At 67.7% G+C, this 43,148-nt stretch carries 40 protein-coding genes, 1 tRNA gene and 1 pseudogene; 14 read left to right on the top strand and 28 right to left on the bottom strand.

Features of this window, described 5'->3' with window-relative positions; translation table 11 throughout:
* Positions 1-186: 186 nt before the first annotated feature.
* The 5 genes from ACZ6DT_RS08490 to ACZ6DT_RS08470 form a co-directional block, all read right to left on the bottom strand.
* Positions 187-1,344 carry a cystathionine gamma-synthase gene (locus ACZ6DT_RS08490; protein WP_465590723.1) on the bottom strand — a complete coding sequence of 386 codons (1,158 nt, stop codon included), beginning with the start codon at positions 1,342-1,344 and terminating at the stop codon, positions 187-189.
* Positions 1,345-1,395: 51 nt separating this feature from the next.
* Positions 1,396-2,004, bottom strand: coding sequence for a hypothetical protein (locus ACZ6DT_RS08485; protein ID WP_465590721.1), 609 nt, complete (start codon positions 2,002-2,004; stop codon positions 1,396-1,398).
* Between the two features lie 42 nt (positions 2,005-2,046).
* Complete coding sequence (locus tag ACZ6DT_RS08480) at positions 2,047-2,616, bottom strand: hypothetical protein (RefSeq protein WP_465590718.1); 570 nt, start codon at positions 2,614-2,616, stop codon at positions 2,047-2,049.
* 114 nt (positions 2,617-2,730) lie between these two features.
* Positions 2,731-4,158 (bottom strand): hypothetical protein, encoded by a 1,428-nt coding sequence (locus ACZ6DT_RS08475; protein WP_465590716.1) that lies wholly within the window; start codon positions 4,156-4,158, stop codon positions 2,731-2,733.
* Between the two features lie 233 nt (positions 4,159-4,391).
* Complete coding sequence (locus tag ACZ6DT_RS08470; protein WP_465590713.1) at positions 4,392-5,762, bottom strand: cystathionine beta-synthase; 1,371 nt, start codon at positions 5,760-5,762, stop codon at positions 4,392-4,394.
* A gap of 179 nt (positions 5,763-5,941) precedes the next feature.
* On the opposite strand from ACZ6DT_RS08470, the gene ACZ6DT_RS08465 reads away from it, so the two are divergent.
* On the top strand, positions 5,942-7,162 hold the full coding sequence (locus tag ACZ6DT_RS08465) for an acetyl-CoA C-acetyltransferase (RefSeq protein ID WP_465590706.1): 1,221 nt from the start codon (positions 5,942-5,944) through the stop codon (positions 7,160-7,162).
* A 114-nt stretch (positions 7,163-7,276) separates the two neighbouring features.
* On the opposite strand, the gene ACZ6DT_RS08460 is transcribed toward ACZ6DT_RS08465, so the two are convergent.
* From ACZ6DT_RS08460 to ACZ6DT_RS08440, 5 genes are all read right to left on the bottom strand, one after another.
* Positions 7,277-7,453, bottom strand: coding sequence for a hypothetical protein (locus tag ACZ6DT_RS08460; protein WP_465590704.1), 177 nt, complete (start codon positions 7,451-7,453; stop codon positions 7,277-7,279).
* Between the two features lie 113 nt (positions 7,454-7,566).
* On the bottom strand, positions 7,567-8,835 hold the full coding sequence (locus ACZ6DT_RS08455; protein WP_465590701.1) for a YeeE/YedE family protein: 1,269 nt from the start codon (positions 8,833-8,835) through the stop codon (positions 7,567-7,569).
* 436 nt (positions 8,836-9,271) lie between these two features.
* Positions 9,272-9,820: an LppU/SCO3897 family protein gene (locus ACZ6DT_RS08450; RefSeq protein ID WP_465590698.1), complete on the bottom strand. Its 549-nt coding sequence runs from the start codon at positions 9,818-9,820 to the stop codon at positions 9,272-9,274.
* A 145-nt stretch (positions 9,821-9,965) separates the two neighbouring features.
* A complete protein-coding gene (locus ACZ6DT_RS08445) occupies positions 9,966-10,478 on the bottom strand; it encodes an LppU/SCO3897 family protein (RefSeq protein ID WP_465590695.1) in 513 nt (170 codons plus the stop codon).
* A 73-nt stretch (positions 10,479-10,551) separates the two neighbouring features.
* Complete coding sequence (locus ACZ6DT_RS08440; RefSeq protein ID WP_465590692.1) at positions 10,552-11,391, bottom strand: Bax inhibitor-1/YccA family protein; 840 nt, start codon at positions 11,389-11,391, stop codon at positions 10,552-10,554.
* Between the two features lie 315 nt (positions 11,392-11,706).
* Here ACZ6DT_RS08440 and ACZ6DT_RS08435 point away from each other — a divergent pair, with 315 nt between their 5' ends.
* The 4 genes from ACZ6DT_RS08435 to ACZ6DT_RS08420 all read left to right on the top strand — a co-directional run bounded on the left by ACZ6DT_RS08435 (position 11,707) and on the right by ACZ6DT_RS08420 (position 17,205).
* Positions 11,707-13,176, top strand: coding sequence for a SpaA isopeptide-forming pilin-related protein (locus tag ACZ6DT_RS08435; RefSeq protein ID WP_465590689.1), 1,470 nt, complete (start codon positions 11,707-11,709; stop codon positions 13,174-13,176).
* A gap of 10 nt (positions 13,177-13,186) precedes the next feature.
* Positions 13,187-13,879 carry a class F sortase gene (locus ACZ6DT_RS08430; protein ID WP_465590686.1) on the top strand — a complete coding sequence of 231 codons (693 nt, stop codon included), beginning with the start codon at positions 13,187-13,189 and terminating at the stop codon, positions 13,877-13,879.
* A gap of 100 nt (positions 13,880-13,979) precedes the next feature.
* The gene (locus tag ACZ6DT_RS08425; protein ID WP_465590683.1) at positions 13,980-15,971 is read left to right on the top strand and encodes an SDR family oxidoreductase; all 1,992 of its coding nucleotides are present in this window, start codon (positions 13,980-13,982) and stop codon (positions 15,969-15,971) included.
* Between the two features lie 118 nt (positions 15,972-16,089).
* On the top strand, positions 16,090-17,205 hold the full coding sequence (locus ACZ6DT_RS08420) for a cell division protein DivIVA (protein ID WP_465590680.1): 1,116 nt from the start codon (positions 16,090-16,092) through the stop codon (positions 17,203-17,205).
* A gap of 85 nt (positions 17,206-17,290) precedes the next feature.
* On the opposite strand, the gene ACZ6DT_RS08415 is transcribed toward ACZ6DT_RS08420, so the two are convergent.
* Together ACZ6DT_RS08415 and ACZ6DT_RS08410 are read right to left on the bottom strand one after the other, a co-directional pair.
* Positions 17,291-18,616: an amidase gene (locus tag ACZ6DT_RS08415; protein ID WP_465590677.1), complete on the bottom strand. Its 1,326-nt coding sequence runs from the start codon at positions 18,614-18,616 to the stop codon at positions 17,291-17,293.
* Between the two features lie 28 nt (positions 18,617-18,644).
* Positions 18,645-19,736 (bottom strand): alkene reductase, encoded by a 1,092-nt coding sequence (locus ACZ6DT_RS08410; protein WP_465590674.1) that lies wholly within the window; start codon positions 19,734-19,736, stop codon positions 18,645-18,647.
* Here ACZ6DT_RS08410 and ACZ6DT_RS08405 point away from each other — a divergent pair.
* Positions 19,735-20,217, top strand: a complete 483-nt coding sequence (locus ACZ6DT_RS08405) for a MerR family transcriptional regulator (protein WP_465590671.1) — start codon at positions 19,735-19,737, stop codon at positions 20,215-20,217. The two genes, ACZ6DT_RS08410 and ACZ6DT_RS08405, sit on opposite strands and share 2 nt — an antisense overlap.
* 6 nt (positions 20,218-20,223) lie before the next feature.
* Here the strand turns inward: ACZ6DT_RS08405 and ACZ6DT_RS08400 are convergent, their stop codons facing one another.
* Both ACZ6DT_RS08400 and ACZ6DT_RS08395 read right to left on the bottom strand, forming a co-directional pair.
* Positions 20,224-21,288 (bottom strand): TIGR03086 family metal-binding protein, encoded by a 1,065-nt coding sequence (locus tag ACZ6DT_RS08400; RefSeq protein ID WP_465590668.1) that lies wholly within the window; start codon positions 21,286-21,288, stop codon positions 20,224-20,226.
* Positions 21,289-21,317: 29 nt separating this feature from the next.
* Positions 21,318-21,668 (bottom strand): ArsR/SmtB family transcription factor, encoded by a 351-nt coding sequence (locus ACZ6DT_RS08395; RefSeq protein WP_465590665.1) that lies wholly within the window; start codon positions 21,666-21,668, stop codon positions 21,318-21,320.
* A gap of 268 nt (positions 21,669-21,936) precedes the next feature.
* Here ACZ6DT_RS08395 and ACZ6DT_RS08390 point away from each other — a divergent pair, with 268 nt between their 5' ends.
* The 4 genes and pseudogenes from ACZ6DT_RS08390 (at position 21,937) to ACZ6DT_RS08375 (ending at position 26,326) form a co-directional block, all read left to right on the top strand.
* Positions 21,937-23,178, top strand: coding sequence for a glycoside hydrolase family 3 N-terminal domain-containing protein (locus tag ACZ6DT_RS08390; RefSeq protein WP_465590663.1), 1,242 nt, complete (start codon positions 21,937-21,939; stop codon positions 23,176-23,178).
* 155 nt (positions 23,179-23,333) lie between these two features.
* A pseudogene (locus ACZ6DT_RS08385) lies at positions 23,334-24,264 on the top strand (CE1 family esterase); the annotation flags it as partial.
* Positions 24,265-24,378: 114 nt separating this feature from the next.
* Positions 24,379-25,083 carry a TetR/AcrR family transcriptional regulator gene (locus ACZ6DT_RS08380; RefSeq protein ID WP_465590660.1) on the top strand — a complete coding sequence of 235 codons (705 nt, stop codon included), beginning with the start codon at positions 24,379-24,381 and terminating at the stop codon, positions 25,081-25,083.
* A gap of 37 nt (positions 25,084-25,120) precedes the next feature.
* The gene (locus ACZ6DT_RS08375; RefSeq protein ID WP_465590658.1) at positions 25,121-26,326 is read left to right on the top strand and encodes a cytochrome P450; all 1,206 of its coding nucleotides are present in this window, start codon (positions 25,121-25,123) and stop codon (positions 26,324-26,326) included.
* On the opposite strand, the gene ACZ6DT_RS08370 is transcribed toward ACZ6DT_RS08375, so the two are convergent.
* Both ACZ6DT_RS08370 and ACZ6DT_RS08365 read right to left on the bottom strand, forming a co-directional pair.
* The gene (locus tag ACZ6DT_RS08370; RefSeq protein WP_465590655.1) at positions 26,323-26,964 is read right to left on the bottom strand and encodes a histidine phosphatase family protein; all 642 of its coding nucleotides are present in this window, start codon (positions 26,962-26,964) and stop codon (positions 26,323-26,325) included. The two genes, ACZ6DT_RS08375 and ACZ6DT_RS08370, sit on opposite strands and share 4 nt — an antisense overlap.
* 97 nt (positions 26,965-27,061) lie before the next feature.
* Positions 27,062-27,859, bottom strand: coding sequence for a TIGR03084 family metal-binding protein (locus ACZ6DT_RS08365; protein WP_465590653.1), 798 nt, complete (start codon positions 27,857-27,859; stop codon positions 27,062-27,064).
* 130 nt (positions 27,860-27,989) lie between these two features.
* Here ACZ6DT_RS08365 and ACZ6DT_RS08360 point away from each other — a divergent pair, with 130 nt between their 5' ends.
* Positions 27,990-28,436 carry a MerR family transcriptional regulator gene (locus tag ACZ6DT_RS08360; RefSeq protein ID WP_465590651.1) on the top strand — a complete coding sequence of 149 codons (447 nt, stop codon included), beginning with the start codon at positions 27,990-27,992 and terminating at the stop codon, positions 28,434-28,436.
* A 109-nt stretch (positions 28,437-28,545) separates the two neighbouring features.
* Here the strand turns inward: ACZ6DT_RS08360 and ACZ6DT_RS08355 are convergent, their stop codons facing one another.
* On the bottom strand, positions 28,546-29,661 hold the full coding sequence (locus tag ACZ6DT_RS08355; protein WP_465590648.1) for an acyl-CoA dehydrogenase family protein: 1,116 nt from the start codon (positions 29,659-29,661) through the stop codon (positions 28,546-28,548).
* A gap of 88 nt (positions 29,662-29,749) precedes the next feature.
* Between ACZ6DT_RS08355 and ACZ6DT_RS08350 the strand changes: the two genes are divergently transcribed.
* Entirely contained in the window at positions 29,750-29,854 is a 105-nt protein-coding gene (locus ACZ6DT_RS08350; protein ID WP_465590645.1) for a LuxR C-terminal-related transcriptional regulator, read from the top strand.
* Here ACZ6DT_RS08350 and ACZ6DT_RS08345 read toward each other — a convergent pair.
* From ACZ6DT_RS08345 to nfi, 6 genes are all read right to left on the bottom strand, one after another.
* Positions 29,827-30,405, bottom strand: coding sequence for a DUF7010 family protein (locus ACZ6DT_RS08345; RefSeq protein ID WP_465590643.1), 579 nt, complete (start codon positions 30,403-30,405; stop codon positions 29,827-29,829). The genes ACZ6DT_RS08350 and ACZ6DT_RS08345 overlap by 28 nt on opposite strands.
* A 46-nt stretch (positions 30,406-30,451) precedes the next feature.
* Complete coding sequence (locus ACZ6DT_RS08340; protein ID WP_465590640.1) at positions 30,452-31,288, bottom strand: alpha/beta fold hydrolase; 837 nt, start codon at positions 31,286-31,288, stop codon at positions 30,452-30,454.
* Between the two features lie 375 nt (positions 31,289-31,663).
* Positions 31,664-31,737 (bottom strand) — tRNA-Leu (locus ACZ6DT_RS08335).
* Positions 31,738-31,832: 95 nt separating this feature from the next.
* A complete protein-coding gene (locus tag ACZ6DT_RS08330; RefSeq protein WP_409490579.1) occupies positions 31,833-33,161 on the bottom strand; it encodes an NAD(P)/FAD-dependent oxidoreductase in 1,329 nt (442 codons plus the stop codon).
* 84 nt (positions 33,162-33,245) lie between these two features.
* Entirely contained in the window at positions 33,246-33,938 is a 693-nt protein-coding gene (locus tag ACZ6DT_RS08325) for a uracil-DNA glycosylase (protein WP_465590637.1), read from the bottom strand.
* Positions 33,935-34,615 (bottom strand): deoxyribonuclease V, encoded by a 681-nt coding sequence (gene nfi, locus ACZ6DT_RS08320; protein ID WP_465590634.1) that lies wholly within the window; start codon positions 34,613-34,615, stop codon positions 33,935-33,937. The genes ACZ6DT_RS08325 and nfi overlap by 4 nt, the downstream gene beginning before the upstream one ends.
* A gap of 28 nt (positions 34,616-34,643) precedes the next feature.
* On the opposite strand from nfi, the gene ACZ6DT_RS08315 reads away from it, so the two are divergent.
* Positions 34,644-36,143 carry a S10 family peptidase gene (locus ACZ6DT_RS08315; RefSeq protein ID WP_465590631.1) on the top strand — a complete coding sequence of 500 codons (1,500 nt, stop codon included), beginning with the start codon at positions 34,644-34,646 and terminating at the stop codon, positions 36,141-36,143.
* A gap of 649 nt (positions 36,144-36,792) precedes the next feature.
* Positions 36,793-37,242 carry a hypothetical protein gene (locus tag ACZ6DT_RS08310; protein WP_465590628.1) on the top strand — a complete coding sequence of 150 codons (450 nt, stop codon included), beginning with the start codon at positions 36,793-36,795 and terminating at the stop codon, positions 37,240-37,242.
* 86 nt (positions 37,243-37,328) lie between these two features.
* Here the strand turns inward: ACZ6DT_RS08310 and ACZ6DT_RS08305 are convergent, their stop codons facing one another.
* From ACZ6DT_RS08305 to ACZ6DT_RS08285, 5 genes are all read right to left on the bottom strand, one after another.
* Entirely contained in the window at positions 37,329-39,071 is a 1,743-nt protein-coding gene (locus tag ACZ6DT_RS08305) for a S8 family serine peptidase (RefSeq protein ID WP_465590625.1), read from the bottom strand.
* A 76-nt stretch (positions 39,072-39,147) separates the two neighbouring features.
* Complete coding sequence (locus tag ACZ6DT_RS08300) at positions 39,148-40,146, bottom strand: ABC transporter ATP-binding protein (protein WP_465590622.1); 999 nt, start codon at positions 40,144-40,146, stop codon at positions 39,148-39,150.
* On the bottom strand, positions 40,139-41,131 hold the full coding sequence (locus tag ACZ6DT_RS08295) for an ABC transporter ATP-binding protein (RefSeq protein WP_465590619.1): 993 nt from the start codon (positions 41,129-41,131) through the stop codon (positions 40,139-40,141). The genes ACZ6DT_RS08300 and ACZ6DT_RS08295 overlap by 8 nt, the downstream gene beginning before the upstream one ends.
* A gap of 6 nt (positions 41,132-41,137) precedes the next feature.
* Complete coding sequence (locus ACZ6DT_RS08290; RefSeq protein WP_465590616.1) at positions 41,138-42,091, bottom strand: ABC transporter permease; 954 nt, start codon at positions 42,089-42,091, stop codon at positions 41,138-41,140.
* Complete coding sequence (locus ACZ6DT_RS08285) at positions 42,084-43,010, bottom strand: ABC transporter permease (RefSeq protein WP_465590614.1); 927 nt, start codon at positions 43,008-43,010, stop codon at positions 42,084-42,086. The genes ACZ6DT_RS08290 and ACZ6DT_RS08285 overlap by 8 nt, the downstream gene beginning before the upstream one ends.
* Positions 43,011-43,148 lie beyond the last annotated feature (138 nt).

The raw sequence follows: 43,148 nt of genomic DNA, 5'->3' as shown, positions 1-43,148 counted from the left end.
GGGGGGGGGGGCGAAAAACCCCTTTTCGCACCCCCCGACGCTCAGGGCTGTTTTTCCCCCAACACCGTCGCCTCACGGCCGCGAGCGCTCCCTCGTGACCCGCCATCTTTGCGTAACCCTCAATAGTTAGCGTGGGTACGCTAACGATAGCAAGGGTCCCTTGCTATCGCCTGGGCTCGGCGGCGGTCAGGCCAGGGCCTTGACCAGATCGTCGACCAGGTCGCTGCCGTCCTCGATGCCGACGGAGAGGCGCACCAGGTTGTCCGGTACCTGCAGGGTGGACCCGGCGGTGCTCGCGTGCGTCATCCGGCCCGGGTGCTCGATGAGCGATTCGATCCCGCCCAGCGACTCGGCGAGAATGAACAGCTTCGTCTTCGACGCGACGTCGAGCGCGGCCTGCTCGCCGTCGATGTGGGTGAACGAGATCATCCCGCCGAAGCGCCGCATCTGCTTCGAGGCGACCTCGTGGCCGGGGTGCTCCGGCAGGCCCGGGTAGTAGACACGCTCGACCTTCGGGTGCTTCAGCAGCATCCGGGCGATCAGTTCGGCGTTGTCGCTGTGCCGCTCCATCCGCAGCGCGAGGGTCTTGATCCCGCGCAGGGTCAGCCACGCGTCGAACGGGCCGGGCACCGCGCCCGCCGCGTTGCGCAGGTAGAACAGCTGCTCGCGCAGTTCGTCCTCGTTCGTCAGGATCGCGCCGCCGACGACGTCGGAGTGCCCGCCGAGATACTTGGTCGTCGAATGCAGGACGACGTCCGCACCCAGCGAAAGCGGGGTCTGCAGGTACGGGGTGGCGAAGGTGTTGTCGACGACCAGGCGGGCGTCGGCGCCGTGCGCGACCTCGGCCAGCGCGGCGATGTCGGCGATCCCCAGCATCGGGTTCGTCGGCGACTCGCACCAGATCAGCTTCGTCTCCGGGCGGATCGCCGCGCGGACCTCGGCGATGTCGCCGAGGTCGGCGACCGTGTGCTCGACACCCCACAGGCTGAGCACCTTGTCGATCAGCCGGAACGTGCCGCCGTACGCGTCGTTGCCGAGCACGAGGTGGTCACCGGGCCGCAGGGTCGCCCGCAGCAGGACGTCACTGGCCGCCATCCCCGACGCGTAGGCCAGACCGTGCCGTGCGCCTTCGAGCGCCGCGAGCGCGACCTCCAGCGCGGTGCGCGTGGGGTTCGCGGTGCGGGAGTACTCGTAGTCGCCTTCGCGCGTGCCGCCGACGCCGTCCTGCGCGTAAGTCGAGGTCTGATAGATCGGCACGATGACCGCGCCGGTCCGGGGATCAGGGGTCTGCCCGGCGTGGATCGCGCGTGTCTCGAAGCCCAGCAGAGAGTAATCGTCGGCCATATGGTCCAGGGTACGACCACTCGCTCGAGATCCCATGGTCTGGGATCGAATTCACCATTGCCCGGGTGGCGGGCCACCTTGCTGCTGGGCACCGGGAGCGGGCGGATGGCCGGGCCGCGGGGGCGGATATCCGAAGTTCGGCGGCGGCACGGCGACGATCGGCTGTTTCTTGGCCGCCAGCCAGCGCGCCGTCGGCGGGATCAACGCCAGCAGGAAGGTCGCGATCGCCGGGATCAGCACCACGATGAGGAGCCAACCGACGCCGTAGTGCAGGGTCATTCCGCTGTACGAGAAGTAGAACTGCGAGCTGATCGCCCGTAGCAGGAAGACCAAGGCCAAGAGAACGATCGTGGCCCCGGCTCCGATCGCGGTGAGCACTCGCCCGGCTTTCTTGCGCAGGAGCAGCAGGATCCCGCCGCTCAAGAGCAGAGCCGCGGAGAGGAGGTCGAGCACCGCGCCGACCACGAGGAACGAAACCGCGAAATCGACGAGTTCGATCACGTGGAACGCGAGTCCGGCGAGAAACCAGAGTCCGCCGAGGATCGCGAGGATTCCGGCGATCATCCCGGTGGCACCGCTCGGCTGCCGCGCCGTTCCCGGCGGCGGATAGGCCCCCGGTGGCGGATAGCCGCCCTGCGGCGGGTACTGCTGATAAGTCATTTCTCCCCTTGTCGAAACCCTCGCCTCGTCCGGCCGTCCGGACTATCGGCCCGGAAGCCGATAAGGCTGGACCGGGGCAGGCCGCCGCCGCAAGTACTTCCACGTCGGCGGAAGGATCGCCAACAGTAGCGCCAGAAGGCCGAACACGATCATGGCCAGGCGGAGAACGCCGTCGAGGGTCGCGAACCGGAGCAGGATGTCGAGGTGGATCCGGTACGGCACGCGGAACGCGATCGGCTCCAGCACGACGGCCACGATGGCGAGCAGTGAGCCGAGGATCAGCAGGACGGCGCCGATCACCGAACGGAAGAACGTCGTCAGCGCGCCGATCAGCAGGAACAACGCGGCGAGCAGGTAGAGCACCAGCTCGACGAGCGCGAAGCCGGGCAGGTTCGAGAGGCTGAAGCCCGACGGGAGTTCGATGAAGTAGCGGATCGGGATGAAGCCGGACGCGAGAGCCCCGAGGAGCCCGAACACCGCGGCGATGATCGCCGTCGCACCGGAGGGCCGGGCCTGCTGCGCGGGATAGCCGAAACCTGCCGGCCCGGGCTGCTGTGCGGGATATCCGTACGGACCGGTCACGTCGCTCCCGTCGGCCAGGGGGTGAGTCAACGGCGCTCACCCTAGCCCCGCGGACCTGGCCGCGGCAGGCGAATCCGGAAACGCGGGACGCCCCCGGCCGACGGGCCGGGGGCGTCCTGAGCGAAACCGTTCAGTGGTGATTGATCACCACTGCTGCGGCGGCTGACCGGGCTGTTGGCCTGGCTGGCCGTACCCGCCGCCGGGCGGCCCCTGCTGACCGGGCTGCTGACCGAAACCGCCGTGCTGCTGCGGAGGCTGGCCGTAGCCACCCTGCGGCGACTGACCGGGCTGGCCGAACCCACCGCTGGGCGGGCCCTGCTGGCCCGGCTGCTGCCCGTAACCACCAGGCTGCCCCTGCTGCGGGAAATCACCCGAAGGCGGACCGGCCTGGCCGGGCTGACCGTACTGACCCGGCTGCGGCTGGCCGTACTGGCCCGGCTGCGACTGGCCGTACTGACCGGGCTGACCCGGCTGGCCGAAGCCACCCTGGCCACCCTGCGGCGGGCCGCCGAAACCACCGGGCCGGCCGCTCTGCGGAGCACCGAGCGCCGAGCCGCCGCCACCGAGACCGACGAACTGGGCGGTCGCCGGGATCAGGCCCAGCACACCCACGATCAGGATCAGGACGCCGAAGATCAGGTGCGGCAGGCCGATGCCGATGCTGACCTCGCTCGGGACGCCATCGCCCGACGCGGTCGTGGCGCCGAGGAGCAGGATGCCGAAGAGGAGCAGCAGCGCGCCGCCCACGGTGACCGCGATCGGCACGATCTTCTTGAGCGAGGCCGGGAGCTTGCCCGCCAGCGCGAGACCGGCGCCGGCCGCCGTCGCGACGATCGAAGCGACCAGCAGCAGGATCACGTAGAGCCAGACGGTGCCGGGCGAAGCCAGGCCGAACTGGTCGAGAACCTTGTTGACGGCCTCTTCGCCCATCTTGGAGGACTGGCTGTCGACGCCTTCGGAGTAGTCGCTCGCGTCACCGAAGTAGACGAAGGTGAAGATGAGCGCGAGAAGACCGAGAAGGCCGACGAGGCCACCGGCGATGAACCCGAACAGCGGGTTCCCGCCGGCACCACCACCGGCGGCGGGGCCGTAGCCCTGCGGCGGTCCGCCGAAACCGGGCTGCTGGCCGAAGCCGCCCTGGGGCGGTCCGCCGAAGCCCTGCTGCGGCTGGCCGAAACCGGGCTGCTGCTGACCCTGCGACGGATCGAACCCGCCCTGCTGAGGCCCGCCGAAGCCCTGCTGCTGACCGAAACCGCCACCCTGGGCGCCGTAGGCACCGGCGGCCGGGTTGTCGGCCGCGCTCGGCGGCGGGGCGTACGGGATGGCGGGCGGCTGCGAACCCGGCGGCACGAGCTGGGTGGACTCGGCGGTGGGGGACTCCCCGCCGCCGCTCACCGGCTGCACGACCTGGGTCGCGTTCGCGTCGCCGGAACCGGGCTGGGCCGGCTGCACGACCTGTGTGGGCTCCGGCGTGTCGCCGAACCCGCCACCCTGGGGCTGCTCGTAGGAGGGCTGCTGCCCGTACTGCGGTTGCCCATAGTCGGGCTGGGGCGGCTGGCCGGGCTGCACCACCTGGGTCGGTTCCGGGGAACCGAACGGGTTGTCTTGCTGCGGCTGGGGGCCACTCGGGGGTCCCTGCGGTGGCTGGGCGCCACCCCAAGGCTGATTCGGTGGCTGCGGAGCACTCATTTGGGTCTTGAACCCCCTTGACGAGGACATAAAAGTTCAACTCACCCGACACGCTATCGGATAGCCGGGTGGGCCGCTCGTAACGCCCCGGCCCGACCAGCCGATGAAATGCCTCTTTACCGCCCCGCGAGAAACGCGAGCAGGTCGTGCCGGGTGACGACCCCCGCCGGCTTGCCGTCGACCAGCACCAACGCGCCGTCCGCGCCCGAGAGCGCGTTCATCGCCGCGCCCACCTGTTCACCGGCGCCGATGGTAGGCAACGGCGGCGACATATGTTGCTCGAGCCGGTCGGCCAACTGGGCCTTGCCGGTGAAGAGCGCTTCGAGCAGGTCGCGTTCGTTGACCGCGCCGACGACTTCGGCCGCCATGACCGGCGGTTCCGCGCTGACCACGGGCATCTGGCTGACGCCGAACTCGGAAAGGATCGCCACCGCTTCGGCGACCGTCTCGTTCGGGTGGCTGTGCACGAGGCTGGGCAGCGAGCCGCTCTTCTTCATCAGGACGTCGCCGACGGTGGCGCCGCTGGAGTCCGGCGGCAGGAAACCGTAGGAGGACATCCAGTCGTCGTTGAACACCTTGGTGAGGTAACCGCGGCCGCCGTCGGGCAGGAGCACGACGACGACGTCGTCCGGGCCGAGGCCCTCCGCGAGCTTGAGCGCGGCGGCGACGGCCATCCCGCACGAGCCGCCGACGAGGAGTCCCTCTTCGAGCGCGAGTCGGCGGGTGATGTCGAAGGAGTTCGCGTCCGACACCGCGATGATCCGGTCGGCGATCTCCCGGTCGTAGGTGTCCGGCCAGAAGTCCTCACCGACGCCCTCGACGAGGTACGGGCGCCCGGTCCCGCCGGAGTACACCGAACCTTCGGGGTCCGCGCCGATGACCTGGACGCGGCCGTCACTGACCTCCTTGAGGTACCTGCCGGTGCCCGAGATCGTGCCGCCCGTGCCGACGCCCGCGACGAAGTGCGTGATCTTGCCTTCGGTCTGGCGCCAGAGTTCGGGGCCGGTCGAGTGGTAGTGGCTGGCGGGGTTCTCCGGGTTGGCGTACTGGTTCGGCTTCCAGGCGCCCTCGATCTCGCGGACGAGGCGATCGGAGACGTTGTAGTAGGAGTCCGGGTGCTCCGGCGCCACCGCGGTCGGGCAGACCACGACGCGGGCACCGTAGGCCTTGAGCACGTTGCGCTTGTCCTCGCTGACCTTGTCCGGGCAGACGAACACGCATTTGTACCCCTTGCGCTGCGCCACCATGGCCAGCCCGACGCCGGTGTTGCCGGACGTCGGCTCGACGATCGTGCCGCCGGGCTTCAGCGCCCCCGAAAGCTCCGCGGCTTCGATCATCCGCAGCGCGATGCGGTCCTTGACGCTGCCGCCGGGGTTGACGTACTCGACCTTGGCCAGGATGAGCGGTTGCAGCCCCTCGGCCAGCGCGTTCAGCTTGACCAGAGGGGTGTTGCCCACGAGGTCCACGATGTGCTCGACGTATTCCACTCCGACAGCCTAAACGCCGCCGGTCGTGCTGTGCCCACTCAACCGGGCGGGGTGAAAAGCGCAGTCGAGAGGAGTGGCGTGGATCGCGTTCGCCTTTGACCCGCACCTCCCTCCGGTGGAGGATGTGAGGTGAGCAACCGCTTAGCGCATCTGGATCGAAAACAAGGGAGTGTCGTTCCATGCCCGAAGCCGTCATCGTCTCCACCGCCCGATCCCCGATCGGCCGCGCCGGCAAGGGATCGCTGGTGAGCATCCGCCCCGACGACCTCACCGCGCAGATGGTCCGCGCCGCGCTCGACAAGGTCCCCGAACTCGACCCGACGCAGATCGAAGACCTCATGCTGGGCTGTGGTCTCCCCGGTGGCGAGCAGGGTTTCAACATGGGCCGCGCGGTCGCCGTCGAACTCGGCTACGACCACCTGCCCGGCTGCACGGTCACGCGGTACTGCTCCTCCAGCCTCCAGACCACCCGCATGGCGCTGCACGCGATCAAGGCAGGCGAAGGTGACGTGTTCATCTCCGCCGGTGTCGAGACCGTGTCCCGCTTCGCCAACGGCAGCTCGGACTCGTGGCCGAACACGCACAACCCGCTGTTCTCCGACGCCGAGGCCCGCACCGCGCAGGTCGCGGCCGAAGGCGCCGACAGCTGGACCGACCCGCGCGAGAACGGCGCCCTGCCGGACGTCTACATCGCGATGGGCCAGACCGCCGAAAACCTGGCGCGACTGAAGAACGTGTCGCGTGAGGAGATGGACGAGTTCGGCGTCCGCTCGCAGAACCTCGCCGAGAAGGCCATCGCGGACGGCTTCTGGGCCGACGACATCACCCCGGTGACCCTGCCGGACGGCACCGTGGTCTCGAAGGACGACGGCCCGCGCGCCGGCGTCACCCTCGAAGGCGTCTCCGGTCTCAAGCCGGTCTTCCGCCCCGACGGGCGAATCACGGCGGGCAACTGCTGCGCGCTCAACGACGGCGCCGCCGCCGTGATCATCATGTCCGACACCAAGGCTCGCGAGCTGGGTCTGACGCCGCTCGCCCGCGTCGTCTCGACCGGTGTTTCCGGGCTGTCGCCGGAGATCATGGGCTACGGCCCGGTCGAGGCGTCGAAGCGGGCGCTCGCGCGCGCCGGGATGTCGATCGGCGACATCGACCTCGTCGAGATCAACGAGGCGTTCGCCGCGCAGGTCATCCCGTCCTACAAGGACCTCGGGATCGACCTCGACCGGCTGAACGTCAACGGCGGCGCGATCGCCGTCGGCCACCCGTTCGGCATGACCGGCGCGCGGATCACCTCCACGCTGATCAACTCGCTGCGGCACCACGACAAGCAGTTCGGCCTCGAGACCATGTGCGTCGGCGGAGGCCAGGGCATGGCGATGGTCCTGGAGCGCCTCTCCTGACCCTCTGACCTGCGAAAGAGAGCAAGGGACCTTTGCTACCGTTTGTCTCGACGTCGAGAGAAGCGATAGCAAAGGTCCCTTGCTCCTTTTCGGGCCGGGCCTGGTGGGTCATGATCACCCGCGCCGCAGGACCTCGTCGTCGGCCGCGCCCTCCGGCGGCGCGAACTTGGTCTTCGGCAGGAACACCGCCGGGATCAGGCACAGCGCGAGCAGGATCAACGACCACAGGAACTTCGTCGAGAACGCGTCCGCGGTCAGCCCCGAAGCCGCTTCGTGCGTCGCCGGGTTCATCACCCTGGCCGGCTGCCCCTGCGCGGTCGTACGCCGAACTTCCCGGCCAGCAACGTTTTCCCCGCATACGGGCCGAAAGGGCAGAGCCGCCTACAGGTTGTCAAGAAGAGTGATCAGCAGACGCTGTCCGTCGGAACCGGGTTGCCGAGTCCGAACAGCGGTCGCAGCTTGAGCCCGATCCAGGTGCCACCGAGCGCGAACACTCCCCACAGCCAGCCGTGCAGGCTGCCGACCGAGATACCGCCGAGGTAGGCGCCGATGTTGCAGCCACCCGCCATCCGCGCGCCGACACCCATCAGGATCCCGCCGAGCACCGCGGCGACGGCGGTCCGCCACGGGATCGAGCTGTGGATCTTCCACGCGCCCGCGGCCGCGGCCGCGATTCCCGCGCCGATCATGATGCCGATGTCGGTGAGGCTGTTCTTGTCCTTCCAGATCGGACCGGCCAGCGAAGCCGCGTTCGCCTTGAGCCGCCAGAATTCCCAGGTTTCCGGATGCAGGCCGAACACCTGCAGGATCTTGGCGCCCCACAGGCTGAACGCGCTCGTCACCCCCCAGATCCCGCCGGACACCAGGAAGACGGCACCCGCGAGCACCCCGAGAACGACGGCGCCGACAAGTATCGGCCAAGAGCCGCGATAGATCCGGGCGAAACCACGCGCGGTCGGGACGACGTCGACCGGCGGCGGGTTGCGGCGCTTCTGCACGAACCGCGTTCCCAGGACGATCGCGGCGAGGACGGCGACGGTGATCGCCCACGAACCGAACCAGCCGACGTGGTCGGCGAGCAGGACGCCCTTGAACTCGGGCCAGCCCGACAGCAGCGGATACGCCCACGTGTAGAGGACGGAGCCGGTGATGAACCCGCCGAGGGTCAGCACGATCGTCGACTGCCCGGATCCGACCGCGAACAACGTTCCCGACGCACACGCACCGCCCAACTGCATACCGATGGCGAAGATCGTCGCGCCGGCGAACAGCGCGAGTCCCAGCCCGCCCGCGGTCGGGTTCGGCGTGCTGCCGAAGAGACCGGAGCCGGTGCCCACGATCAGCGCGATCAACGTCGCGGCCGTACCGAGCAACAGCGTGTGCGCCCGCAGCCCCTGGCCGTTCCCGACCGCGATCAGCTGGCGCCAGGCCGAGGTGAAACCGAAACGGGAGTGGAAGAGCGCGAGCCCGAGCAGGAGGCCGAGGATGAGCAGGACACCGAACTTCGCCCCGTGCGCCGCCCACACGTACCAGGTCAGTCCGATCGCGAGGGCGCCCGCGACCGCCAGCGGCACGATCTTGACCGGCCCCTCCGGTCGCGGGACCGGGGCGGCGCAGGAGGTCGGGAAGTCGAGGAGCTTCTTCTCGCCGGCTTGGGTTTCTGTCGTCGCCACCAGGGCTCCAGGTCGATCGGCGGGGTGGGGGACGAGCAACGTTAGAACCGGGGACCGTCCGGTCGCAGCCCGTCCCACACTGTGCGACGAATGACGGCGCGTGCGGGGCCGGACGGTGGCGGCGATACCCAAGGTCCCTTGCTCCCCCAGAACGCGCGAAGGCCCCTTTCCCTCGGCTGAGCCGAGGGTCCCGGCAAAGTCGCATAGCCGCTGGCCGGTGGCGCTCTTGGTGAGTCGAACTGGACATCCGAAGGGGTGCGGATGACAGGGTCGACTCGGGCACTCCCCGGAAGTGTCCCGTGTGGACAGTCGAGAAGGTGCCAGGCCACTGTGACGAGCCCGCCTCTGTCACCACAACACCCACTCGACCAACGGTTATGCGACTTTGCCGGGGCCCTCGGCTGAACCGAAGAAAGGGGCCTTCACGTGCTTGTGGTTACTCCGCCGTCTTGATGCAGAGCGTGGTCGGCGGCGTCGAGTACGTCGCCACCTTCGTGGCTTCGGTGCCCTCACAGGACGCCTGATCCACGACCCCGGCGACCTTCACCAATTCCGCGTCCTTCGCGGGATCGGTGCAGGACACCTTCTGGTAGCCCGCGGTCTGCGAGACGAAGCCCTTGAGGCAGTCGCCCTGCTTGGCGTTGACGATCAGGCACAGCTTGTACGAGATCCGGCCGGACATCGAGATGCTGTCGTAGTCGCCCTCCGGACAGGCCTCGTCGCCACCCACGCGAGCGGCGATCTTGACGTTCGCCTCCTGCGCGCCGCAATCGGCCTTCTTCGGCTCGTCGGCCGTCCGGGAGAACTCGGTCACGCTGAGGCAGTCACCGGCCTGGGCGTTGCTCGTCCCGGTGAAGTGGTTGAACAGGAAGAAACCGCCGCCGATCACGACGACGAGCACCGGGATGGCGAAGCGAAGCCAGCCGAGCTTGGACTTTTTGGGCGCTTCCGGCTGACCGAAAGCGTCGGGCTGTCCCACCGGCATTTGGCCCCCAGGGGCCGGCTGGGAAGTGGTCACCGAGAAACCTCACAGTTGCGAAGAGGAATGAGAACCTCGGTATCCAACACTCAACGCGATCAACGACCTGAAGCGGGTCCCCCGGACGGGTGAAATCAGCTGGTCGAGACCGCTATTTGGTGCTCTTCACACAGACCGTCGAAGGCGGTGTCGAGTAACTCTTGAGATGCGTCGCTTCCGTGTCGTCACAGGTCACGACACCGTCGACCACTTTCAGGACCTCCGCGTCCCGCGCGGGGTCCGAGCAGGGAACCTTCTGGTAGGCCACGCTGTCGGCGAGGAAGTTCTCAAGGCAGTCGCCCTGCTTCGCGTTGAGCATCACGCAGAGCTTGTACGAGGCGAACGTCTTGTCGACGGTGAGCTGGTCGTACTCCCCCGCCGGGCACGCTCCGCCGGCGTCGGTCTTCGCCCCCGCCTTCGTGTTGGCCTCGATCGAGCCACAGTCCGCCCTGGCCGGATCCTCATCGACGTCGCCGAACGTGGTGACCGCGTAGCAGTCGCCCGCCTGGACGTCGTCCGTGTCGGAGAGATAACCGATGATCCACGAAGACGCGCTGAGCACGACGATCGCGACCGGCACCAGGATGCCCACCCAGAACCATTTGGAACGCCTGTGTTCGGTCATGCCAGCAGGGTATTCGCCACCACGGAAAAGGGCGCCCCGATCGCTCGGGGCGCCCTTCGCGGAGAGACTCCGGTCAGTCGTTTTGGAAGTACGACAGCAACCGCAGGATCTCGAGGTACAGCCAGACCAGCGTGGTCATCAGGCCGAAGGCGACGTACCAGGACCACTTCGAGGGCGTGCCTTCGCGGATCATCCGGTCGGCCTGGTCGAAGTCGAGCAGGAAGCTGAACGCCGCGACACCGATCACCACGAGGCTGAAGATGATCGCGATCGGACCGCCGTCACGCAGCGGGTTGAAACCGAAGAAGAGGCTGGTGACGAGGTTGACCAGCATCATGATCGCCACGCCGACCACGGCGCCGATGATCCACTTCGTCAACTTCGGGGTGACCTTGACGGCACCCGTCTTGTAGACGACCAGCATCGCGATGAAGACACCGGCGGTGCCGACGATCGCCTGCAGCGCGATACCGGGGTACAGCGCCTCGAACAGACCGCTGATCGCACCGAGGAAGACACCCTCGACGGCCGAGTACGCCAGCGTGAGCGGGCCACTCGGCATCTTCTTGAAGATGATCACCAGCGAAATCACGAGGCCGACGATCATCGAGCCGACGAGCGCGCCGATCACGGCACCGGGGATGCCCAGGATCTTGCCGGACGCCGACATCGGGATCTGGCTGATCGCCCAGATCGCGGTGAGCACACCGGTCACCAGCGCGGTGCCGAGGCTCAGCGCCGTCTTGATGACGACGTCGTCGACGGTCATCGGACGGTCGCCGGCACCCGCGGAAGTCTGCGGAGGGCCGTAGCCGGGCACGCCGCCCTGGGGTTGGTTGAAGCCTACGTTGGGTCCGTTCTCCGCCGCGCCACGCGGCAGGTTCCGGAACGCCGGGTTGCTACTGGATCGCACCTGATCCTCCTGGATCTACTGGCACCTGCATCGGGTTCAACGACCGCGTGGGCCGCCCGGTTCCCGTCGAAGTAAAGACGACTTTACTCACATTCGGCGCGAGGCCCATCCCCCACACCGTATGCGGCGGAGATCACCGACCGTTCACCGATACCCCACCTGATGCCCTATTGCCAAAACCGCTGATCACACGCCACTCTCCACGGTGCGTGTTCGGATAAACACCGAAGGCGTGTCGGGGAACCTATCGATCGTGTGACCTGCGTCGACGTAAAGGCGTCGAAGGCAGAGCACGGCCAAAGGAGTCAACACACCATGGGGTGGACCACACGCCCGAGCGTGCGTTCGCGCGCCTTGACCAGCCTGATCGCTACGTGCCTGCTCGGCGCCTTATCCGCCACCGTCGCGGCGACACCGGCTTCAGCCGCCGATAACGAAGGCGTCGGCTTCGGGGTCACGCCCGGCCAGCCCTACAAGGACGTCGAACCGAAGAAGGACTGGCTCGGTTCCTACGTCGTCAACGGCAAGCACGTGTTCTGCGTCAGCTTCCAGATGAAGGCGCCGGGCACGGAAGAGAAGTACAAGCCCGGTGACGAACTTCTCGACAAGTGGGGCGCGAAGCTCCCCGAGGACACCGCCGCCAACATCTCCTACCTGCTGCTCCGTTACGGCGGCACCAAGGACAACGCCGAGGCCGCCGCGCTCGCGCACCTGCTGCACTCGTGGACCTCGAAACCTCGTACCACCGACGACCTCAAGCCGGACCGGCCAGCGGACGAGATCGGCTACGACGCGCCAAGTCATTTCGCCAAGCTGAAGGCGCAGTTCCCCGAAGCCGCCACAGCCGTCGAGAAGCTGACCAAGGACGCCGAGACCAACCGCGGCCCGTGGACCACCGCGATCGCCCCGCCGAAGGAAGACCAGCACATCGGCACCGCGGACGAGTGGACGATCAGCGTCAAGAACGCCAAGGGCAAGGGCGTCTCCGGCGTGCCGGTGCTGCTCACGCCGTCGAACGCGACCGTCGAAAGCGGCGAGAGCACGAAGCCCGCGTCGACCTCGAACGCCAAGGCCGCGAAGGCCACCACGGTGAAGACCGGCGAGGACGGCACCATCACGGTCAAGGTGACGCCGACCGGCGACCAGCCGAAGCTGTCCAGCTCGCTGTCCGCCCCCGCGGACCGGCCGTACGTGCAGTTCCCCGTCAAGACCGGCGTGCAGAATGTCGTGTCGACCGGTGGTGAGAAGGAACTGAAGGCCCAGGGTGTCGCGGTCGTCTCGAAGCCGGGCAAGGTCCAGGTGACCAAGGTCGACGCGAAGACCGGCAAGGGCATCGCCGGCGCCGCGCTGCGGATCACCGCCAAGGACAAGGCCACCGCCGCCGTCGGCCACGACGGCAAGCCGCTGAACGGCGCCGACGGCAAACCCGCCGTCGTCACCACCGAGGGCGAGAACGGCACGGTCACCGTGGAGAACCTGCGGACCCCGCAGGAGATCTGCGTGGTCGAGGTCAGCGCGCCGCCGGGTTACACGAACGCGTTCGACCCGAAGGATCCGCCGTCCGCCTGCGGCGAGCTCAAGCCGGGTGAGACGCTGGCGCTCAAGGTCGCCAACACGCCCAACGAGGTACCGCGCACCATCCCCGCCGGTGACCGGCCGGTGGCGATGATGCAGGGCACCGTCGAGAACTCGGCGTCGACCGCCGGGATCCTCGGCGTCGGCGCGCTCGCGCTGCTCGGTTCGCTGATGGTGGGCGTGGCCGCGCGGCGGTCTTCGCGACGCTAAGGATTCGGGAATGTCAGTACGACGTGGGTTCGCACTGGGAGCCGTCACGGTCCTGTGCGCGGACCTCGTCGCGGCCTTGATCATCTGGCCGCCGACGACCGTGGTGGCGGGGACGGCTCAGCCCGTCTCCGCCGCCGTCTCGGGCGGTGCCCCGGCCGCGCCCGCGCAGCAGGAGGTGCCGCCTCCACCGGAAATCGTTCCCACGACGCCGACGGCCGCTCCGCCGCCGTCGTCGTCCTCGAAACAACCCGAGGCTCCGAAACTCCAGGGGCCGGGGACGATCCAGCTGCCCGCGGGCGGCGCGGCGAAACTCGTGCGGAAGGAACTCGGACCGGGCGCGGAGCTTCCGGTACCGGAGAATCTCGGCGAGGTGACCTGGTGGGGTGCCGAACTGAGCGCGGCCACCGGCGCGAGCGTGTTCGCCGGCCACGTGAACTGGAAGGGCTCGACGGGTCCGTTCGCGGAGCTGTGGACCGAGCGGATCGGCGGCGCCGTCACCGTGGTCGACAAAACCGGGAAATCCAGGCGGTACAAGGTCTCCCAGCTGATCACGTTGAAGAAGAACGAACTGCCGCAGCGGGCGAACGAGCTGTTCGGCCAGTCCGGTCCACATCGGATAGTCCTCGTGACCTGCGGCGGCCGCTGGGTCGGCGGGGAAACCGGCTACGCCGAGAACCGGGTCGTCATCGCCGACCCGGCCTAGTTACCCGCGAGTAACTTCATCAGGTGCCGTGCTGGTCCTTGCCGTCGTCATGCAGCAGAATGCCGGTGGACGCGGGCGAGCACGGTGAAAGGTGAAGCACATGGCGACTTTTCTGGTGACCGGGGCGACCGGACTGATCGGACGCCACTTCACCCGGCTGCTGCTCACCAGGGAGAACGTCGAGAAGGTCGCGCTCGTCGTCCGCGCGTCCTCACGGGACAAACTCGCGAAACTCGTGAACGCCTGGCCGCATCCTGAACGCGTCACCCTGGTTACCGGTGACCTCGGCGAGCCACTGCTCGGCGTCGGCGAAGAGGATCGAGAGCTGCTTCGCGACGTCGATCACGTCGTGCACCTCGCCGCCCTTTACGACCTCACCGCCGACGACGAAGCCAGCATCAAGGCCAACGTCGAAGGCACCGCGCAGATGATCGCGCTCGCCGCCCAACTGAACGCTGGCTGTCTGCACCACGTGTCCTCGGTCGCCGTCGCCGGTGACCACGAGGGCATGTTCACCGAGGAGATGTTCGACGTCGGCCAGCGGCTCGTCACGCCGTACCACCGCACGAAGTTCGAGGCGGAGCGCCTCGTGCGCGAACAGCAGGACGTGCCGTGGCGGGTGTACCGGCCCGCGATCGTCGTCGGGGACTCCGAGACCGGCGAGATGGACAAGATCGACGGCCCGTACTACCTGTTCCCCGCGATCAGCAGGCTCGCCGGGCTGCCCGACGTGCCGATCGTCGGCCCCGACCTCGGCGACACCAACGTCGTCCCGGTCGACTACGTCGCCGAATCGCTGAACGCTCTGGTCACCACGAAGGGGCTCGACGGGCGCGCGTTCCACCTGGTCAACCCGGAACCCCAGCCGGTCGTCTCGGTCTACAACGCCTTCGCGAAGGCGGCGGGCGCGCCGACGATCTCCGTGCGGCTCAACGACCGCTTGTCCAAGGGCATCGTCAACCTGGTGAAACTGAGCGAGCACATCCCCGGCTTCACGATCGCGCGCGACGCCGTGCTGGAACGGCTCGGCATCCCGCCGGTGTTGCTGGAGACCATGGCGTTCCCGTCGGTGTTCTCGTCGGTGTCGACGCGCAAGGCACTCATCGGCTCGGGCGTCGAGGTGCCCCGCATCGAGGACTACGCGCCCACGCTGTGGCGCTACTGGCGTGAGCACCTCGACCCGTTCCGTGCCCGCAAGCACGGCCCGCGGGGTGAACTGGACGGCCGCCGCGTGATCATCACCGGCGCGTCTTCCGGCATCGGCCGGGCGACCGCGATCAAGGTGGCGGCCGCGGGTGGGGTGCCGCTGCTCGTCGCGCGGCGCCGGCACGAACTCGAAGAAGTGCGGGACGAGATCATCGCCGCGGGCGGCACGGCGTCGGTGTACCCGGCCGACCTGACCGACGAGGAATCGGTGCACAAGGCCGTCGACGCGATGCTCGCCGAGCACGGCCGGATCGACATGCTCGTGAACAACGCCGGCCGCTCGATCCGGCGTTCGATCAAACTGTCGTACGACCGGTTCCACGACTACGAACGCGCGATGGCGATCAACTACTTCGGCGCGGTGCGGCTGATCCTCGCGGTACTGCCGCATATGTCCGAGCGGAAATTCGGGCATATCGTCAACGTCTCGTCGATCGGCGTGCAGGGAATCGCACCGCGCTTTTCGGCATATGCGGCTTCGAAGGCCGCTTTGGACTATTTCTCGCGGATCGCCGCGACCGAGACGCACGGTGACGGAATCACCTTCACGACCATCCACATGCCACTCGTGCGCACGCCGATGATCCGGCCGACGAAGATCTATGACGCGTTTCCGACCAAATCCCCGGATCAGGCCGCGGCCATGGTGATGAAGGCGCTGAAGGAACGCCCGAAGCACATCGGCACGCCTGCCGGACAGGCGATCGGGCTCGCGTACACGCTCACGCCGGGACTCACGGATGCCGTGGCCTACCAAGGTTTCCGCGTGTTCCCGGACTCCGCGGCCGCGGGCGGTGAGGGTGGTCTCAAAATCGGGAAGGGCGAACAGCATCTGTCCCGTGCGGCGATGGCCCTCGCCCGGCTCAGCCGCGGCTTCCATTGGTGACACTGCGCACACGGGTGGCGGCCGTTCAGGTGAGGGATCGCAGCTGAGAGCCGACACACGTCGGTGAATCATGAAGCCTGGCAACGGCGACGCCGGGTACGCAGGTACCGTCGTGACCATGGTTCCCGAGCGAGACAACGGCCTGTTGCCCCTGCGGCGCGAGTACACCCAGGCCTGGCACGGCTTCGACCGGAACGAAGTGCGCCAGTACCTGGATCATCTCGAAGCCCAGCTGCATCGCGTGATCACCGACCGCGACGCCGCGATCGCGCAGGCGACCTCGGCCACCCGCGAACTCGAAACCGTCCGCCACGAGGTGGCGAAGCTGAACGCCAGGATCGAGGAGCTGAAGAAGCCACCGGAGCGGCTCGAAGACCTCGACGAGCGAATGCAGCGCACTGTCACGCTCGCTCAGGCGCGCGCGGCCGAGATCACGAAGCGTGCCGAGGTCGCGGCCGAGAAGCACTGGGCGTCCTCGAGCGAGGCGTCGAAAAAGCTCCGTGAGCGCTACACGCGACTCGTCGCCGAGCTGGACAAGCAGGCGGACGCGCTGCACTCCGAACACGAATCCGCGCTCGCCGAAACGCGGGCCGAGGTCCAGCGGCTGACCGTCGAGGCCGCCCAGCGCCGGGAACTGCTGGACAACGAGGCCGAGCGCAAACGCCGGAAGATCGAGCGCGAATTCGACCAGACGATCGCGGCTCAGCGCGCCGCGCACGAGAAGCACATCGCCGACCAGCAGACGGCCAGCAAGAACCAGGCCGAACGCCGGATCGCGGAGGCCACCGCGGAGGCGAAGCGCCGCGTCGACGAGGCCACGGCCGAGGCCAAGCGCCGTCTCGACGAGGCCACGACCTCCGCCGCCCAGCGCACGACCGCCGCCCAGCGGAAGGTCGAGCGGCTGGCGGAGATCCGCGAGCAGGCCCGCAAGAGCCTGATGCAGGCCGACGAGGTCTTGAAGGGCAGCGAGGCGATACTCGCGGCGCTGCCCGAGGAGTCGGTGATCCCGCACGCTTCGAAGCTCGTCGGCGGCGACAGCAAGGCCGAGGAGACGAAGCCGGCCGGCAAGCCCGCCGAGCCGCCCGCGTCGAAGGCCCCGGCTCCCGCCAAACCCGCTCCCGCCAAGCCCGCTTCTTCGGCGCCTGCCGCCGCTGCGCCGAAGAACGGACAGAACGACCAGAGCGGCCCGAAGACGAACGGTCAGAAGCCGTCACCGGCCAAAACCGGCTCCTGACCTGCGCGAAGTAGCAAGGGACCTTTGCTGTCACTCTCTTTGGGAGAGCGACAGCAAAGGTCCCTTGCTCTCTTTTCGGACGCTGTCAGGAGGCGGTGGTGCGGGGCCAGGGGTTGGCCGCTTCGAGCTGGGCGGCGAGGCCGAGGAGGAGCGCTTCCCCACCGGGAGCGGCGACGAGCTGAACACAGGCCGGGATGCCCGAAGGGTGCACGCCGACCGGAACCGACATCGCCGGGTAGCCGGCGAGATTCCAAAAGCCCGCGAAACCCGCGACGCGTACGGACGGCAGGACGTTGGCGATCCACCGGCCTTCGTGCCACCTGCGCGCCTTGAGCGGGAGGGTCGCGAGCATGGGCGTCACCAGGACGTCGTGGTCGGCGAAGAACTCTTCGGTTCGTTCCAGCCAGCGCTCGCGGGTGCTGTCCTGGACACGCTTGGCCAGTAGCCGCCCAAGCCGGACGTGCGTGCGCGTCCGGGGCTGGAGCGCGCTGAGATCGAAGTCCGCGGCCTGCTCGGCCGGGCCCGCGACCCAGCGCGCGAAGAGGCCACCGACGGCTCCGGCGCTGTACCGGGGCGCTCCGGGCGCGACGGTGTGCCCGGCCTCGCGGAACAGCTCTCCGGCCCGCGTGACGGCTCGACCGAACGCGCGCGGTAAAGGCGCCCTCGTCACCGGGACCTGAGTCGACAGAGCGATGCGAGACCGCTTCGGGTCGGTGAGGTCCGCCAGGCCGGGTTCTTCGGCGAGGACCGACATCAGCACGGCCGCGTCCGCCACGGTGGTCGTCATCGGGCCATGTGTGGACAGGCCGAACCAGCCGGTCTCCCCCGGTACGCGGACCACACCCTTACCCGGTTTGAGACCGACGAGCCCGCACATAGCGGACGGCAGCCGGATCGAGCCCAAACCGTCGGTGCCGTGCGCGATGGGCACCAGCCCGGCCGCGACGGCCGCGGCACTCCCGCCGGACGAACCGCCCGCGGCGTAGGCCGGATTGCGCGGATTGCGGGCGACTCCGTCCGGATCGTCGCTCGACGGCCAGACGCACAGCTCCGGCACCCGCGTCAGGCCGACGATCACCGCACCGGCCGCCCGTAGCCGCCGCGCTATCTCACCGTCCTCTGTGGACAGAGCCGACGAACCCGCACGCGATCCCCACGAGGCGTATTCGCCCTCGACCGAAGCGACGTCCTTGACCGCGACCGGTACCCCGGCCAAGGGCAGGTCGGCCAGGTCCGCTCGCTCGGCGATGGCGGCCGCCTCGGCGAGCGCCTCCCCGGCCCTGACCCGGCGGAACGCGCCGATCACTCCGTCGACCGCCGCGATCCGGGCCAACGCCTCTCGTGTCACTTCGACCGGATCGAGCGCCTTGGCGCGCACAGCCGCCGCGATTTCCACTGCCGTCTTGACCATTCCCGCACTGTAGAACGGTCGGCGAAGGTCAGCTGCGCGCCGAACAGGCGAATTTCGCCGAGTCCGGTTCGTATGCCGGGAAGTCGGTGTAGCCGTCGAGCCTGGCGCCGTAGTAGACGTCGTGGGCCCGAGCGAGCGGGGCACCGAGAGCGAACCGGGCGGGTAGGTCCGGGTTCGCGATGAACAGCCGTCCAAAGGCGACCACGTCGGCGAGACCGGATGCGAGCAAGGACTCACCCTCGTCCCGGGAGGTCGGTTCCTCGGAACGCAGGTTCGCGACGAACGTCCCCCGCCACAGCGGCCGCAGGTGGGACAACGCCACAGCGTCAGGAGTGTCGATGACGTGCAGATATGCGAGCTCGTACCGGCGTAGTTCCTCGAGCAGTCGTGAGTACACCTCCTTCCAATTGTCTTCCACGATGTCGTTCTCCGGGTTGCCCGGCGAAATCCGCAGAGCGACCCTGGCCGCACCGATCCGCTCGGTCACGGCCGCCACCACCTCGAGAGGGAAACGAAGCCGGGCGGCGACCGAACCGCCGTAGCGGTCCTCCCTGAGATTGGTGTTGCGGGCGAGGAACTCCTGGATCAGGTAACCGTTGGCACCGTGGAGTTCCACGCCGTCGAATCCCGCCTCGATGGCACGGCGTGCCGCGGCGGCGAAGTCCTGGACGACTTCGCCTATCTCCTCCTCGCCGAGCGCGCGCGGTTCGACCGTGTCCGTCCAGCCGTCGGCCGAGAAGATCCGCCCGGCCTGCCGGACCGCCGACGGCGCCACCGGCGTCCGGCCCATCACGCCGGGATGACTGACGCGGCCCGCGTGCCAAAGCTGCGCGAAAATCTGGCCGCCTTCCTCGTGCACGGCATCCGTCACCGCACGCCAGGCCTCGGCCTGCCTTGTCGTCGCGAGTCCTGGGATACCCGGACCACTCTTGCCGGTCTGGTCGACCCAGATGCCTTCGCTCACGATCAACCCGGCGCTCGCGCGTTGCGCGTGGTACTCGGCCGTCCGCGGATGCGGCACGCCTGTGACATCGTCGGCACGCCCCCGGGTCATCGGGGCCATCGCGATGCGGTTCGGCAACTGGATCGCGGTGCCGCGGAACGCTTCGAACAACCTCATGGACGCGAAGCTAAACCCTGACACCGGCGTCACGGTCAACCTCGGTTTCCGCGGCTACTGTGGACCGATGCGGATCGGCGAATTGGCGAAGCGGACCGGGGTGAGCGTCCGCTCGTTGCGGTACTACGAAACGGAAGGCCTGCTGCGGCCCGATCGCTGCGACAACGGCTACCGGACCTACACCGAAGACGACGTCGCCAGGGTGCTGCAGATCCAGCTCTTCTATTCGGCCGGGCTGTGCAGCGGCAAGATCGCGGAACTCCTTCCCTGTGTTTCCGGGGACCACACGCATTTGGTGCCTTCGCCGGAAATGGCCGGCGAACTGGAGATCGCCAAGACTCGGATCCAGAACCAGATCTCCTTGCTCACCACCTCTCTATCGGTTCTGGAACGTGTCCTGGCCGCGGCCAAGGGGACCGGTACCGCCGAGGTACCGGTTCCTTCCCGGCCCGACCGGCGGCACCGTGGAATCCATGTCTGACCCGGATCAGGCGTTCGGGTCGCGGCCCAGCAGTCCGAGCAGCCTGTCCTGCAAGGGTGCGTCTTCGGGCACCTTCACTTCAGGGCCGAAGACGACGATGCCGGGCCCGAAAGCGCCGGGGATCCTCATCTGTTCGGGGATCCCTTTCGCACCGGGCCAAATCCTGGCGACCTCCTCCGGATCGATCGTGTCGTCCTGACCGGTGGCACGGGCCAGATCCCAGCCGTGGACCACCATGTCGGCACTGACGACCTGGTCGATGTGCTGTTCGGCGGTCATCTTCCCCGCCGGTGTCTCGTGCTCCGTGGCCGCGAGCACGGGATCGACGAGGATGGCTTCGACATCGGCACGAGCCGTCCGGAACGCGCCGAGCGGATCATCCGAGAGCGAGGGCGCCGACCCGAGGTCACGTCCGAAGGGACGCAGCATCGCGCCGTGCATGTCGACGATGTGCCCGACGACATCCCTGGCAGTCCACTCTTCACAGGGAGACCTGTTCTCCCACTGCCCGCCTCCGACAGCGGCGACCTTGCTCTCGAAGGCGTCGGCCCGGACGCGGTAACGGTCCGCGATGGCGTTCATCGTGTTCCCGCCTTCTCCGGAGGCCACGGCTTCGGCCAGCTTGTCGAAGCCCTCACCGACACCCCGCTCCATCCCGGATTCGAGCACTGCGTCCCGGATCCGCTTCGAGGCGTACCGCACCACCTGCGTCAGCGTGGTGACACCGCCGTGTTCGACCAAGGTCAGCGTCGCCAAGGCCTGACCCTCCGAAGCCTCGCAGTCCTCGTTCGTCTCGAGGGAGACGAGCCTTTCCGGCCGGTCGACCTCCTGGTAGACGCCCTGCAACAGCATCTCCGTCCCGCCGTGTTGGCGCAGCCGATAGCGCCATCTTCCGCCGACTCGCAGGTCGATCTCGCATTCGACGACTTTCCAGTCGCGCGGGCCGAACCAGCGGCGCACCAGCTCCGGTTTGGTCCACGCGTCGAACACCAACGCCCTCGGCGCGTCGAAGGACCTCGTCATGACGATCTCGAGATCGCCGGATTTCGTCACGCTGAGAGCGTGTCCCATCGTGCTGTTCCTTTCCGCTCGTGCGGTGGTCAATCGGTCTCGTCCCGGCGCTCCGGATGCTTCATTTCTTCGTCCAGGACGAGGTCCAGCTGCGAGAAGGTCTCGTCCCAGTGGCGGCGGTAGCCGCCGAGCCATTCGTTCGCGTTCTTCAGCGGTTGGGCCACCAGCCGGCAAGGGCGGCGCTGAGCATCACGCCCCCTTGCCACCAGCCCCGCCCGCTCCAGCACTTTCAGATGCTTGGAGATGGCGGGCTGGCTCATCGCGAACGGCTCGGCCAACTCCGTCACAGTGGCCTCACCGCGAGCGAGCCGAGCGAGGATCGCGCGGCGGGTCGGGTCGGCGAGTGCCGCGAAGGTGACATCGAGCAGATCCTGTGTCACGGTCGCCCGCCTTCCGTTTCATAAGTTCGAGCCGTTCTCACGAGTTCCAGTTCTCACGATCGGCACCTGTCGACACGATGTCCATGGATAACCTTGCGGTTCCATAACCATGTGGTAATCTACGGCGGAGCAGATCGAGTTGTCAAGTCCGAACCCGGGCTGACGAGGGAGAACACGAAAGAGGAAGGAGGTGGGACCGAGTCGGTCTGGCCCTAAAGGTCATGCGAGCGCGTATGGAAGGGCAACTGGGGTTACCGTCGATACCGGTATGGACGACGAACGAAACGAGCCGATGAACTCCGGGCGACCGAAGACGACGAAGCGGTGGGCGGCCGTCATCCTGGGAGCGGCCACCGTTCTCTTCACCAGCGTGCAGTGCGGCACGGCGGACGACCGGGTGGGATCGGCGCAGCCGGCGGGGACGGTGCCTGCGCCAAGCAGCAGCGTCGCATCGAGCCCGCCCAGCTCCGGCAAGCCCGCGCCCTCGCCGTCACCGAGGGCGGAGCAGGCGCCTGCTCCGCGCTGCGAAGCCGTCGTCGCCGGGATGAGCCCCCGGCAGCGACTGGCCCAGCTGGTGGTGGTCGGCGTGAACGCCGGTGACCCGCAGGCGGCGGTGAAGCTGGTGCGCGATCAGCAGGTCGGCGGGATCTTCCTCGGCGGCAACGAGACGGCACTGCTGCGGAATCACGCGCTGGACGAGGTTCAGCGCGCCGCGAAGGTCCCGGTGTCGGTGGCGATCGACGAGGAAGGCGGCCGTGTCCAGCGGATCGACGCCCTCGACGGCGACATGCCGAGCGCCCGGAGGATGGCCTCGACCTTGACGCCGGCGCAGGTCCGGACGAAGGCCGCCGAGCGAGGGCGGCAGATGCGAGCTCGTGGCGTCACCGTGGACTACGCGCCCGACGCGGACATCACCGACCAGCCGGACCGCGACATCGTCGGCGACCGGTCGTTCGGCTCGGATCCGGAGGTCGCGCGCAAGTACGTCCTGGCGTTCGCCCAAGGCCTGCGGGACGCCGGGGTGCAGCCGGTGCTGAAGCACTTCCCCGGGCACGGGCACGCCACCGGGGACTCCCACAAGGGACTGGTGCGGACACCGCCGCTGGCCTCGCTGCGCAAGGTCGACCTGGTGCCGTACCGCGACATCGGCGAGTACGGCGAGATCGGCGTCATGGTCGGACATCTGGACGTGCCCGATCTGACCGGCGGCACCCCGTCGACCCTGTCGGCACCGGCGTACCGGCTGCTGCGGAAGGACTACGCGTTCGACGGCCCGGTGATCACGGACGATCTCGGAGCGATGAAGGCGATCACCTCGCAGTACCCGTTGCAGACGGCCGTGCTCAAGGCCTTGCAGGCAGGGGCGGATCAGGCGTTGTGGTCTTCCGGAGGCAACGTCGGCACGGTGCTGGCCACGCTGGAGCGAGCGCTTGCGTCCGGCGACCTCCCGGCCGCCCGGGTCGACGAAGCGGTGACCCGGGTGCTGGCGGCGAAACACGTCTGCGGCTGACCGCCCCAGCCCTAACCTCAGGCCCGACTAGGCGATCAAGCCGGGTCGCCCGGCGGGTGACGTGAAAAGCGGTCCGAAAACTCAATGAACACAATGCCGACCAGGCCCGCGTCAGGAGTGACCCTGATCACCGCCCTGTCGCCCGATCAAGGAGGATCGCGCCTGGTCCCAAGAAGCCCTTGCGCCGTCTCGCGCTGACGGCCGCCGCCGCTGCCGGCCTGAGCCTGCTCGCCGCGCCGGTGGCGTCGGCCGCGCCGTCGCCGATCGATCATCCGGTGCGGACCACCGGCTGTCACCGTCCGTCCCCGGTCTCCGCCGGGGTGACGACACTGCGGACAGTGACTTCCGGCGGGCTGGTCCGCGAGTACACGGTGCACGTTCCGGCGCGATACCGGCCTTCACGACCGTAACCGCTGGTGTTGTCGTTCCATGGCCACAAACGGACGTCGAAATATGAGGAGCTGTCCGGGTTTTCCGCTTATGACGCTATTTCCGTCTATCCGCAAGGACTTCCGGGTACTGACGGCGAGTCGGCATGGACCGGCGCGCCGTATTCCGCGGCCGCTGACGACGTGCTCTTCACCAGCGATCTGCTGAACACGCTCAGCGCGAACTGTGCGTCGACTCCCGCCGGATCTACGCGACCGGCAAGTCGAACGGCGGTGGGTTCGTCGGCGTCCTCGCTTGCCGGATGCCGGGCCGGATCGCGGCGTTCGCCCCGGTCGCCGGAGCGTTCTACCCGCAAGGCGGCGAATGTCACCCGTCGCATCCCGCGCCGATCCTCGACTTCCATGGAACGGCCGACGCGACGATCCCTTACACCGGGAATCCCACGAAGGGCCTGCCGACGTTGCCGGATTGGCTCGCCGCGTGGGCCGACCGGAACGGCTGTTTCCCCGCTCGATCCAGTACTCGCCGAAGACCGACGTCACCGTCCAGCGCCGGCTCGGTTGCTCGCTCCGGCATTACCGGGTCGAAAGCACCGGGCACGTCTGGCCGAGCACGGCACCGAACAACGACTCCGCCACTCCGACCGTCATCGACGCCACGCCGGTCATCTGGAACTTCATGCTCTCCCACCGTCTGCTTCAAGAACTCGTCGATTTCCTTGCCGGATCGGTACGTCAGGCGCTACCGTCGAACTTGACCGGATGACCAGATACGCAAATTTGGTCACGGAGTCAGAGATGGGGAGCGCACGTGGCAGAACGTCCGGACCGCACCTCCGGCCGCGCCGATCGCATCCTCGACGCGGCCGGCGTCCTGCTGTCGCGGCTGGGCTATCGCAAGGTGACCATCGAGGACATCGCGAGCCAGGCTGGCATCGGGAAGGGCACGATCTACCTGCATTGGCCCACCAAGGAAACCCTCTTCCACGCGTTGCTCCTGCGTGAATCCCTCCGAGCCGCCGAGAACCTTCTCGATCGGCTGGACGAGGATCCGGCGGAAGTCGTCCCGCATCGGTTCCAGCGGGCCGTTTTCCTGTACACCCAGCGAAACCCGTTGCTCGGCGCGCTCATCACCGGCAACACCGAACTGCTGGGCAGGCTGAAGAAACATCCCTTGCAGGATCAGGACGCGGTCGTGACCGATCGGTACCTGAAGACGATGACCGACCGGGGCCTGTTGCGCGACGACATCCCGAACCTGCTGTTTTCCCTCCGCGCCTCGGCGCTGGGGTTCTATCTGATGGACAGCTTCACCACCGACGGCGCCGGCCTCACCTCCGAAGAGAAGGCCGACACTCTCGCGCACATCATCCGGACGGCGTTCGAGCCGTCGGAGCCACCGTCCACGGCGGATGTGGCCGCCACCGCGGCCGAAGTGATCCAGGCGTTCCGTGAGTTGATCTCGTCCTATCGCGCCTGGATCTACCGGAAGGACGGTCCCGGGGAGCCCGCTTGATCCGAGCTCCTCCACCACGAGAAGAAGGGGGCAAGCCATGACCACGATCGCCGAAACCTGGGGCATCCACGAAGGCCAGTTCTGGCTTCGAGGCGAATTCCCGGCCGACCCGGTCCGTTTCGAACCCGAGACGGGCATGTGGAACGTCTACGGCCACGCCGAGGCGTTGAAGACCCTGAGTGATCCCAAGGTGTTCTCTTCCGACACCGCCCGGCTGATCCCCGAGGAGATCGCACCGGACAAGGACCTGTTCGTCGAGGGCAACCTGCTCCAGATGGACCCGCCGGACCACAAGAAGCTGCGCACGCTGGTGAGCCACGCCTTCACACCGAAGGTCGTCGCGGATCTCGAACCGCGGATCGCCACGTTGACGAACGAACTCCTCGACGCGGTCGACGGCGCGGACTCGATGGAACTGGTGACGCACCTGGCTTATCCGCTGCCGGTGATCGTCATCGCCGAACTGCTCGGCGTCCCGGCGAGTGATCGCGACCTGTTCAAGGAATGGGTCGACACGCTGCTGCGGAACAGTCAGCAGCGGTCGCTGATCAAGCAGACCGAGGAGGACAAGAAGGCCTCCGAGGAAACGGCGGAGCAGCTGAAGAACTTGGTGAACTACCTTGCCGAGCACGTCGAGGACCGACGGCGGAACCCGCGCGAGGACCTGCTGACGAAACTCGTCGAAGCCGAGGTCGACGGCGCGAAACTCACGCAGAACGAGGTCGTCAACTTCGCGAACGTGCTGCTGCTCGCCGGGCATATCACCACCACGATGCTGCTCGGGAACACGGTGCTGTGCCTGGATTCCCATCCGGACGAGTACCGGCGCGTCCGCGAAGACCGGGCGCTGCTGCCCGCCACCATCGAGGAATCGCTGCGCTTCCTCAGCCCGTTCGCCCTCGTCGCCCGCGCCACGACGACCGACGTCGAACTGGGCGGTCGGACGGTCCCGGCGGACAGCATGCTCGCCATCTGGGTCGCGGCGGCGAACCGGGATCCGCGCACGTTCACAAATCCGGGCACCTTCGATCCGGCGAGGGCGCACAACCCCCATCTGGCCTTCGGCCGCGGGATCCATTTCTGCATCGGCGCCCCGCTCGCCAGGCTGGAAGGCAAGACGGCGCTCAACATCCTTCTGGACCGGTTCCCGGCTCTGCGTACCGATCCGGCCGTTCCGCCGTCGTTCATCCCCAGCCCGAACATGACCGGGGTGAACGAGCTCCAGTTGCTGCTGAAGCCCTAGCGGCCGGCGAACCGCGAGGCGAGCGGCACCACCACTCGCGGAGTCCGCTTTCCGGCCGTGTACCGCAATTCGGTGATGTTGCCGTTCGGCACCTGGTAGGTGTCGGCGAACGTACGGAATCCGCGCATGGCCTCGCTGTCCGGGGTGGTGATCCCGGTCAGCAGTGACCACATGACCGCTCGGATGAAGAGCCCGTGCGTGAAGACGGCGATCGGCCCGGCTTCCCGTTCTCCCAACCGCGCCAGGAAGTCCTGGGTCCGGGCGTAGAGGGCCGCGAAGGATTCCGCGCCGTTCACCGCGTGGTGTGGATCGGCGCGATCCCAGTAGGCCTCGGTATACGGCTTACGGGTGGCGGTCGTGGTGACCTGTCCATGGAGTTCGCCGAGAAAGGCGAACTCCTGGACAGGCCACTCCTCGAGTTCCGCGCCGGGGAATCGCTCGATCGTCGGCTCGGCGGTCTGCCGCGCCCGTAAGAACGGCGACGTCACGATCAAACGAGGCGGTTCGGCCAGCGAGTCCGCGATTTCGAGGGCTTGCCGCCTGCCGAGTTCGGTCAGCGCCGAAGCCCCCGGCTCCCCGCCGGGAAGACCCGCGTTGGACTCGCTTTCCCCATGCCTGATCAGCCACACCCTTGCCACGATCGCCTCCTAGACCCCGTGTGCCAACGACGATCGCACCGAGCGGAGTTGATCGCGACTTCCAGGATGCCGTAAACGCGAACGAAGTGGCGCGGTTTCAGCGATCGAACTGTCCCGGCGCGCGTCCCTCGCCCGCGGGGCCGCGGTACGCCTGCGCGATGTCCAGCCAGTGGTCCGCCAGCGCGCCTTCGGCACGGATGTCGAGGTCGTCGCGGTGACGGCGCCGCGTGACCAGGAGACAGAAGTCCTCCGCGCTCCCGGTGATCCGCTGCCGCGAGTCGTCGGGTCCGAACGTCCATAATTGACCGGACGGCGAGGTGATCTCGAACCGGAATTCCTGCTCCGGCGGGGTCAGGCCCCGCGCCTCGTAGCCGAAGTCCCGCACCCGGACGGCGAATCCGACGAGGTACGCGAGCCGGTCCGTCCGCTCCGGACGCACCCCCAGCGCGTCCGCGACGTCCTGCCCGTGGGCGAACAGTTCCATCATCCCGGCGCAGGCGAGGATCGCCGGCGGCAGCGGGTTGACCAGCCACGGCACGACCTGGTCCGCCGGGACCGCGGCGAGCGCCTTGATGCCGGTGTCCCGTTCGGCGCGCCAGCGGCCGAGCAGGACCTCGTTGGGGTCGCCGAGGTAGTCGTCGAGGGCCGCGTTGACGGCGGCGTCGAACCCGCGCGCCATCGAGCTCTTCATGACTTCGGCGAACTTCTGCGGCTCGCCCGCGGACAACCCGGCGATCTTGAAGATGAAGGAAAGATGCGCGATCTGGTGCTTGACCGACCAGCCCGCCGCGGGCGTCGGCAGCTCCCATCCCGCGTCGTCCAGGCCGGCCACCAGGGCGTCGACCTGTTCGCCCTCCGTGGTGAGGTCCTTGATCACGTTCCGGAAGTCAGTCACCGTGCCGTCCTCTCGCCGTTTCCACCCTTTCGAATGATGCGGACGCGCAGGGCCGTCGTCTTCTCCTGGTGAGCCCGATCGAATTTTCGAACTTGATTCTGGACCCTGGTCCAAGTTCTACCCTCGAATCATGCGAACCGAAGCGACGACGGCGCTGACGGCGTTGACCATGTCCCAGGTGACCGCCCGCGCCGGGGTGCGGCCGGACACCGTGCGTTACTACGAGCGCATCGGCCTTCTGCCCACCCCGGCGCGGACGACCGGGGCGCATCGGCGCTACGACGAGAACGTCATCGACAGGTTGCGGTTCATCCGCGGCACCCAGCGGCTCGGGCTGACGCTGACGGAGATCGGGGACCTGCTGAGCGTGCGCGACACCGGGGTCTGCCCGTGTGAACCCGCCGAAACCATGCTGGAACGCCATCTCGGCGAGATCGAAGCGGAGATGACGCGGCTTGGCGAACTGCACGCCGAACTCACTTCCATGCTGTCCGGGATGTCCGGCGACAAATGCGCCGATCCGGTTCCCGGCGCCTGGTGCCCGCCTGACCGCGAACCCGAGGGAGGAGGTGGATGACCATGCGTAACGACGACTGGTGCGACTGCGACTGCTCCGGCACCGGCTGCTGCTGACCCGCTTCGGCGGGACCGGCCGGGCTTGACGTCACCCGGCCGGCCATCCGAGGTCAGTCCTGCAGGAGCACCGTCCTGCCGATCCGGTCCTTGCAGACTTCGGCCGAATAGGCCATCAGCCCGCCTGCCTGCGCGTCCCTGAACAGCCGCTGGATCGGCGAAGTGCGCAGGAAGCCCGAACCGCCGCCCGCCTTCAGCGCCAACTGGGCGACGTCGCGGGCGATCTCGTTCGCGAGCACCTTCGCCGTCATGGTCGCGGGCAGGAATTCCGGCGAGTTCCGATCCGCCAGCCACGCCATGTTCCGGGAGTACATCCGCGCGGCTTCGAGGCGCGTGTGGACGTCCGCGACTTCGAATTGCAGCCATTGCATTTCGGCGAGCGGCTGCCCGGTCACCGGAATGACACGGCTTCGCGAGTGCGAGATCAGAGCGTCCTCCGCCGCGTCGGCGATCCCCAAGGACAAGAAGGCGAGGCCCGCCGCGATGTGGTTCGGGCGTTGCTCGGCCGAGGGCGGGCACCTGCGGTCTTCCCGCAGGACCGTCCCTTCGAAGGAGACGAGCTGGCTCCTGCTGGCACGCAGTCCCATCGTGTCCCAGATGGGCACGAAGGTCATCGTTTCGTCCGGCGATACACCGAAGAACGTGGGCACGCCGTCGACGAGCGCGTTCACCAGGAAGTGGTCGGCGACCTCGCAGCCGGACACGAACCGCTTGGCACCGGTGAGCCGGTGGCCGCCCTCGGCGGGCTCGGCGATCTGTTGCGGCATCAGGAACATGTTGCCGCTGCTCGGTTCCGACAGCGCGTTGGCGAATCGCTTACCGTCGATAAGTTCCCCGGCGTAGAAGCGGCCAACGTCGGGAGCGGAGAGTCGGGCCAGCCCGACGGCGGCGCCGATGTGCATCACCCAGACGCACGCCGTCGACGAACAAGCGGCGCTGAGGATCCGGACGATCTCGCCGTAGGTCCGATAGCTGAGGTCTTCGCCGCCGAGCCCCGCGGGCAACGTCGCCCTGTCGAGTCCGGTCGCGTGCAACGCGCGGAGGTTGGCGATGGGAAGTTCGGCCGTTTCGTCGAACTCGGCGGCGCTCGCCGCGAAGTCCCTCGCCAGTTCGGTGACGGTTTCGATCCAGTGGCGTTCGTGGGCGGGCGGGGCGAACGGATGGGTCATGACCGCATCATGCCGGAAGGCGAAGGCCTCCCCGAGAATTGGCGATCGGGCGCGAGTGGGAAATCGCGCGGAACCGCGCCTGGGCGAAGTGACCGTGAAGCCCCACATCACCCGGATCTTCGCGAAACTCGACGCGACCAATCGGGTCCAGCTGACGATCTCCGCCTACGAAGCCGGGCTTGTCGCTCCCTGAAGGTCCGTACCGAGCAACCCGGCGGCGACGGTCGCCCAGAACACCACGGCGCCGCCGAAGCCCGGCACGAGCTGCCACGCGGCCGGCCGGCCCGCGATCGCGAGAACGGCGGCCAGCAGGGCGACGAAGCACAACAAAGCGCTCAGCACCAGGAAACGCCGTGAGCCGAACAACTTCGCGAACGGCAGGAAGTGCAGACCGACCACGAACAGCACCCACGCGGGCACGGCTTCGGGAACTTCGAAGACCGCCGAGAGCACCCGCGCCCCGGCGAAGATCCCCACCAGCATGAGCAGCACGGCGATCCCGTATCGCTTGCCGAACGGGCTTTCCTCCCGGCCTCCGCCCGCGGGCAGCCCGGCACCCCGGCGGGCGGTCAGTGCGAGCCAGCCTGCCAGTGCCAGCACCACGACGACACCCACGACGACCAGCGGCGTCGATCCGGCGGATGAGGCGCCGAAGAACCACCACCCCGCGCCGAATCCCACGCCGATCGCGGAACTGATCAGCAACGTGATCAGCTGCCCTTTGGTGAACTGTCCGTCCGTCATCGCTTTCGGGTCTCCTCCTCCCCCCGGCGAAACAGTACCTGTGGGACTACACGAGTCCGGAGAGGACGGCGGCCGCCTCCTTCGGGTGGATGAGAAAACGGACGTGGCTGCTCACGAGCGAGCGCACGTCGGTCGGGTTGTCCGGGGTGAGCGCGTCGGCCTCCTTGATGAAGCGGTCCTGCAGCGCGAGCGGCATCGACCGGTCCTCGGTGAGCCTGAGGTAGGTGCGTGGGATCCGGCCCCAGGTGGCGGCGTCGGCGCGCTCGGTGCCGGCGTCGAGGCTCTCGTCCGGCTCAAGAGTGTTGAGGTAGGCGAAGAACTCCTGCTCGGTCCCGTCTTCGAGCATCGCGGTCTTCAACGCGGCCAGCAGCACGGGATCGGCGGTTCGCCAGTTCATCCGGAGCGCGCCGAGCGCGGCGGGATCGGCGACGACGACCCCGCCGACGTCGTTGAGCGCGCTGGTCGCGTACTCGGGCCCCTGCATGTACTCGCCGATCGTCGCGTCGACGCAGCACCACGCGGAGATGTAGACGATCCGGTCGATCAATTCCGGGACGGCGTTGCCGACCCCGGTGAGTGTGAGCCCGCCGCGGCTGTGCCCGACCAGGATGACCGGCCCGTGCTCGGCGACCTTGCGTACGACCTCCACCACCTGTTCGATGGCTTCGGCCAGCGTGGCACCTGCCTGGTTCGACGGCGCCGTGGCCAGCGCTTCGAGGTCTTGCGGCGCCTGGTAAGCGGCGTGGAAACCGGCGCCGAACCCGTGTCCGGGGAGGTCGACGGCCAGCGTGCGGTGGCCGAGCAGGGCGAGCTCGCGTTGCAGCGGGCCCCAGGTGAACGAGGCACTGCTGGAACCGTGTACGAAAACGTAGGTCGGAGTCACGGCTCGTATCCTGGCATCCCGGCTTCGAGTCCCCGCGGACGTGGACGTCCACGGTCCGCCCGTTACCGCCGGACAGCGGCACCATCAGTGTGAGGTGGTCGAAGACGCGGTCGGGCTTCCGGTTCAGGAACAGCAGGAGGTCGAACTCCAGGCTGACAGTATCCTCAAAGGACGCAGCAGGCGCGCGGTGATCGCGGTCGTAGGTGGCTCCGCCGGTCAGGCCGGTGGTCATGCCGGCAGCCGGCGGTCCGCGCGGACCAGGACGTCCACAAGGCGGAACGGCGAACGGCGAGGGCGTCCGCCTGAACCGGACGGAAATGAGCGAAATCGCCGTGACGCGAGGATCCGACGACCTTGGCGGGGTACGGCTGGCTGTGCCCCGGACGGGGATCGAACCCGCACTGGGTCGATTTTAAGTCGACTGCCTCTGCCAGTTGGGCTACCGGGGCACCGACAGCCTAAGGGATGCCCCGGCCCTGAACGCCGTGAAGGCCTCCTTCCCTACCTTGAGCGTAGGGAAGGAGGCCTGCACGGACCTCCGGACTCAGGACTTCGACAGCCGGTCGAATTCCTCGCGCGGGTTGTTGATCTGGCCGAGCGAGATGACCTCGCGCCGGAACAGGCCACCGAGCATCCAGTCGAACAGGATGCGGATCTTGCGGTTCCACGTCGGCATCGCCTTGAGGTGGTACGCGCGGTGGAAGAGCCAGGCCGGGAAGCCCTTGATCTTCAGGTTCAGCGCGTCGGCGACACCCTTGTGCAGGCCGAGGCTGGCCACCGCGCCCAGGTTCTTGTGGTAGTAGTCCTTCGGCTTGCCGCCGCGGATCACCTTGATGATGTTCTTCGCCAGCAGGCGCGCCTGGCGAACGGCGTGCTGCGCGTTCGGCGGGCAGGTCGCGGTCGGGTCCTGTTCGGTGCGCGAGAGGTCCGGCACGGCGGCGTTGTCCCCGGCGGTCCAGACGTCGGGGTGCCCGACGACCTGCATCGCGGCGGTGGCCTCGACGCGGCCGCGCTTGTCCAGCGGCAGATCCGAGCTGGCGAGCACCGGGTTCGCCTTCACGCCGGCGGTCCAGATGATCGTGTCGGTGTCGAACTCGGTGCCGTCCGAAAGCACGACGTGACCGTTTTCGAACGACTTCGCCGCTGTCGACAAATAGACTTCGATGCCGCGCTTCTCGAGCTGCTCGACGGTGTACACACCGAGTGTCTCGCGCACCTCGGGGAGGATCCGCCCGGCCGCCTCGACGAGCACCCAACGGATGTCCTCGACTTTGAGGTTCGGGTAGTAGTTCTCCACCGCGAAGCGGGTCATGTCCTCGAGTTCGGCGAGCGCCTCGATACCGGCGAACCCGCCGCCGACGACGGTGAACGTCAGCAGGCGTTTGCGCTGCTCGGGATCGAGCGTGCTGGCGGCCTCGTCCAGCTTCGTCATGACGTGGTTGCGCAGGTAGATCGCCTCACCGATGGTCTTGAAGGCGATACCTTCCTCGACCAGGCCCGGGATCGGCAGGATGCGCGCGACGGCACCGAGCGCGACCACGAGGACGTCGTAGTTCAGCTGCTCGACGTGCCCGTCGGCGGCCTCGACCGTCACGGCTTTGCGGTCGTGCTCGATCTTCGTCACGCGCGCGGTGAGCACGTGGCAGCGCTTGAGCACGCGCCTCAGCGGCACGACCACGTGCCGCGGTTCGATCGCACCGGCCGCCGCCTCGGGCAGGAAGGGGGCATAGGTCATGTGCGGCTGCGGGTCAACGACCGTCACGGACGCTTCGTTGGCCCGGAGCATCTTCTGGAGCCCGTACGCCGTGTAGAGCCCGACGTATCCACCACCAAGGACGAGGATCCGTGTCGGTTCCGACTTAACACCAGCCATATACCTATAGTCGCACCCATCTGCTGAGATCGCTCGTAGACCCCATCCGGCTGTGACCAGCGTCGCCACGCCTTCCGGACCGATTCAGTTCAGGCCGGCCACCGAGGTCGCGGAGGCCAGGACGTCGCACACCATGTCAAGGGTCAGGCGACCGGTCTGGACATTGCGCTGCGACACGTGATAACAGCCGAAAAGGCGCAGGTCGCCGAGGTCCACTTCGACTCCGTGGCCGAACTTCGGGCGTGGCGCGGGCACCGGCCAGCCCGCCTCCGCGAGCACCGGCAACAGCGCCTGCCAGCCGAAGGCGCCGAGCACCACGACGGCCTTCAGCGTCGGCCGTAGTAACGCCAGCTCGGCCGCGAGCCAGGATCGGCAGGTTTCCCGTTCCTCAGGTGTGGGCTTGTTGGCGGGTGGGGCGCATCTCACCGGGGAGACCATCCGGGTTCCCCGAAGCTCAAGTCCGTCACCGATATGGGTGGACGTGGGCTGTGACGCGACCCCGACCCGGTGAAGTGCTTTGAAGAGAACGTCCCCGGAAGGGTCACCGGTGAACATGCGGCCGGTTCGGTTCGCACCATGTGCCGAAGGAGCCAAGCCGACAATCGCCAACGACGCGTCCGGCGGGCCGAAACCGGGCACCGGCCTGGCCCAGTACGTCTCGCCGGCGAAGGCCGCGCGTTTGACCACGGCGATCTCCTCGCGCCACGCGACCAGCCGCGGGCAGGCGCGGCAGCCGCTGACCTCGGCGTCGAGTTCGGCGAGGGAGTGGAACCTCACAACGTCTCCTTCAACGCGTCGCGGGCGAGACGATCGGCGTGCCGGGTCGTCTCCGGCTGACGGAACGAGGGACACAGCCGCAGCACCTGGCGGCACGCGTTGTCCAGCGAGATCTTGTGGCCGACGGAGACGTAAACGGGTTTCACGCCATCTTGGGTGCGCAGGACGGCGCCGACGACCTCGCCGTCGTCCAGCAAGGGCGCCCGCGAGCCGCGTTCCGCGCCGGGTTCGTCGTGTTCGCCGACGAACCGGGTCTTGCCCACCCCGATGGACGGCAAGCCGGTCACGACACCGACATGGCACGCGAGCCCGAACCGGCGCGGATGCGCCAGGCCGTGCCCGTCGCAGACCAAGAGGTCCGGGACGTGGTCGAGCGCGCGGAGAGCGTCGAGCAGCGGGGGCAGCTCACGGAAGGCGAAAAGGCCCGGTTCGTACGGGAACGAAACCCGGGAAACGACGGTTCGTTTTTCCACGACGCGGAACCCGGACGTTTCGAGGGTGACCGCGGCGGCGGCGATGAGGTCACTGCCCTCGTCGTAGGCGACGTCGAGTCCGGTGACGGTGACGATCTCCTGTGGACAACGGTCCTCGAGATCGACCAGGCCACGCAGGGTTTCCTGGATCTCGATCGCCTGCCAAGCGGTGCTCGGGCGATCATGCGCCGTGACGATGTCCACTCCTACAGACTGCCAGTAAGTTGGGGGCATGCCGGACACCAATCCCGATTCGAACACGGCCACCGACGAGAAGGACACCCCGTCGGTGGAAACCAAGGCCGAGCCGACCGACGACCTGGTCACCACGAAGCACACGCTGACGCTCAAGCGCAAGAAGCTCGCCTACACGGCCCAGACCGGGCGGATCGTGCTGCGGAAGGAGGTCATCACCGACGGCAAGTCCGAGGGCTACCAGGCCAAGGCCGAGGTGTTCGTGACCTCCTACACGCTCGACGACGCGGAGCCCGGCTCGCGCCCTGTCACGTTCGCGTTCAACGGCGGGCCCGGCTCGGCGAGCGTCTGGCTGCACATGGGCCTGCTCGGCCCGCGCCGCGTCCTTTCGGGTGATGTCGACGACCCGGTCGCGCCGCCCTATGGGCTGACCGACAACCAGGAAACCCTGCTGGCGCACAGCGACCTGGTGTTCATCGACCCGGTGTCGACCGGCTATTCACGCGCCGTGGACGGCGAGGCGGCCAAGGAATACCACGGGTACACCGCCGACATCGAATCCATCGGCGAGGTCATCCGGCTGTGGGTCTCGCGCAAACAGCGCTGGCTGTCGCCGAAGTTCCTGGCGGGCGAGTCTTACGGCACGCTGCGCGCGGCCGGGCTGGCGGCTCATCTGCAGGAACGCCACGGGATGTACCTCAACGGGCTCCTGCTGATCTCGTCCGTGCTGGATCTGGGCACCCTGCGGTTCACCGAGGGCAACGACCTGCCGTATTCGCTCTACGTGCCGACGTACGCGGCGATCGCGCACTACCACGGACTTCACGGCGACCGGCCGCTCGACGACGTCCTCGCCGACGCCGAGGACTTCGCGGCCAAGGAACTCCCCTGGGCCCTCGCACGCGGCGCGCGTCTGTCCACACAGGACCGTGCGGAAGCCGTGGCGACGCTCGCTTCCCTGACCGGACTCAGCGAGTCCTATGTGGACCGGGTCAACCTGCGGATCGAGCACGTGCGGTACTTCACGGAACTTTTGCGGGACAAGGGCCTCGTCGTCGGCAGGATGGACGGCCGGTTCACCACCTGGGAACCCGACGGCGGCCGCGAGCACATGAGCGACGACCCGTCGATCTCGCGGATCATCGGCGCCTACACCGGCGGGCTGAACCATTACGTTCGCGCCGAACTCGGCTACGAGAACGACCTGCCGTACGAGGTCCTGTCGACGGACGTCTTCAAGGCCTGGTCGTACTCCGACTTCGAGGGCCGCTCGGTGTCCTCTGTGGACTCGCTCGCTTCGGCCATGCGGGCGAACCCGCACCTGCGGGTGCATGTCGCCTTCGGTCACTACGATGGCGCTACGCCGTACTTCGCTTCGGAGCATGTGCTGGCGCGCCTTCAGATCCCGGAGGAACTGCGGGAGAACATCGACACGGCGTACTACCCGGCGGGGCACATGATGTACGTGCACGAGGAGTCGCGGGTGCGGCAGGCGAAGGACCTGGCGAAGTTCATCAAGACCGCCTCGGGGAAGTAGTCCCTCTCGCGCCCTTCGGTACGCCCTCAGACGCTATGAACGGTCCGTTACTTGCAAATTTCGCAAGTAACGGACCGTTCATAGCGTTCCGGGGACGCGTTCTGTCGGTTCTCCGGTTCACCATGTCGGCATGTACCTATCAAGAGCTCCGCTCACGGACTCATACCTACGTCAACACAGTCGACACGGCGTCATCCGCGTGGCGACCCTGGAGAAACTAGGAGTCACGCAAAGCACGTCGTATCGAAGATGCCAGCCTGGTGGAAGGTGGACCCACCTGCTACCAGGCATCGTCCTTCTCTCGAAGGAACAACCGACCGCACGGCAACGAGTGGAAGCCGCGTTGATGCTCGCCGACTACCGGGGGATCATCACCGGCTTCGAGGCAGCGCGACGATACGGACTACGACAATCGGGCCCGCACGGGACAGTCCATGTACTCATCCCCGAACAGCGCAAAGTACGAAGCGTCAGGTTCGCGATCATCGAGAGAACGATCGCCATGCCTGAACGTCGCGTGATCGAAGGGGTACCGCTGGCAGCGCCGGCTCGAGCGGTCTTGGACGGGGTCAGGCGCATTCGAGACCTCGACCCGGTTCGGGCTCTGCTCATCGAAGCCGTAGAGGCGGGCCTTTGTACCGTGGACGAATTGAGTGCCGAACTCGAGTCCGGCAGCAGGCGAGGTACGGCGCTTCCTCGCGCCGTACTCAGAGAACTCGCGGCCGATGTCAAGTCGGTCCCGGAAGCAGAGGCGCTGGCGATCTGGAAGAAGGCGGGGCTGCCGTCCGCCGAGAGGAACGTCAGGATCTACGACGCTTCCGGCAACTACATCGGCAAGCCCGACTCGTGGTGTGATGAGCTCGCCATGGCATGGGAAATCGATTCGTATGCCTACCACTTCGGCAGGGACGCCTACCAGAAAACCCTCCACCGCAACAATCGGTACGCGGCCGCTGGGATCGTCGTCGTGCAGACCTTGCCGTCCCGGATCCGCGACGAACCGGACAAGGTCATCGCCGAACTCCGTGGTGCGGCCGACGCAGCGGCACAGCGTCCGAGACCGGTCATCACCGTGGTCCGTTCCGATCGAGCCGCCTGACAGTCCGCCCCGCGATGCTATGAACGGTCCGTTACTTGCAAATTTCGCAAGTAACGGACCGTTCATAGCACTCAAGAACCGAAAGATCAGCCTCGCAGGTACTGCGAACCCCGCGTAACGGCCGACCAGGCGTCCACGGCTCCGTGACCGTAGAAGCCGTTGAACGAAGCGTCACCGGCGCAGGTCGCGGTGAACGACGCGTCCCGGCCCTCGTCGAGGTAGTCGACGGTGCGCGGCACCGGGCAGGCGATGTCCGAAGCCGTGCCTTCGAGCACCCGCTGCACGGCGTCCGGGTTCATTCCGAAGTCGCGCGAACCCTTGCCGTACTGCGAAACGATGAGCGCCGCGACACCCGCCGCGTGCGGCGACGCCATCGACGTGCCTTGCAGCCACTGGTAGTAGCCGACGCGGCCGTCGGCGGCGGTCGCCTTCTTGATGCCGGCGGTGACACCGGCGGGGGTGATGTTCCCGGCGGCGTCGATGGTGCCTTCCTCGACGCCGACGTTGCGCGGGTACGTCGAGAGGATCTGGTTCTCGAGCGTGCGGTACCACGGGGTGCCGAAGTAGTCACGGAAGTAGCCGCCGGGCGCGGAGACCGAGATCTGCTCGACGCCGTAGTTCGAGTAGTCCGCCTTCGCCTGCGAAGGGCCGAAGGACGAGACGCCGATCGTGTGCGGGCCTTCGATGGGCAGCGAGAGGCAGCTCGCGTTGTCGATCTGCCGCGGGTGCGCGCTGTTCGACGGGTAGCCGGGGCTCGACGCGTCCGGCTGCGGGGCGGCGAGGTCGCTGTGCTGGTTGCCCAGCGAGACGACCTGGGTGACGCCCTTGCGGTGCGCGTAGTTCAGCGCGCGGGTCGTCGCCTCGATGATGGTGCGCTGCTCGGCCTGCTGCGCGGGCGTGTCCGCGGGGTTCGCGGCGCAGTTGTACAACCACGGGTCCGTGAAGAAGCTCATGTTGACGACGTCCACACCGGCGTCGCCCGCGTAGGTGATCGCGTCCACGGTCGACTGCAGGAAGAAGAGGCCCGAGTCCTGCCCGGCGCGGATGTTCACCAGCGTCACGTTCGGCGCGACACCCGAGACACCGAACCCGTTCGCGGCGGCGCCGATGGTGCCGGCGACGTGCGTGCCGTGCCCGTTGCCGTCATGGTCCGCCGGGTCGACACAGCCGCGATATTCACACGGTCCGTCGACCACGACGCCGTTGACGTCGGAGACGATGTCCTTCGTGAAGTTCCGCGACGCCGCGCGGTCGAAGTTCGGCGCGATGTCCGGATGGTTTCCGTCGACGCCGGTGTCGATGACGCCGACCTTCACGCGCTTGTCACCCGGCTGCTTGGTACGCGAAAGATCCGAGCGGACGGACTTGAGTCCCCAGAGCTGATCGTCGAGCGGGTCCATGCCGACGGCTTGCGCTTGCGCCGGCTTCTTGGGCGCCACGGCCGCGGCGCCGCGACCCTCCTTCTCGACGACGCTCGGTTTGACCTTCGCCTTGCCGTTCTTCGGCGCGGTGCCGATCGACTTCGCTTTGGCCGCACCGAAGACCGAGCGGTCCGCGGCGACCCGTTCGGCGAAACCGTTGGCGGGCGCGGTCGCGGTGATCAGGCCGACCGCGGCGTTGCTCGCCACGACGGTGCCCCCGGCGGCGCGGATCGCCTTCTCGACCGAAGCGACATCGTATGCATCGACACCGCGACCTTCACGGACCAGAACGGAGAATTCGGCGGCGGCACCGGAAAGCTGTGGTTGCGCGGACGCCACCGGCGCGGCGACGATTGCACCGAACAGCGGTACCGCCAGCGCGATGGCGAGAGATCTGGGCTTTTTCACTTCCTGCCTCCTGAAGAAAACTATTCGTGCAAACTACGTCAGCGTTCTCTTCTTATCAACGAAGTCCATACGAAAGTCAGGGGACGACTGTTTTCTCCTCCGCGAAATGACAGGCCGACAAATGCCCGCCGGATCGCGTGATCAATTCGGGTTCTTGATCGGCGCAAATGTCCTGCGCCTTCCAGCACCGCGTGCGGAACCGGCAGCCCGACGGCGGGTCCAGCGGGCTCGGCACGTCGCCTTCCAGGCGGATCACCTGCCGCTGCCCGCGCAACGCCGGATTCGCGACCGGCACCGCGGACAGCAACGCCTGCGTGTAGGGATGCGACGGATGCTCGTAGATCTCCTCCTCCGTCCCCATTTCCACGATCTTGCCGAGATACATCACCGCCACGCGTGTGGAAAGGTGACGGACAACGGACAGGTCGTGTGCGATGAAAACATAGGAAAGGCCGAATTCCTTCTGCAGTTCACCGAGCAGGTTCATCACCTGCGCCTGAATCGAAACGTCCAGCGCGGAAACCGGTTCGTCGCAGATGATCACCTTCGGCCGCAACGCCAGCGCCCGCGCGATCCCGATGCGCTGGCGCTGGCCACCGGAGAACTGGTGCGGATAACGGTTGATGTGCTCGGGATTCAGCCCGACGACGTCGAGCAGCTCCCGCACCTTCGCCGCCCGCGATCCCTTCGGCGCCACCTCGGTGTGGATCTCGAAAGGTTCACCGATGATGTCGCCGACCGTCATCCTCGGGTTCAGCGAGGTGTACGGATCCTGCAGCACGATCTGGATCTCACGCCGCAACTTCCGGAGTTCGGCTCCCCGCAACGCGAAGATGTCACGGCCCTCGAAGGTCGTGAGGCCGCCCGTGGGTTCCTCCAGCCGCATCAGCACCTGGGCCAGCGTGGACTTGCCGCAGCCGGACTCGCCCACGACGCCCAGTGTTTCCCCCGGCATGAGGTCGAAGGAGACGCCGTCGACGGCCTTCACCTGCCCGATGGCGCGTTTGAAAAGTACCCCGGCTCGCACCGGGAAGTACTTCACCAGGTTCTCGACCCGCAGAATGGGTTCAGACACGACCGCTCACCACCTCGTCGGCGAAGTGGCAGGCACTGACCCGGCCGAAGCCGAGGTTGCGCAGGGCGGGCCGTTCGGTCTCGCACCGGCTCTCCGCCCGCGGGCAGCGCGGGTGGAACGGACAGCCGGGCGGCACGTTCAGCAGGCTCGGCGGCAGCCCCTTGATGGTCTCCAGCGTCTGTCCTTTGAGGTCGAGCCGCGGCAGCGAGGCCATCAGCGCCTCGGTGTAGGGATGCCCCGGCGAGCGGAACAATTCGGCGACGTCGGCCTGTTCGACGATCCGGCCCGCGTACATCACGGCGATCCGGTCGGCGACCTCGGCGACCACCGCGAGGTCGTGCGTGATGAGGATCAGCCCCATCCGCCGTTCGGCCTGGATCTCCGCCAGCAGGTCCATGATCTGGGCCTGCACGGTGACGTCGAGCGCGGTCGTCGGCTCGTCCGCGATCAGCAGATCGGGGTCGAGCGCGAGCGACATGGCGATCATCGCGCGCTGCCGCATCCCGCCCGAGAACTGGTGCGGGTACTCGCGGACCCGGCGGGCGGCGGCGGGGATGCGCACGGTGTCGAGCAGTTCGATCGCCCGCCTGCGCGCGTCCTTTTTGGACATCCCGAGCCGGACCCGCAGCTGTTCCTCGATCTGGAATCCCACGGTGAAGACGGGATTCAACGCCGACAGCGCGTCCTGGAAGATCATCGCGATCTCCCCGCCCCGGACTTCACGCCGCCGCTCTTCGGTGGCCGTGAGCAGATCCTCGCCGCGGTAACGGACGGCGCCGCCGGTGACGAAGGCGGGCGGGCTGTCGAGAATGCCCATCACCGTCTGCGCGGTCACACTCTTGCCGGACCCCGATTCTCCCAGCACGGCGAGGGTTTCCCCGGCGTGCACGGCGTAGTCGACGCCGTTGAGCACGGTCGCGACGCCGTCGGACGTGCGGAACTCGACGTGGAGATCTTCCACCTCTAGCAGCAATTCGTCGGTCACAGCCGCTCACCGGGCCTTCGGGTCGAGCGCGTCGCGGATCCCGTCACCGAGCATGACGAACGCGAGCACGGTGATGGTGACGAAACCGGCGGGGAACAACAGCATGTGCGGGTTCACCCGGAAGTAGTCCCGCGCGTCGCTGATCATCACGCCCCACGAGACGACCGGCGGCCGTACGCCGACCCCGAGGTACGCCAGCGTCGCTTCCGCGCCGATGAACGCGCCGAGCGCGATGGTCCCGTAGACCAGCACCGGCGCGACCGTGTTGGGCAGCAGATGCCGGAACACGATGCGCGGCGTGCTCGCGCCGAGTCCACGCGCGGCCTTGACGTAGTCGAGTTGCTTGGCCACGAGCGTCGCCGACCGCATGATGCGCATCGCCACCGGCCAGCTCAGCGCGGCGATCGAAACGACCACCTGCACGATGATGGTGACCGCGCTGGGGTTCGAGCCGGGCGCGTTGAAGGTGGTCAGGATGACGATCGCGCCGAGCACGAACGGCAGCGCCGCGAAGATGTCGCCCACCCGCGAAAACAGGCTGTCGACGAGGCGGCCGTAGTACCCGGCGACGATTCCGACCACCGAGCCGATCAGGATCGTCAGCACCGTCGCGAAGACACCGACCAGCAGCGACGCCCGCGCGCCGTGGATGGTCCGCGCGTAGACGTCGTAACCCTGGTTGTCGTAACCGAACCAGGCGTCCGCGGACGGGCCTTCGTTGGCGTGGAGCAGATCGCTGAACCCGGCGGGCCGGGAACTGAACAGGTCGGGCGCGATCGCGATGAGCACGACGAGCACGATGATGACGGCGGAGATGATGAACGACGGCCGTTTGCGCAACATCCGCCAGGCGTCGCCACCGAGGCTGCGCGGTTTGTGCGCCACCGCGGAATCGTCGGCGACTCCGGCGCCGGCGACGTCCACAGAGGACACACCGCCCGCCACATGGGGGTCAGTCATAACGGATCCTCGGGTCGAGAACGGCGTAGAGCAGGTCGACGGTGAGACTCACCAGCAGGTACACCATCACCAGCAGGACGACGACGCCGGTGACGGTGGCGCCCTCCCGGTTCTGGATACCGCGGAAGATGAGCCCGCCGATGCCGTTGATGTTGAACACGCCTTCGGTGACGATGGCCCCGCCCATGAGCGCGCCGATGTCGGTGCCGATGAAGGTCAGCACCGGGATCACCGAGTTCCGGAGCAGGTGCACGCCGACGACGCGGCTGCGCGGCTGTCCTTTCGCGACGGCCGTGCGGACGTAGTCGGCGTGCCGGTTTTCGGCGATGCTCGCTCTGGTCAATCGGGCGATGTAAGCCATGGAAAGGCTGCCGAGCGCGATTCCCGGCACGATCAGTTCACCGATCGTGGCGTCCTCGGAGACGCTCGCGTCGATGATGCCCAGCTCCGAACCGAGAACGATCTGGAGCACGATCGCGGTGACGAACACCGGGATCGAGATCAGGAACGTGGTGGACATCAGCACGAGGTTGTCGAGGAAACCCTTGCCGCGCAGGCCGGTCAGGATACCGGCGGACAGCCCGATGATCGCTTCGATGGCCACCGCGATGAGGGCGAGCCGGACGGTCACCGGATAGGCGTTCCCGATCAGTTCGCCGACCGAGACGCCGTTGAAGGTCTCGCCCCAGTCGCCGGTGAACAGGTTGCCGAGGTATTTGAAGTACTGGACGAAGATCGAATCGTCGAGGTTGAACTTCGCGGTCATCATCTCGATGTAGGCGGGCGGGCAGGCGACCTGACCGCATTTGCCGGCGAACGGGTCACCGGGCACCGCCCACACGAGGGCGTAGATGAGGAACGTCGTGCCGAAGAAGACCGGGATGAGTTGGAGTAGGCGTCGGAGGATGTACTGGGACATGGGCGTGCCGTCCTGGGGATCGCGTGGCGGGAGCTGTGGGGCCGGCGGGGGGGGGGGGGGGGGGGGGGGGGGGGGGGGGGGGGGGAGGAGGGGGGGGGAGAGGAACCAACAACATACACGCCACAACCACCCCAAACC

Source organism: Amycolatopsis sp. NPDC041971 (assembly GCF_055588925.1).
This window is presented reverse-complemented; position numbering and strand designations above follow the sequence as displayed.

Coding starts and splice junctions, on each gene's coding strand:
- ACZ6DT_RS08490 (WP_465590723.1), bottom strand. CDS start 1,344: ATGGCCGACGATTACTCTCTGCTGGGCTTCGAGACACGCGCGATCCAC.
- ACZ6DT_RS08485 (WP_465590721.1), bottom strand. CDS start 2,004: ATGACTTATCAGCAGTACCCGCCGCAGGGCGGCTATCCGCCACCGGGG.
- ACZ6DT_RS08465 (WP_465590706.1), top strand. CDS start 5,942: ATGCCCGAAGCCGTCATCGTCTCCACCGCCCGATCCCCGATCGGCCGC.
- ACZ6DT_RS08460 (WP_465590704.1), bottom strand. CDS start 7,453: ATGAACCCGGCGACGCACGAAGCGGCTTCGGGGCTGACCGCGGACGCG.
- ACZ6DT_RS08450 (WP_465590698.1), bottom strand. CDS start 9,820: ATGCCGGTGGGACAGCCCGACGCTTTCGGTCAGCCGGAAGCGCCCAAA.
- ACZ6DT_RS08445 (WP_465590695.1), bottom strand. CDS start 10,478: ATGACCGAACACAGGCGTTCCAAATGGTTCTGGGTGGGCATCCTGGTG.
- ACZ6DT_RS08435 (WP_465590689.1), top strand. CDS start 11,707: ATGGGGTGGACCACACGCCCGAGCGTGCGTTCGCGCGCCTTGACCAGC.
- ACZ6DT_RS08430 (WP_465590686.1), top strand. CDS start 13,187: ATGTCAGTACGACGTGGGTTCGCACTGGGAGCCGTCACGGTCCTGTGC.
- ACZ6DT_RS08425 (WP_465590683.1), top strand. CDS start 13,980: ATGGCGACTTTTCTGGTGACCGGGGCGACCGGACTGATCGGACGCCAC.
- ACZ6DT_RS08420 (WP_465590680.1), top strand. CDS start 16,090: ATGGTTCCCGAGCGAGACAACGGCCTGTTGCCCCTGCGGCGCGAGTAC.
- ACZ6DT_RS08415 (WP_465590677.1), bottom strand. CDS start 18,616: ATGGTCAAGACGGCAGTGGAAATCGCGGCGGCTGTGCGCGCCAAGGCG.
- ACZ6DT_RS08405 (WP_465590671.1), top strand. CDS start 19,735: ATGGACGCGAAGCTAAACCCTGACACCGGCGTCACGGTCAACCTCGGT.
- ACZ6DT_RS08410 (WP_465590674.1), bottom strand. CDS start 19,736: ATGAGGTTGTTCGAAGCGTTCCGCGGCACCGCGATCCAGTTGCCGAAC.
- ACZ6DT_RS08400 (WP_465590668.1), bottom strand. CDS start 21,288: ATGGGACACGCTCTCAGCGTGACGAAATCCGGCGATCTCGAGATCGTC.
- ACZ6DT_RS08390 (WP_465590663.1), top strand. CDS start 21,937: ATGGACGACGAACGAAACGAGCCGATGAACTCCGGGCGACCGAAGACG.
- ACZ6DT_RS08375 (WP_465590658.1), top strand. CDS start 25,121: ATGACCACGATCGCCGAAACCTGGGGCATCCACGAAGGCCAGTTCTGG.
- ACZ6DT_RS08360 (WP_465590651.1), top strand. CDS start 27,990: ATGCGAACCGAAGCGACGACGGCGCTGACGGCGTTGACCATGTCCCAG.
- ACZ6DT_RS08355 (WP_465590648.1), bottom strand. CDS start 29,661: ATGACCCATCCGTTCGCCCCGCCCGCCCACGAACGCCACTGGATCGAA.
- ACZ6DT_RS08345 (WP_465590643.1), bottom strand. CDS start 30,405: ATGACGGACGGACAGTTCACCAAAGGGCAGCTGATCACGTTGCTGATC.
- ACZ6DT_RS08330 (WP_409490579.1), bottom strand. CDS start 33,161: ATGGCTGGTGTTAAGTCGGAACCGACACGGATCCTCGTCCTTGGTGGT.
- ACZ6DT_RS08315 (WP_465590631.1), top strand. CDS start 34,644: ATGCCGGACACCAATCCCGATTCGAACACGGCCACCGACGAGAAGGAC.
- ACZ6DT_RS08290 (WP_465590616.1), bottom strand. CDS start 42,091: ATGACTGACCCCCATGTGGCGGGCGGTGTGTCCTCTGTGGACGTCGCC.
- ACZ6DT_RS08285 (WP_465590614.1), bottom strand. CDS start 43,010: ATGTCCCAGTACATCCTCCGACGCCTACTCCAACTCATCCCGGTCTTC.